Raw genomic sequence first — 57,671 nt, forward strand, 5'->3', positions numbered from 1 at the left:
GAAGCGAGCAGAGTTGCACCCATGCCTGATACAGCGAAAGATCAAGGATTTACGAAAAAGCGTCAAAAAAACGCAATTCAATTTGTGATAAAGTATCCAAATCCCGGAAGAACCAAAATTATACCGGTGAGGTGAATCAATGAAATCCATATCGCGTAGAACCGCTCTCAAGCAAATGGCCGCCGCAGCCTCAGTCGGCGCGTTGGGCGCAGCGGCGCCTTTGAACGCGCAGTGTAATGCCGAGCGTCCCAATGTGGTGTTCATCATGGGCGATGATATCGGTTTCTCAGACCTCGGCTGTTATGGGGCTGAAATTCAAACGCCCAACCTCGACCGGCTCGCCAATCGCGGCGTACGTTTCACTCAGTTTTATAACATGGCCAAATGCAACCCAACCCGCTCGTCATTATTCACCGGGTTATACCTGCCGCGCAAGAATGCAAACAATGCTCAACCATTTCCTCAGCAATTAAGAAATGCTGGCTATTACACTGCAATGTGCGGCAAAGAACATTTCGACGATTGGGTTCCTGAGCGCTGCTATGCCGATCAATGTTTTGACGATCGCTTTATTTATGCCGTTGGTAATGAATATTTTATTCCACCCAGTGGAAAATTAGCCAAGCCGTTTCGCTTGAATGGAAAAGAACTGGCGACGGGCGAGATTTCTGTAAACAAAAAACCCTTCTACAAAACCGATGTGGTGACTGATTATGCGCTGCGCTTTTTAGATCGTTCGAAAGAACAAGACAAGCCCTTCTTTTTGTATCTTCCCTATAATGCAGCCCACTACCCGCTTCAGGCGCGTGAGGAAGACATCGCAAAATATCGGGGCAAGTACAAAAAAGGCTGGGACGCCATCCGCCAACAGCGCTTTGAGAAGCAGAAACAGTTAGGCGTGATTCCAGCCAACGCAACCTTGAGTCCGCCTGAAGACAACATTAACAAATATCGGGGCCCGTTTCGGAGAGACATCTATAAATACCGTCCGTGGGATACGCTTCCACAGCGTGAACAAGATGAACTCGATTTAGAGATGGCCGTCTTCGCCGCAATGGTAGATTGTCTCGACCAGAACATTGGCCGGGTGGCGCAGAAATTAGATGAGATGGGCGCGCTGGAGAACACGCTCATTCTGTTTATGTCAGACAATGGTTCCTGCCCGTACGATAGCAACAAAAATTTCTCCATCCCGCCGGGTGGGGCTGATTCTTACCGCACGCTTAGCGCTGCGTGGGCGAATGTGGGCGACACGCCCTATCGCTTCTACAAACAGTACGGACACGAAGGCGGATCGCACACGCATTGCATCGCCCATTGGCCCGCGACCATACAACCGGGCTTTTGCCATGAACCCGCGCACCTCGTCGACATTTACCCGACGATGTTAGAACTCAGCGGCGCTGCGTATCCAACAGAAGCCGAAGGGAGCCCCACTCCAACCTTAGACGGCAGTTCGTTATTGCCTCTATTCAAACATCAAAGTCGCGAGACGCCTGAAATCATCATTTCGGGATTCACCGATAAATTCCGAATGGTGCGCGTTGGAGATTGGAAGATGGTCAAAGTTAACAAAGGCGACTGGGAACTCTATGACTTGAGCACTGATCCCACCGAGTTGAATGATTTGGCCAAGCAGCATCCAAAGCGTTTGCAGCGAATGGTGAAACAATATAACGATTGGCTGAAGAGTTAACGAGTAGAGGGAGAAATTGAATGCGTACGATGTTTGGATTGTTCTTCGGGATTTTTGTTGTCGTTTCTAGCGGGAGCGCTTCTGAATCAGCTGGCTTCAACAACCTGATTCTTACAACGCCTGGCTTGGTTGCCTTTTGGGATTTTGATGAAGCGCCCGGCGAGGCGCGCGTCTCAAAAGGCGGCGCAGAAACGCATGTGCTGCAAGAAGTGAATGGCCCCATTGAGCGCGTCGAGGCGGGCCCGTTTTCTCGATACGCCGCGCATCTGAAAGGCGGCGAATGGTTTTATATCCCGTATGAAGAACTCGGCGAACTCAACATCAATGGGCCTGAGGCTCAAGTCAGCATGATCGCTTTTGTTAAACTTCAGAAAGCCCTCAAAACCACCATCGCGGGAATCTGGTCAGAAGGGAAGGGCGCACATGACGATTCGGGTACGCGGCAGTACGCGCTCTTGCTGGATATGCCCGCCTACGGCGGAGCAGGCAATGTGACGCCTCATATCTCCTCAGAAGGCGGCGTTACGCAACGAGCAGACGGCTCGAAGTTTCCCTGGTGCGTGGATTATGCAGTCAATACATCTAAAGTCGAAACGGACAAATGGATATCTGTCGGATTTACTTATGATGGCGAGTTTATCAAAGCATACTATAACGGCGTCTTTGAACCGCGCAAATTAAACCCAAAGGCAGACCGCCGCTCCGATCCCTATTTCACCACCGAAGGCCTCAATGGCGCAGATCGCGGCATGAACCCCTACTATCATGGCCGGGGCATTTTTCAATATGATCCAGATAAAAAATACGATCCGCCCAAAATGGCCCCGTCAGATTTCACGGTCGGCGCGCGCTACGCAGTCGGCAGTTTTACCAAAGAAGCCATGCAAGGAACCATCGGCGGATTGGCTGTTTTTCATCGCGCACTAAGCGATGAGGAGATGCGGGCGATTCACGCGTCGGCAAATCTCGAGCGCTTGAATTAGTACCTCTGCTCGGACGTTCGGTTTTCCTATTGCTTCACTCGGCTTGGTGGTCGATAATTTTTTATCTATCGCCGGGGTGAGGCATAAATTCAATCGAAAAAATTCATAGACTTTTTGTTTAATCTTTAGTAGAATTCTCAACTACTGCAACTTGCGTTTCGTCACCATAGATACCGTGTTATTTTTAATTCGTGTTTTTTGCTTCTTTTAATCTATTTGGGAGGATGTACAGATGAGTTTGACAAAATATCTTGGTTATGTCGTTTTGGTCGTATCGGTGTTTTTAACGCCAGTTTCAGCGCAGTTTGGTGAATTTGACCAAGTGGCTGACTGGGGGCCGCTCGGTAGCGCAAAAGCAGAGGGTTCCGTTGAAGTGGATGGAACCGGCGCAAGCGCGACTTATTCACTCATTGGAAACGGCAACGACATTTGGAACACCGAAGACGAAGGCCTGTTCGTCTACAAGGAACTTGATGGCAGTTGGATGTTGCAAGCCAGCGTTGCCTGGAACGATCCCGGCCCGGACGCCAATTCTAAATTAGGCGTCATGATTCGCGAAAATCCCGAAAGTTCAACTTCACGCTACTATTGGATTGAAGTGCGCGGCAGCGGCTTTGGCGATGAGACGCATGCGCAGTTCCGTCCGATCGAAGGCAGCAACGCCCAAGACTCGACCGTTTTTGAAGACGTGAACACCTTTACGCAACTCGCAGCCAATGGCGACTTTTTGTGGCTTCGCGTCATCCGGTTTTCGTCAACGAATCGCTTTGTTGCGCAGTGGTCGCGCGATGGTGAAGAATGGACGAGCGGTCATAGTTTTCAGTTTAATGACTGGGGAGACAGTGCGGGCTTTGGTTTGGCGATTACCAGCCATACCGATGACGACTTTCTCGCTTGGGGCGAAGCAACGGATGTGAAACTCACTCAAATTCCATTCGAAGCCAATCGGACCATTGGCGCAGAAGATTTTCGTCCTGGAACTCCTCTAACAGGCGTCGAAGTGAAAGTGGATGTGGCGGCGGGCGTAACGCCGAACGTCTCCGTCACAGAAACCCCACCGCCTGGTTGGGAAGTGACGAACATCCAAGCCAGCGCGGGCAATGCGGATATCTCCGGCGGGAACATCGTATGGACGATTAGCGGCGCCAGCGGAAACCCCACATTGACCTATGACGTTACTCCTCCTGCTGATGCCTCCTCAGGCGAATGGGGCGGTTCATTTTCAGGCGGTGAGATCGAATTCTCAATCCCAACGAATATTCTAACTAGTTCCGATAAAATTTCGGTGTATTTCATTGGCGATTCAAACACGGATGCACAACGAAACACGATATACATGGATCTTTTAGGCGCCGGTCTTACGATGTTGGATTCAGGCGGCAACGAAATTGTTGTGCCGGGATTGAACTACCAGGCGGAATACATCAGCCATGATATTGATGACCCTGCGGTCGCCGCGAATTTCGATTTAATCATTGCCCATGAGTCGGTCAGTTCAAACGCAGTGGCGCGATACATTGACCTTCCCGTTCCATATCTCGCAATCGAACAAATATTCTATTCAGGACGCGCCGACCGCGAAGCCAGTTTGTGGTTTGGCCCTCAAAGCGCAGTCAGTATCTCTAATGATTTTGAGTTCGCAGTCGAAGACAATACCCATCCCATAACAGATATCTATGAAGCGGATGATTTGATCCCCGTCACAACCAACGCCGCAGGTCAAATTGGCGGAATTAACTTTGACGCGTTAGCGCCCGTCGCAACGCCTTTAATGTTGAGCGCCGATTTTGCCCGCGTTACTTTGGCTGTAGCAGAAGCGGGCGGAACGGGGCTGGTGGGTGACGCCGGATTGACGCCGCCGCCGGGGTCTGATCCATTACCCGCTCGCCGCGCTATGTTGGGAATGCACGAAGGCGTCCAGGCGTTTGATTTAGGTATCGCAGGCGGCCTCGATAATATTGCTTTGACGCAAGAGGGCGCTATTCTCTTCCAACGCGTTGTTCAATGGATGGTCGGTCTCGATCCGACCGCTGATGGAACCGAAGCAGGCGTCCCTGTCAAAGACTGGGCGCTGTATTAATTGAATAGAAACATGATTGAGAACGAGCGGGGCAATTTCGCCCCGCTCGTTTTTGATTACGGTCGGATGTGTTTTTTATAGTTTTCGTGGCTCGGCGGGAGCCTCGCCCTCCCCCAAAACACTAGCGAAATCAAAGAATCACTTAGTCGTCCGCCCCGGAGTCAAGCGGAATCTGATGTTCTTTCATCTTGCGGTAGAGGGTGCGCGTACTGTAACCCAGTATGACGGCGGCGGCTTCTTTGTCGCCCTTGGTCATCTCGATGGTTTTACGAATCACCACGCCTTCTGACTGCACCACCGAGTACCCCAGCGGAATGGTGATGCGTCCCGCAGAGGTTGTGGATTCTTCTTCGGGCGCACTGGCGTTGCGAATCAGTTCCGGCAGGTCGTCGATCAAAACGCGGTCGCCTTTGGCGAGAATCACGCCGTGTTCGATGACGTTTTCCAACTCGCGTACATTGCCCGGCCATGAATAGGCCCCCAACGCTTTGTGTGCATTGACGCCCAGGCCGATGACGTCCTTGCTGTTTTTCCGGGCGTATTTTTCGATGAAGTGTTGGGCCAGGCGGGGGATATCGCCTATGCGTTCGCGCAGCGGCGGCAGTTTCAAATTAAACACGTTGATGCGGTAATAGAGGTCTTCACGAAATTTGGTGTTTTTCACTTCATCCATAAGTTCGCGGTTGGTGGCGGCGATGACGCGCACATCAATCTGGATGGACTTGCCGCTGCCGACCCGTTCAAAGATGCTCTCTTGTAAAACGCGCAAGAGTTTGACTTGCGCCGATGGACTCATCTCGCCAATTTCATCAAGAAAGATGGTGCCGCCGTCCGCCATTTCAAAGCGCCCAACCTGGTCTTTATACGCCCCGGTGAATGAACCTTTGTTGTGTCCAAAGAGTTCCGATTCGAGTAGGGTCTCGGGCAGGGCGCCGCAATTGACTTTGACCATAGGTTTGTCAGCGCGGTTGCTTAACGCATGGATCGCATTCGCGATCATCTCTTTGCCGGTCCCGGTTTCGCCGGTGATTAACACGGTCGCGGTACTGGGGGCGATCTGTTCGATTTGGGTAATCACGTTTCGCATCGCCTGGCTTTTGCCGACGATGATATTTTGTGGTTCCAAGCCTTTGAGTTTGTCTTTCAGTTCTTGAACTTCCAATACCATTTCGTGTGAAGCCAGCGCCTTTTCGACGAAGATTTGTAACTCATGCAGGCGCACCGGCTTGGTGAGGTAATGAAACGCGCCTGCTTTCATGGCTTCGACGGCGTTGTCGACGGACGCAAACCCCGTCATCAAGATAATGGGAATATTAGGATCGTAGGATTTGATGCTGCGCACCAGGCTGATGCCGTCGATGCCCGGCATGACCAAGTCAGTCAACACCAGGTCGTAGCGGTTTTCATGCACCATGCTCAAGCCCTGCTCCGGGGTCAGGGCGGATTCACAGTCATGCCCCTGGCTTCGCAAGGCGCGAGTTAGTGTTTTCGCCATGGTTTCATCATCATCAACGACGAGTATGCGGGCTTTACGCTTTTGGGGGGCGTCCTGGATTGTTGCGTCTTGTTCTTCTGAATTATTCATGGGCGCTTTGGATGTTTTCGTGGTTTGGAATCGGTAACTGTATGATAATGGACGTGCCTCGTCCAAGTTCGCTTTTTACTTGAATCTCGCCGCCATGAGCGACAGCGATTTCGCGGGCCAGATATAGCCCCAGTCCGGTACCGCCGGGGCGGCCGGTTTCGAAGGCGTTAAAGACTTTATCAATCATCTCTTTGGAAATGCCTTTGCCCGTGTCTTGTACTTCAATGACCGCTTGGTTGTCAACTTGTTCGGCTTTTATCGTAATGGTTCCGCCGTCGCTTAATGCATAGGCGGAGTTCTCAAACAAATTTAATAGCAGACGGCGGAAATGGTCGGTGTCGATTTCAACGTCAATTGCGTTGACGGCTGGGACGAATTGATAATGGATGTTGTCCCGGCGGATTCGTGTTTGGATTTCTTCATAAATATCTTGTAAAAAACGGTTTAACGGGGTGAGGGCGCGCTTGGGTTTTTGGATGCGCGATAAAACCAGGTAGTGGTTGACGATCTCGTTCATGCGGTCGACTTCTTTTTGCAAGTCGCTCAGCATGTCGAACAGTTCGGCTTGAATCGGTTCGCGAGTGACGGTGTTTTCCGCGTCGAGACACTGCTGGACGCGGTCGCCGATCATGTCAGCGGTCAACGCCATCACGCCCAGCGGGGTGCGGATCTCATGCGCGACGCCCGCCGTGATTTTCGTCATGGCATGAATTTGTTCCATATTTTTGAGTTTGTTCGCGAGTTGGCGAATCTCGGTGGTGTCGCGCAAAATGAGCGTGGCGCCGATGACGTTGCCGCGTTCGTTTCTCAATTGCGTCAGGCTGGCGTCTGCGGTAATCGGTTTGCCGCTTTTTGTGTTCCACTCGGTGGCGTAAAGCGTGCAGGCCCCGTGAGCGGCTGCCTCTTTGCGAATCTGGTCAAATTGTTTGGGATCGCAAATCAGGTCCCGTAGCGACTTATCGACGATTTCTAACGTCCGAAACCCGAACATGCGTTGTGCGCCCTGGCTCCAAGTCGAGATGCGGCCATGTTCGTCGAGGCCGACAATTGCGTCTGATGCTTCTGACATGATGGACGTCAGCAGGCGGTCTTCCATCCACAGTTTTTGTTCGAGTTTGAGCCGGGCGTCTACCAACTCGCGCGAATAGCGTTCGATGTAGGTTTCCATCGCCAATTGCATATCGAGATGAAACACTTTCATCAGCGCCAGTTCAGCCGCTTCAATGCGCTTTGCGTCGTCTTTGAGTTCGGCGCGGAGGATGGGGAATATAATTTCGCAATATAGGCTATACGCGCCAATGTACCAGCGCGGCTGTAGGCCGATGCGTTCATGAGTTTGGCCAATGCTGCGGCGTTTGCTGATATAGACGTCGTCGAATTTCGCCTCAAGAATCTCACAAAAATAATGATACTGGGCCGTCTTTAAGCGATTGACGGTTTCAGCGTCGGGGAAAAACTGATGGGCCATGCCGGATGAGACAATGGCGTCGTAAAAGCGATCAATAATCTCGTTCAAATGGGGGCGTAATAGCGGAGCGATCTCGAGAATGACGTTAATCTCATTCTCTGTGAGGTTTAAATAATTCTGCATGTAGTCGAAGTGCGTCGACTTGCCGGAAAACTGAGTTTTCTCGGTTGCAGACTGTGGCTTCATCAGGTGCAATCCTAAAATAGGTGGAACGATTGATTTCGAAGATGCAACGCCGAGAGAGGTGATGGGCTGTATTATTGGTTAAAAACGGGGCGTTTCATAGGGCGGCGCTGAAAATGAATGCTTCGATTGACAAAAGTGACAATCTTGTAATTCATTAAATATCAATATATTAGGTTTGTTTCAATAAGATTGATATTAGGCGAAGCGAAGGCGGGGTTATCTGAAAAGGGCGCAAGAATCTCTGTGAATACCCTGAAATAGAAAATAATTTAATTTTACTAAATTTATATTTTTTGTCAGATTGGGGTTGCAAAAAATGGAATTCTGGTATAAAAATAAAGGCAAGACAGGGATCACTGTTGAAGAAGCGGTTTCATCCAACTCTCGTAAGGGCCTACCTTGCGGGAGTTTTTTAATGGACAAACCATTCAGATCCTGTCTTGCCTCACTTGAAAACGATTCCTGACTCCAAAACTTTCGTTCCGCCGAGCATTGGCTCTGTTGTCGTACTTAGGTGTCGTAACTGATGCCGTACAGATGCCGTGTCAAAGATGTCGTGCCCGTTGCGATTCTGTTGTTGTGTCCCGGTGCGTAGCCTTGATGTCGTGCTGCTGAGCGTTTTGTGTATGCTGATGCTGTTTCTTGATGCCGTACAAGTTGCCTTGTCTGTTGTGAATTCCGCTGTCGTACTGGTGTCGTATCTGTTGTGTTGTCAAAGATGCCGTACTGTTGAGAATTCTGATGTCGTACCTGATGCTGTTTCTTGATGCCGTACAAGTTGCCTTGTCTGTTGTGAATTCTGCTGTCGTACAAGTTGTAGTGTCTGTTGTGAATGCTGATGTCGTGTCTGATGAATTGCCTAAGATGCCGTACTGTTGCGAATTCTGTTGCCGTAACCGATGTTGTTCCAAGGTGTCGTGCTGTTGTCGTGACTGATGCTGATTCGTGGTGTCGTACTGATGTTTAGCCTGTTGTGTAAGTGCTCAGTCTGTTGTTGCCCTGGTTGTGTTGTCAAAGGTGTTGGCGAAACTAGGACGCTCGGGTCAGGACCGTAAAGTGCTTCTTTGTATCCTCCTGCAATTCCATTTCGCGATTTGTCAGTAGGTGAGTGAGTCGAAGAAGTGTCAATCGCAATCGGGTATATCTATTTGCAGGTTGTGTGCCAAAGTCTGGCATAGGTGATGTTTTTAATAAGTTTTTAAGTGGAGAAGCATCTATCATCAATTTCTATAGCATGTTACATGGTTATCTTTTTTGTGAATTCGATTATTTTCCTTCCGATTATTTAAAGTTTTTGATTGGTAATATCGTAATTTTTTGACAACTTTGACAATGGATTTAAGTGGGTCATGTCACCCAAGTCAGAAATAGCCAAATTTTGTTTGAACGGTTTACTCTTGTTGTAGTGATAATCGCCGCCAGGGGACGCGGTTTTTTGATTCTCGGGAGTAAACGGCCTGAAATCCATCGCCTTTTCTATTCATCTGACCGTTCTGCCACTCATAAAAGAACCCTGTGATGGAATACTGCTGGGGGGAACGCTCTAGGTAGGCTTCCTCAAAAAAGACTTCTCCTGCTGTGATCCATATTAAATTGCCGTCGATTGCAACCCCAACATGGGGGCGGTGTAAATAAACCTGGCTCGGCTTCTGGTCACGCACATGATAGACGCTTCCGAGTATAAACGTATTAGAATCAGGTGTTTCTGGGCTGATGACCAGGTTCCAGCCAAAGCCGTCGCCAATCCAGGCGTATTGCAGGGCATGTATATATAGTGTGATGTTCTCTTGTTGAATCTTGTACGGCGGCGAATATTGTTCAGTCTGTGACCATTCATGGTCGACGGGATTTTCTTCCCATAAGCCATACCAGGCGCCAGCGAAAGCCTGAAACGAATCCAGCCCGGATTGAAGAGATACACCGTCTTTCAGCGCTTGCGTTAGTGTTTTGTCAGAAATGTCAAAGCGGTCAAATCCATAGGGAGCCTCTAAAATGGGAGCGACGCTCTCTTTGAAGCCGATGATTTCTTTCACCAGATAAATCAGTTGGTTAGTATCATTATTGTATAGAGAACGGCGAAAGCGTTCGGCCTCAATGGCGCCGTCTTGCATACGGGCGAATCCATCAGATGGCATGGGCTTAGAGAAACCCGGGCCTTTATTTTCAGGGATGAGCCAATGGGTTTTCGCGAGCGCCTGTAATTGTGGAAATCGCCATTGCCCGGCGGCTTGAATGGCGTGGGCTGCGCCGTTCATACGAAAACTGCCCGGCGGACGCGAAATGGAGGCTTCGTAGGCGTAGTAACCCCAAAAAAGCGAACGGACGACAAACCAACCGATTGCGATATAGAAAAGCAGCAGCCCGTGTTGCTTGTTCAATTGAAGAAGGATTGGTGGGTTCACCTTGCGTAGAATGAAGATGAAGCCCGCCATAATCAGTAGCGTGATGACAAATGGGCCCGCACAGTCGCGAAGCAATGAAAGAACGATTTGTATTTGCATGATTGAATCATAGAGGATGCTCACAGGATTGCAAAATTTGAATTGAGATTTTTATAAGCCATTTCATAAATACTAGGTTTTGCGTTGCGTCCGGCATGGGTACATCTCTGCTCGCTTCGGTGCGGGCTTTCAGGCCCTTATGCACAGGCGAACCCAGAGTCGCACCCATGCCTGATCTTTTATCGGAAAGCACAAAAAAAGCCCCTCGATGCGAGGGGCTTTTTCGTAATTCGATCTAAGTCGAAATTAAAATAAAGACCATTCTGCAACATTGGTATTAGGCAGGTCTTCCACGCCAGTGGCGCGGGCAGTGCGTTTTGGTTCAGCCACGCTGCGGAACATGACCCACTCGCCGTTGCCCATGTAGGTGACGGTGGCGTGATAGTTGCGGTCAGCGTTATAGGACGCCGTGCCGAGTTCTCCAACGACGGCGACCGGGTTTTCATCCAATTGATAGGTCATGCCATCATCAGTGGAGATGTACGAATAAATGGGGCCGGACGAATTTTGGCTGGTCGCCCAGGCGTACCATACGCCTTCGAGGTCAGGATGTTTGACGGCGGAGGAAAACTCGATGCCTTCGAAGCCTTCTTCTTCATTGACGCCAGTGTATCCCGCCCACTGCCAGGTAATTCCATCTGCGGAGGTATAACGGAACAATTTTTTGCCTAGATCAAAATAATCAAATGCTTCATCGAGATAGGGCTCTTCACAACGGCAGTAAGCGACGAATGAGCCGTCTTCTAATGTTGTGACAGAAATGCGCTCAACAGGGCCAAAGCGGGAGGTGCCTTCTTCGTCTAAGGCGATGCCGCTGATTGGCTGGTCGTCGCTCCAGTTGACGCCGTCGCTGGAGACAGCAGTCCAGATTGCGTAGCCGCCGTCGCGTGTGTTGGCCATGTACCACATGCGAAACTGGCTGTCGCCGATTTGCGCAACCACGGCTTTGCTTTGGAGGTCACTATTGAAACCTGTGATTAATGCGTAGCCCGTCCAACTGGTTCCGTCCGCGTCAGTTGATTCGGCATAGCCCACGTCGAAGCCGCTGCTGGAATCATACCAACCGCGCCAGATATTGGCGTTGGCATCAAAAATCACATAACCGTAATAGGCGCGGTTATCGCCGAAGCCTGGAGGGCCAATGACCGGGTTGTTGGCGGTATCGTCCGTCCAGGTAATGTCGCTTGGGGCGGCGTTTGACAGCGGGGTGAACAATGATGCAACGATTAAAATAGTACACATACGGCGTAATACGTTCATGCAAACTTCCTCCAAAATATATTTGAGTATCGTGATGTCTATTCAAACGATGAATGATAAGAGTTTAATTATAAATGAGTTTTTGTTCAAAACAAAGATTGATTTGAATTTCCGGAATTAATGAGAAATGACTTTGATGTGTTTCCACACACCGCTTTTAAAACGGATGAAATAGATCACGCCTGTCAGCGTGATGAAGGCGGTTGCCCACCCCCAGGCGCCGTACACGCCCCAGTTCCACCAGACGACGGCGGCGTATGTGCCCGGAACAAAAAACAACCAGGCGCAAATCACTTGCACCCACATCGAAAACATGGTGTCGCCTGCGCCGCGCAACGCGCCGGAGAAGGTCAACAACATGGCGTCGGCAATTTGATAAAACGCGACGAAGTATAGAATTTTTGTTCCCATTTGAACGATGACGTCGTCAGGAAGCGGCGACCCGTTGACGTCCATTAAGAACCAGCTAATCAACGTGTGCGGGAAAATAATATAGATAAGCCCGCAGACGATCATATAGGCTTCGGCGGAGTACCACGCGGTGTATCCACTTTTCTCCGCGTGTTTGAGGTCATTCTTTCCAATGTAGCGACCGACGAGAGTGCCCGCCGCTACGCCGCAGCCGTGCATGGGGATGAATGCGACCATGTTTAATGCGAGGACAATGTTGCTCGCCGCGAGTTCTGTCTGCCCTAATTGGCCTAAGAGGAAAATAAATACCGTGAAGGCGCCGATCTCTAACAGGTAGTGCATTCCCGCTGGCGCGCCGAAGCGCAACATGCTTTTCAACATGGGGATGTGGAGACGAAACGTCGAGGCGCTGGCCCGCTCGCGGCGGTTTTTGGGCGATAGGATGAGGCTGAGAAATAAAATTGTAATGACAATATTCGCAATGACCGTTGCAATCGCTGCGCCTTTAATGCCCCATTGCGGGAACCCCCATACGCCGAAAATGAGCGCATAATCTAACACAATGTTGAGAAGGTTGCCAATGATGTTGACGTACATGACGACGCGGGTTTCGCCCCGGCCTGAATAAAAACTGCTCAAGGCGAAGTTGGTGATGATGAAAATCGCGCCGGTCCAAAAATAGATGAAGTAGGTTTTTTCTAACTCAATCAACACGGCGCCGTGGTTCGAGTGATCGAGCAGCCACAGTCCGACCGGCGTGATTGCGTAACAGACCAAGGACGCGGCAATGGCGAAAATGACGCCCTGCCACATCGCCTGAGTGGCTTCGCGTTCCCGGCCCGCGCCGTGGTTTTGGGCGACGAGCGTATTGCTGAATTCGCTTACGCCAATGAAGAATGACATCATCGTGAAGGTGAGGATGCCTGCTGGCAGCGCAGCGGCCAGTTCTTCTGAACTTGACCAGGACAAAAATAAACGGTCAGTGAAGTTCATCAACGTCAGCGATAATTTACTGATGACGAGCGGGTAAGCAATGGCAAAAAATTCCCGAAACCCACCGGGAGAACGGTCATGGAATGGATTCAACATCGTTGTAAAAAAAGATTCTTCCGTAAATTGGATACTTTTTTTTATCAATTGAATTGAGATTTCGCTGCATTCGGCATGGGCGCAACTCTGCTCGCTTCAGTGCGGGCTTTCAGGCCCTTATGCACAGGCGCTCCCCGAGTTGCGCCCATGCCTATATTTGGTTTTTCAATTTTTGATATGCCGGGATACGTTTTCGTAATCAAAATCATGGCCATCCATCAATGTAGGTACTCACTTGCCGGATGAACCTGAAAAAATGAAGGCGCACAGTCGCGCGCCGCTTCGTTGGATTGACTATCCGAAACAATTGGATACAGTAAATAAGTTTGAACAAAAGCTGCCGAAACACCACCCCTACGAATGACTTTTAGCGAAGATAGTTTTTGGCATAAACGGTTTCCTACTTATTTTTCCGCCTTTCGGGCGGGACAATCCATATTTCTAGGCGCTGCGGTTGGCGTGATTGCCGGGCTGGGCGCCATCCTGTTTAATTTTTTAGTCTTTGGCAGTCTGGATATTTTCTTCGTCAAGATTTTAGGTTGGGGCGTTGAAAAAGTTTCCGAAGACGCATCCGTTTTAATTCCCGCTGAAGGCCTGCGCTATTGGCTCATGCCTCTCATGGTCGCGTTTGGCGGGCTTATGAGCGGGTTACTGGTATTTACCTTCGCGCCGGAAGCCGAAGGGCACGGCACCGATGCGTTCATTCGCGCATTTCACCGTAAACGCGGCATTATTCGCGGTCGCGTTCCCATTATCAAAACCATTGCGTCCGCTATCACGATTGGCACTGGCGGGTCTGCCGGGCGTGAAGGCCCCATCGCGCAAATTGGCGCGGGCTTCGGCTCTTGGCTCGGGCAAATGATGGGGCTGGAACCCAAACAGTTGCGCTCGCTTATCATCGCTGGGACCGCAGGCGGTATCGGCGCGGTATTTTGCGCTCCACTCGGCGGCGCTATGTTTGCCATCGAAGTTTTGTACCGCAAACAAGATATGGAAACCGAAAGCCTGATTCCCGCCGTCGTTTCCTCTTTAGTCGCTTTTTCAATCTTCACCACGCTGACCGGACAAACGCAAGTCTTTCATACCATGGAGTTCACCTTCAAGGCCTGGGAACTGCTGCCGTATGCGATGTTGGGGCTGATTTGTTCGCTGATCGGAATTTTATACGTCAACGTGTTTTACGGAGCGCGTGATTATTTCTTCAAAAAAATTCCGCTGCCGCTTCATGTCTTGCCGATGATCGGCGGCTTGATGACTGGTGCGTTGGCCCTGTATGAACCAGCGATTTTATCGGGCGGCTATGGTTGGATCGAGCGCGCCATGTCAGGCGACCTCGCCATTCGATTTATGTTTAGCCTGGTGTTTCTCAAGATGATCGCCACCGCGTTTACGATATCGTCGGGCGGCAGCGGCGGCGTTTTTGGCCCGTCGTTGTTTATTGGCGCCATGTTGGGCGCATCGTTTGGTTTTTCATTTGACCAGGTGTTCCCCGGATGGATTTCAGACCCGCGTTCGTTTGCGCTGGTGGGGATGGTCGCCTTCTTCTCCGGCATCGCAAAAGTTCCGGTTGCGAGTTTGTTGATGGTCTCAGAGATGGCGCAGACGTATGAACTGCTGGTGCCGATGATGTTGGTATCGTCGTTGACGTATATTCTGACCGACAAATGGTCATTGTATGAAGAACAAGTGCCCGGTAAGGCGGAGTCGCCCGCGCACATCGGCGAGTATCGCACCGACGTGTTGGAAGGCTTACGCGTCCATGAAATTGATCTGCGCCAAAATTGGCTGCAGTTTCCTCATCACATGACCTTGCGTCAGATGCTGCCGCAAATTTTACAAACCAGTCAGAATTTGTTTCCCGTGACGTTTCGCGACGGTCAGATTAAAGCGGTGTTGTCGCTCGAAGACGTGCGCGCGGTAATGCTCGAAGAACAGATTTACGACCTGGTCGTCGCTGACGATATCGCGGAGTTTGAGTTTGCTTCCGTATCGCCGGACGATGATTTACATTTTGTGATGAGCCGCTTGACGGAACTCAACGAAGATGAAATTTCGGTGTATGACAAACAAAATGACCGATATGTTGGAATCATCAGCCGCCGCGATATCCTAAATTTATATAACCGTCGGTTGCATGATTTTCGTGAGGATGAATAAGCCGGTTTTGAATTTCCCGCCAAAAAATAATCATGTATGAGAAGATTTTTTCCGAGAATATGAGTATACTTACGCTGTTGTCTTGTATGTAAAAATTCTATTGAATTGAAGAGTTCTGTTAGAGGGCGATGTCCAGTAGACCCGCAACTCTTGTTCCTGAGGAAGCCATCCCGATCCTGGAAGAGAAGGCGATTATTCAAGCGACCTTCGAGCAACTGACTGGAACGGGAAAACCCTGGGAAATTAACCTCCGCAAGTTTAATGAACTACGCGATAAACTCCATCGGGTGGAAGCGGAGCTGCGCGCCGCCAACCCGGGCAAAGACATTACCTGCATTATTGGCGAACGCGGGATGTACTGGTTGTTTGAGGACGCCTTCAACGCCTATAAAGAGAAAATTGAAGCAGCGGTCAACGCGGTTAAGGCTGACGGGCCGATGCCGGTGTGGCGCTACACCACGGCGGAACTGCTCGAATCGCATGTCAATAATATGCGCCAGTTAATTATGGCGGTCGCGCACGATGAAGTGATGTTGACCATGCTGAAAGAATCGCTGGGCGACAACCACATCATGTTGAACCGCGAGTTTGGAAATTGCGAGCGCAACGTACGCGCTATGCTGGACGATATTCGCGACCAGGGCGAGTTTCTGCTCAGCACCATGTCGCATGACATCCTCATGGCGGAACGCTGCCGCATTACCCGCGAAATGATCGAACGGGGGACGATTGAGGAAGGCGAACTGGGCTACACCGCCGCTGACCTGCGCGAAGTCGAAAAAGTGATTGATAAGCGCTGCTCGAAAGCGCTGCCCGCCTACCAAAAGCGCATCGCGTCGATGTATTCGATCATGCAAGAGGAGATGCGCAAAAGCGAGAGCACCCAACTCTCTCGCGCCAGCCGCTGGGTGTTGGCCTATAGCCTGATGGAAGCGCCGGAAGGGTTTCGCGGCCAAGCGGAAATGGCCAGCAAAGAACACGAAAGCCTCGCCAGCGTTGTCGCCTCGCGTGAAGAAGAACTGGGCGAGAGCGAAGAAGGAAAGAAAGCGTTGAAGGTTTCCGAAGAAGCCGCGAAAACCAAAGAACCTGCGCCCGTACCGCCGCCTAAGGAAGAAAAACCCGAACCCGTCGAAGAAGAAGCGCCCGCCAAAAAGAAAAAAGTCGCCCGCATGGCCACCATCAGCCGCAGACGGTAGGCGAGGCGCATTACTTCTCGCTTCAGTGCGAATTTGCGCCCTTTTTGCATAGTTTTAGTTGGGTGGGATGAATGCAATGAATCCCACCGATTACTTTTAAATTTTTGAATTTGGAAAATTTTTATTGGTGGGTTTCGCTGCGCTCAACGCCACCCTACTTGAGACGCGTCATGCATCCGAGGTAGCGACTGCCTTAAAATCCACGGTCAGTGAGATTGCCGCGTCGGCTTTCAGCCTCCTCGCAGTGACACTGAATTTAGTTTTTCGTTTCGCATGGCGGGTTGTAAAGGCAAAAACGAGCAACGCGAGCCTGCCTGCGGTTAGGCGAGTTTGATTTGCTCTAAATAATATAATCCATCGCGGCGGCGGCGAAACTGAGCACAAAGAAAAAGCCGCACATGTCAGTCACCGTCGTTAACACCGGAGACGATACCAGCGCCGGGTCTAGTTTTAATGCGCGCAAAATCAATGGAATCGAACCTCCTAAACAAACTGATACCACCGTATTCGCCGCCAACGCCAACCCAACCACGGCGCCAAGAGCAAGGTTCCATTGCCAAAGCGCGGCAATGCAGCCGATGAGAATGCCTAAGACGGTTCCATTCATAATCCCGATAGGAAACTCTTTCATCAGCGTATAGAAAACTTCTTTGGGCTTCAAAATGCCTTTGTTGAGTTCGCGCATGCTGACCGCAACCGCCTGGTTGCCCGAACACCCGCTCATGTCAGATATGATGGGGAGAAAGAAAGCCAAAGCGATGACTTGCGTCAGTGTTTCTTCATACATCGCGATCACGCTCGCAGCGATTAAATTTAATACAATATTGATGCTCAGCCATGACAAGCGGCGTGATGAGCGCGTACGAACCGGCATAGAGCGCAGCTCTTCGCCGCCGACGATGCCCATGACGCGTAAAAACGATTGGCCTTCTTTTTGTTCTGAGGCTTTGTGGACGGAATTGCGGTGTAAGATGCCAACCAGCCGATTGCGATTGTCAGTGACCGGAACGCCCAGAAAATCATAATCGCTGAACAAGCCCGCCAGCGTTTTCAGGTTGTCATCAACTTGTACATGGATTGGATAGGGGATCATGGCGTCCACAATCATGGTGTCGCGCGGGCGAAACAACAAATCGCGCAAGCGCAAAACGCCCACTAACATTTCATACTTGGTGACGACATAAATATATTGAATATCGAAATCAGAAAACACTTCTCCCTTTTGAGAGATTTCATCGTATACGTTTCCAATGGTTTTATCGTCGGTGAACGAAAGCACTTCGGTATTCATCAAGCCGCCCGCTGAATCAGGAAGGTATTGCATCAAGGCGCGAATGTCCGTCGCATTTTGATTGGATAGTTTGTCTAAAATGGCGTTGGATTCTTCGCTGTCTATTGCGCACAAGATGTCCGCCTGGTCATCGCTCTTCATTTCTTCAACGATGGCGGCGGCTTGATCGGGGGCCATTTCTTCTAATAACTCAGCGGCTTGCTGGTTGTCCAACAATTCAATAATCCAGGCGGCGTAGTCTGGAGCCACAAGCGACAACAGTTCTTTCTGGTTGTCTTCGCTTAAATGTGAAATGGCCCAAGTCGATTCGGAGGCCTCAATTGAATCGAGAAACAGTTTCAGACCGTCTGGATTTTTGGTTTCAATCAATTGCAGCAATTTTTTCCATGATTCTGCGGCGGCTTCAGGCATACCCGGTCCTTTCGAACAGTGTGATTTGATAACAGTATAGCATACGGGACAGTAACGAATCCTGATGGATTTAGAACTTGATACAGCGATTTCTCAACGCGCCGATGAGGTAGAGCGAACCGGCGATGACGATGACGTCGCGGGGCCGGGCGAGTTCGACGGCGCGGCGTAAGGCGCTGCGCGGCGATGTGCGCCGCTCGATTTGCCGTGGAGGCTGTACGCCGTTTTGTTGCAGCAACGTTTCAATTTGCTCGATGCTCATGCCGCGCGGCGTGGGCGCCTGGGTGAGTACGAGGACATCGTCCGGCCTGCATAATTCTTTCACCATGCCCGCCGCGTTTTTATCTTGTAAGAACCCGCACACAAAGACGCGGCGCTGTTTCGGAAACGACTCGTCGAGCGACTCGCGTAAGGCGGCTGCGCCTTTGACGGTGTGGGCCACGTCTAACACAATCGGCGCCTGGCGCGCGCGGCGAATGACCTCGAAGCGCCCCGGCCACTGCACAGACGCAAAGCCGCGTCGCAGCTCGCGTTGCGTGAATGCGGGGACCGCGCCGGATTGTTCAAGCGCCTGCAGCGCCGCCAGCGCCGTTAGCGCGTTGCGTCCTTGATAGCGCCCCACCAGCGGGATGCGCAACGTCCACTGTTGGTGAGAGCGCGTGTTATTCACTACGACCTTGCGTCCACGCGGGCCGACTTGTTGCGGGCCGATTGCGTAATCCTGGTCGGTGAAAACCGTTTGCGCTTTGTGTTCGCGTAAGCGTTGTTTGAAATGCGGCAATAGCGCGGGGTCTTGCGAACCGACCACGACAGGCGCATTGGGGCGGATAATGCCCAATTTTTCATCGGCGATTTCTTCTAACGTATCGCCCAGCAGGTGCGCGTGTTCCATCGAGATATGGGTAATCACAGAAACCAGCGGGTCCGCGACGTTGGTCGCGTCGAGGCGCCCGCCGAGTCCGGTTTCGATGACGGCGTAATCAACCCCGCGCTCGCGAAAATACAAAAACGCCATCGCGGTGAGCAATTCAAAAAAGGTGGCGTATCCACGGCTGGGGTGACGGCGGCGCTCAACGGTTTCTTTGAGCGATTGCGTCCAGCGGACGAACGCAGGGGCGGAGATGCACTTGCCATTAATTTGGATGCGCTCGCGGATGTGGTGCAGATGCGGCGAGGTATACAAGCCGACTTGGCAGCCCTTCGCTTGCAGCAGCGCCGACAAAAATGCGCAGGTCGAGCCTTTGCCATCGCTGCCCGCCACGTGAATGATGCGCAGGCCGTCTTGCGGGTTGCCAATGTCTTTCAGCAGTTTTCGAAAGCGGTCCAGGTTGAGGGTTTTATCGGAGTAGTTCCAGTTCGCTTTGCGTTCGTACGAAACAAACGAATACAAATAATTGAGCGCGTCGTGCAGGTTCTTCACAGGCGCTAGATGATGCCTTCTTCTTTGAGATAGACGCGCAATTCGTCTTTGCTGAGGGTGTTGTCCGGGCGGGTGATAAAACCTTCCCGGCTGGTGAGTTTGGTGAGTTTGATTTCGTCTTTGCGATGTTCGGGCGCGATCAGGGCGAGTTCGTCGTCGACTTGATAGGTGCGGTCCCACTCGTTGGCGGCGATGAGGTCTTCGTCGAATTTTTCGCCGGGCGCGGGGCCGGTGACGTTGATCTGAATCTCTTTGGCGGAATGGCCTGCTTGCGGGGCGAATTCTTCCACCATGATTTCAGCCAGGTCATAAATGTTAACGCATTGCATTTTGAGGATGAACACTTCGCCGCCTTCCGCCATGACGGCGGCCTTTAAGACTAAACGCACCGCGCTGGGGATCGACATGAAAAAGCGCCGCATGTCTTTATGCGTTAGCGTCAACGGCCCGCCGTGGCGGATCTGTTCGCGCCAGATGGGGATCACCGAGCCGCGCGAGTCGAGCACGTTGCCGAAACGCACGGAGCACATGGTCTTGTGAGGTTCGCGGCGGTAAAACGACGCCCAGGTGACCAGGCGCTCGGCCAGCAGTTTGGTGGCGCCCATGGTGGTGGTGACGTTGACGGCTTTATCGGTGCTGATTGAAACCACCCGTTCGGTGGACGGGTTTTGCAAGGTCGCGCTGATGATGTTCTGCGTGCCCAGCACGTTGGTTTTCACCGCTTCGATCGGATCGTATTCGGTCGATTCGATGCGTTTGAGCGCGGCGGCGTGAAAGACGATGTGGACGCCTTCAAAGGCGCGTTCCAGACGGTCTAAATCGCGCACGTCGCCCAGTAAAAAGCGCAGGAATTTATGATCGCGCAATTGATAGCGCAAGACGGACTGCTTGTATTCATCGCGGCTGAGAATGCGCAATAAACGAGGGCGGCAGGGGATCAGCTGCCGGACGATTTCGCTGCCGATGGTGCCGGTGCCGCCTGTGACCAGCACGACCTTGTCTTCGACCAACTCGCGTAGTTTCTCGTGCAGCGTTGCGTCCACGGGCCTACGCCTCCTCTTCGAGCGCTTTCTTTTTCTTTTCGGTGATTCGGACCAGGATGATTGAGACCTCGTACAGGATAATCAATGGAATTCCGCACGACAATTGGCTGATCCAATCAGGCGGCGTAATTAACGCAGCCAGCACAAAGGCCAACACAAACGCATACGAGCGGAAACTCGCTAGCATCTTGCTGTTGACGATTCCCATTTTTGCCAATAACAAAATGATGACTGGTTCCTCAAAGACTAAACCAAACGCCAGCAAAAAGCGAATCATAAAATTGAGATAATCACCGACAATCCAGACTTGCGCGACCTCTTCCGTCCCAAATGTAGATAGAAACCCCAGGGCGAAGCGGAATACGACAAAGTAGGCAAACGACGCGCCTAACAGAAAGCAAGCCCACGTAGAGAGACATAACGGCAATAGGAATTTTTGTTCTTTTTTATATAGCCCTGGCGCCACAAACATCCAAACCTGCCAAAAAATAAAGGGAAAAGCAAAAAAGAACCCGGCCAGTATTGATACTTTTAATTGCGCCATCAGGCCCGCAACAGGCGTGGTAAACTGCTTGGAGACATTATCGGGGATCGCGTCAAGCATGATAGCGAGCAGCGGTTGTGAAAAGATGAAACTGACCACCACGCAGACGGCAAAAATGGCAGTCACCTTGATTAAGCGCTCGCGCAACTCGGTCAGGTGTTCGAGAAAGGTCATCGCGCCGCCGAGTTCAGCGTCTTCGGTGGTTTCTTCGTCGGGCGATTGATCTTCTGGTTCTTTTATATTGTCTTCGGTAGCCATGTTTGTTGGTTGGTCTCTTGGTTTCTGCGACTAGTCGCTCATCTCGCGCGACAGGCGGTTGGCGTCGTCGATTTTATCCGGGTCGTCCATTGGTTGGGCGGTTTTAGGCGCTTCATCGTTTCCATTGCCGCCGTCGATGTCATGCGTTTCGGGTTCGGAGATGGCTTCTGCATCGACCGCGTCACCGGCCGGAATGGTTTGTCCGCTCTCATAGCCGGAATCATATCCATATTGTTCTGTCCCCTCGCCGTAGGTTTCGGCATAGGGGTCGGAATCCATATCAATTTCGGACTTAGGTTTTTCGGTCAACGTGACTTTGCGTTCGGCCTCGCGAATCTCGCGCTCGCTCATTTCGAGCTGACGTTGGATCTCGCGGCTGGCGTCGTTAAACATCTTGGTCGCTTTGGCCAGCAGCCGGGCGAGTTCGGGGAGTTTCTGCGGCCCGAAGACCATTAATGCAACGCCCAATAGGACGACAAGTTCACTGGTGCCAATGCCTAACATAAGTTCGTCTCAGCCTTTGATCTAAACAAGGCGCCATCTTGGCGCATGAGTAGGTATCTTAGTTGCCGCCTACAGGAATGTCGAGTCAGGGAGAGAGGAAAGAGCACTGCTTACAGTTGGTTCATATCTCACTATCGCCGTGGACGCGGCGCCCGGAAACATAGGTCGCTTTGACGCGGCCTTTCAGTTTCCAACCGTTGAATGGGGTGTTGCGTGATTTCGAGTAGAAGGTTTCTGCGTCAATCACGTTTTCGGCGTCGGGGTTCCACAATACCAAGTCAGCGCGCCCGCCGATTTTGAGTTCGCCTGCATCCAGGTTGATGGCGCGGGCGGATTTGTAGGTGATCCAGCCCAGCGCTTCGATGGGGTCGAGCCCGCAACGCTGTTGGATGGGGCCAAGCATCAGCGGCAATAAGGTTTCAAAGCCGATGATGCCAAACGGCGCCGCCGACATCTGTTGGTCTTTTTCTGAGAAGGTATGGGGCGAGTGGTCGGTGGCGATGCAGTCAATGGAGCCGTCGCGCAGGCCTTCGTACAAGGCTTCTTGATCTTCCAGCGTCCTCAAAGGCGGATTGACCTTGGCGTTGGTGTTGAAATGGTCGGTCGCTTCGTCGGTGAGGGTCAGATAATGCGGCGCGGTGTCCGCTGTGACTTTTACGCCTTTTGCTTTATAAAAGCGGATGATATCAACTGTTTCCGCTGCGCTGACGTGTGAAATATGCAGTTGCGCTCCGGTTTTACGGGCGAGGATCAAGTCGCGCGAGGTCTGGATGGTTTCTGCTTCACGGGGCGACCCGGTGACGCCCAAGGTCGTAGACATTTTGCCGAGATTGACGGGAGCGTTCGCCGTGAGGTTGTGGTCTTCGCAATGGCTGATGATGGGCATGTCGAACACGGCGGCGTATTCCATGGCGCGCATCATGACGTACGAATCCATCACGCCGCATCCATCGTCGGAGATGGCGACCGCGCCTGCTTCTGCCATCGCGCCGATGGGCGCCATTTCTTTGCCTTGCATTCCCTTGGTTAATGCGCCGACGGGGTGGACATGTACACACGCCGTACGCTCGGCGCGTTCCAACACAAATTCAATCGCAGTCGGCGAGTCGACCGGAGGCGCGGTGTTCGCCATGCAAACCACGGTGGTGATGCCGCCCGCCGCCGCCGAGCGCGTACCCGTCGCGATGGTTTCTTTGGATTCCTGGCCGGGTTCGCGCAGGTGGGCGTGAATATCGACCACGCCGGGGAACGCCCACAAACCATTGGCGTCGATGAGGTCGGCGCCTTTTGTGTTCAGTGACGGGCCGATGTCGCGAATGGTTTCGCCGTCAATTAAAATATCAGTCACCCGGTCGTCCATGGACGCGGGTTCGAGCAGGCGGACGTTTTGAATCAGCAATTGGGTCATAGTCGTTCAGTCGATGTTTCGTTCGTTAAAACAACGAAGGCGTATCGCCTGCCTTTGTGGTTTCGGTCTTCTTTTCATTTGCGTCGCGCGCACCGATCAATAGATAGAGCAGCGCCATGCGCACGGCGATTCCATTGGTAACTTGTTCGAGAATGACCGCTTGGTCAGACTCCGCCACTTCGGTGGTGATTTCGACGCCCCGGTTCATCGGGCCGGGGTGCATAATAATCGAGCCGGGCTTGGTGCGCTTGAGCCGCTCGCCGTTCATGCCGTAGTAGCGGCTGTATTCTTTCAAGTCTGGAAAGAAATTCGCGCTCATGCGTTCTTTTTGGACGCGCAGCAAGTTGATGACGTCGGCGTCTTCAAAGGCGCCGTCGAGCTTATGACGTACTTCCACGCCCAGCGCTTCCACCCCTGGAGGAATCAGCGTCGGCGGCCCCACAAAGCGCAACTTAGCGCCCATGGTCAACAGGCCCCACATGTTGGAGCGAGCGACGCGGCTGTGGAGAATGTCGCCAACGATAACGATGGTCAGGCCTTCGAGCGGGCCTTTGTGTTCGCGAATGGTAAACATATCCAGCAGCGCTTGAGTGGGGTGTTCGTTGGTACCGTCGCCCGCGTTAATGACGGGGATGTCAATGTATTTCGCCAGAAAGTGGGGCGTACCTGAGACGCTATGGCGGATGACGCAGCCGTCAGCGCCCATCACGCGCAGGGTTTGCGCGGTATCGACCACGCTTTCGCCTTTAACGACGCTGCTGGCGCCGGTTTGGATGTCGATGACATCGGCGCTGAGGCGAGTGGCTGCGAGTTCGAATGAGGTCGAAGTTCGCGTACTCGGTTCATAAAATAAATTGATAACAATTTTTCCGCGCAAGGTAGGAACTTTTTTGACGGTGCGCGTCTGAATTTCTTTCATGCTGCGGGCGGTGTCCAGCACCAATTCGATTTCTTCGCGGGACACGCCGCGCAGACCCAAACAATCGCGGCTTTTCCAGGTACTCATCACTGCTGTCGTCTCCCCGGCTCCCTTATTTTGAGGCCGGCCGCCGTTTGCGGCGTTTCGCAAAGTCTAAGTGATTTTTTCTACGTTGGCTATGTTAACCAACCTCTTTTTCGATAAATACGCCGTCTTCGTCGTCTTCTTCGCGCAGGCGAACGACCACGATTTCGTTTTCGTACGTTTTGACGCTCTCTCCGGTGTAGTCGGCCTGGATGGGCAACTCGCGCCCGCCCCGGTCAACCAGCGCCAGCAGTTGGACGCGCGCGGGGCGGCCTAGATCCATCAGCGCATTGAGCGCCGCGCGAACGGTGCGCCCGGTATAAAGCACATCATCAATGAGGACGATGTCTTTTTGTTCGATGTCAAACGGGATGTCGGTGCTGCGTACCGGCGGCGCGGGCGAGGTGCGGCCTATGTCGTCGCGATACAGGCCAATATCCAACAGCCCCAGTGGGATATCTTCATGCGCCAGGCTCTCGACAAACGGGCGCAAGCGGGTCGCCAATGTCGCGCCCCGGCTGCGGATGCCGACCAGCGCGAGATGGCTGCGGGCGCTGCGCTCCCAAATTTGATACGCCATGCGGTGCAGGGTGCGGTCGATCTCGTCCGCGTTCATCACTTGCCGAAAGTGGTTGTCATTCATTTCATTCGTTCCAATATAGAATGCAAAGCATCCGGCGGCGGCGCTTTAAACTCAACCTCTTCGCCGGAGCCAGGGTGCGGAAACCGGATGGAGCGCGCGTGTAATGCAATCATGGTTTGATCGGCAAACGCGCGTTCCAACTCACCGCGTCCACTATACTTTTTCAGCGTATACACCAGGTCGCCCGCGATGGGATGACCGATGTGTTTGAGATGTACGCGAATCTGGTGCGTACGTCCTGTTACAGGATAAAGCTCCAGCCAACTCGCGCCTAGTCCTTCTCCACAAAAACGATACCGGGTGAGCGAGGGGCGACCATCCTGCCGGATGGTCATGCGCTTTCGGTCGGTCGGATGGCGGCCAATCGGCTGCTCGATTTCGCCTGCGTCTTTGCCGGGGCGTCCATGCACAATGGCCCAGTAGGCCTTTTTTGTTTCGCGGGCTTTAAAACTGGCGGAAAGCCGACGATGGGCTTCATCATGTTTCGCGACGATGATGACGCCGCTGGTGACGCGGTCGAGGCGATGCACTATGCCGGGGCGCAGCACCCCGCCAATGCCGGACAGATCGTTGAGATGGTGGAGCAGCGCATTCACTAGTGTGCCGGATTTGTTGTGATCGGTCGGGTGAACGCTCATGCCCCAGGCTTTATTGATGACGGCGATGTCTGAATCCTGGTATACAATATCCAGCGGCAACGGTTCTGGTTCTACAGTTGAAGGCGCGGGCGGCGGCGCTGAAAGCGTAATACAATCGCCGGGCGCAACTTCTTCGCGAGGCTTGGCGCAAAGTGCGCCGTTGCGCGTAACCGCGCTTTCTTGGATCAGCGCCTGGATGCGGCTGCGCGAAAATCCGTCTGCAACGCTGGTCAGATATTTATCAATCCGAACGCCGGCAAATGGCTCTGTGACAATAAATTCGATTGTTTGGCGCATATCCTAACCCAGGTGCGACCAATCGTATAAATTCAGCTCAATAACCCGTTTTATCTCTAGAAATTATACTCCACTCGCTACAATAGAAACAGGATCAGCCGAAATGCTGACTAAATTCATTTTTTTTCTGAATATTGAGAAACATCTACCTTTGATGTAGTATTTTGTAGGCTCAATGATATGCAGCCCGAACCTAAATTGATTCTGCTGTATACTTTTCTATGAAACTATCAATGGATTGGGTCTTGTTGTAACGCGGTTTGATTTTTTTACCAATTGTATGGAGGAAATAATGGCCAAACGCGCAATGGACATAACCGAACTGATTGGCGATACGCCGATTGTTCGTCTTAATAAACTCACTTCCTCCGGCTCGGCTACGGTCTGGGCCAAATTGGAAGCGCAGAACCCTGCTGGTTGTGTGAAAGAGCGCATTGGCCTTTCGATGATCGAAGCCGCTGAGCGGGATGGGAAACTCAAACCCGGCGGCGTCATCGTTGAACCCACCAGCGGAAACACCGGCATCGGGCTTGCGATGGTTGCGGCTGTACGCGGCTACAAATTGATCTTGGTCATGCCCGAATCCATGAGCCTGGAACGCCGTAAAATTTTACAAGCGTTTGGCGCTGAACTGGTATTGACTGAAGGCCCCAAAGGAATGAAGGGCGCTGTCGATAAAGCCGAAGAAATGGCGGCGGAAATAGGCGCGTTTGTTCCACAACAATTTAATAACCCCGCAAATACTGACGTGCATTACAAAACCACCGGGCCGGAAATTTGGAAGCAAACCGAAGGCAAGGTTGACGCGTTTGTTAGCGGCGTCGGGACGGGCGGCACCATCTCCGGCGTGGGCAAATTTTTAAAAGAGAAAAATTCAAGTATTCAAATTATTGCTATCGAACCGTCTCATTCTCCCGTTATGTCGGGCGGCGATCCCGCCCCGCACAAGATTCAGGGAATCGGCGCCGGATTTATCCCCGGCATTATGGATATGTCGATTGTTGACAAAGTTATGACCGTTAGCAACGATCAGGCGATGGAAACCGCGCGCCGTTTGTGCAACGAAGAAGGCATCTTCTGCGGCATCTCATGCGGCGCGGCGGCGTATTGCGCGATTGAATACGCCAAAGAACTTGGCGAGGGAAAAGACATCGTCGTCATTCTACCTGATACGGGCGAACGCTATCTAAGTACGGAACTCTACCCTTACTTAGACCCTCCCAGGCCGGGCGAGCCGACAGAATAACGATACGTAAGTGATATAAACCTCAATCAAACAGCCGGTCGAAATGATCGGCTGTTTTGTTTATGCCTAAAAAATATTTGAATCCTGATAATGATCTATTTGTATCTGAGCAAAACATGCGTAAAGTGATTGTATAGAATCATTCCAACCAGGAGCGAGCATTGATGAGCGATTGCCATGACGTTGATTTTACGATTTCGCGTTTAGGAAAAGCCCGGTTCCCGTCTCCATTAGAACTCTCTCATGTTGATGGCGATTTTATATCGAATTTTGTTGAAGACGACGAGCGGATTTTATTTGACAATACGCTCAATGCCCTAAAGCAATACAAGAGCGAAAAGTGTGAGCCGCCTTCGTTTGAAGCGGCGGGGCCGCGCGACAAAATCTTTTTTAATCCACCCAGCGTCAAAGCCGCCATCGTCACCTGCGGCGGATTATGCCCGGGATTGAATGACGTCATTCGCGGCATCGTCTTGTCGCTCAATTATCATTACGGCGTTCACGAGGTCTATGGAATTCAGTATGGATACAAGGGCTTAGTTGAGCGCTCCATGTTGCCGCCGATTCATTTGACGCCCAAAGTGGTTGAAGACATCCCCTCGCGCGGCGGTACATTTTTGGGGTCGTCGCGCGGGCCGCAAGATGCAGCGGAAATGGTTGACTTCATGGTGAAAAATGGATTCAACATGCTGTTTACGATCGGCGGCGACGGCACCCAACGCGGATCGCTTGCCGTTCGGGATGAAGTGAAAAAACGCGGGCTGGAAATCTCTGTCATTGGCATCCCCAAGACCATTGATAATGACGTTCGCTTTGTCGAAAAAAGTTTCGGTTTTGAGACCGCCTACTCGAAAGGCGCGGACGTTTTGGGCTGCGCCCATGTTGAAGCAACCGGCGCCGAGAACGGCATCGCGATTGTGAAACTCATGGGGCGGCAGTCTGGATTTTTGGCGGCGACCGCCGCGTTAGCAAGCGGAGAAGCAAACTTTGTCTTGATTCCTGAAGTGCCGTTTGACTTAGACCCGCCGGATGGTTTTTTGCCTGCCTTAGAAGAGCGCATCCTTCGCCGCAAACATGCGGTCGTCGTTGTGGCCGAAGGGGCCGGACAAAAATTGATGGACCAACAGGCGGAGAAAGAGAAGCAAGACGCCTCGGGAAATGTCAAATTGAAAGATATTGGCGTATTTTTGAAAGAAGAAGTGAAAAAATATTTTACAAAACGAGAAATTCCCGTTTCCATCAAATATATTGACCCCAGTTATATTGTGCGGTCATTGCCTGCAACGCCTTCGGATAGCATGTATTGCCTGCAACTTGCTCATAACGCAGTACATGCAGCAATGAGTGGGCGTACCGGAATGTTGGTGGGGCATTGGCATTCCGCGTTTACTCACGTTCCAATAGAGGCGGCGGTTTCAGAACGCAAAATGTTAGACACGGAGGGAGATTTGTGGCTTTCTGTGTTACAAACCTCCGACCAGCCTCGCCGTATGTTTAACATCGGTTAATAGTTATGGTGAAATTATCAGTTTGATTTGATTGACTTAACAGTGTGTCGAATGAATACTATATTCTGCAAATGGTTTTGCAGAATAAAACTTGTATGATTATTGCTAGTTGTATCAAGAAAAACGAGTAGTAATGGGGACGTATGAACGACAATATTGAAGACGATTCACTAGATTTTGATGTTGCGGCAGATCAAATCTCGACCTCTTTGATGGCGGCGCAGCTGCTCGAGAAGGCCCGAAGTGAGGGCATTCCAATGAAAGACCTGGCTCTGATGAGCCAGGGCGGACGCACCAGGGCGGTCACGGCAAAAGAAAAAGAACGCTCGTCGAATATTCGCCGTAAAGAACTGGTCGATTTGATGCGCAAGCGCACGATTCGCGGCGACCAGAGCCTCGTCAATGATATTATTGAACGCATTTCAAACTGCCAGTCGAAAATTGACATCATTGTGCAGCATACCGAAGTGTCTCCACAAGAGATGGTTGCCGTTCGGCGGGAGTTAGAAGGCTCGCAAAACCGCGCATCCAGTCTGGCGAAAGACGTTCAGGTTCTTGAACAGGCGATTGTTCGCAAGAAAAAAGAAGACCCGGTCATCCGTCAATTTGAAGAAGCCTCGGCGGCGTTATTGACTGCAATGCAGGAAAAAGATGTTGAACAGATCAAAAAATTGCGCATGTTCTGCGAAAAAACCATGAAGCAATACAACATCAACAAGCGGCGTCTCAAACCCTATATTGAAAAAGCGCGCGAAGCCCGCTTGAAGTTTATTGTAGATAAACGCCGCATCATGCGCATCCAGTTTCAAACCCTAATGAATATTATGGAAATATACGCTACAAGTTTGAACACAGGCGGATTTCAGCATTACACAGAAAGCGCCACCAAAGAAATCACCGACTCGATTCACACCTTGCGTCACATGCGCTCAGATGCGCAGGCGCGAATGGATAAATTGGGCGCCCATTTGGGCAACATTCCGCTTTCGTTTATCACGGATATCGAAAAAGACCTGGATGTTGTTGATGAAATTATCTTAAAACCGATCATAGGCGGCGTTGAAGCCTTGATTCTTGTTGTACAATCAGCCGATATTGAATCGCTTAAAACAAAAAAAGAAGACAAGGTCGTCTCAAAAGAATCAAAGCGCATGGCCTATCAGGAAAAAGAAGATAAAAAGAAGTAAGATTCCATTGAAGCATTTGATTGAATTGCGAAGGGGACGCACATTGTGACCGAAGTGGCTCCAGAACCGACAGTCGCTCCCGACGATGAAACTGTAGAAAAAGGGCCTCTTTTCGCCATGCGGCAATTGCAGGCGGAACTAGAGTCGCGTTGCGGCGATTTGGAGAATGAAGACGATCCGCCCAAAGAAGCGGAGCCATTGCTGGATAGTTTGCAATTGCTGCGTCAGATGAATGATTGGGTCGATAAGATGCCCGAGTCGCGCATTCGCGAGGCGTTGATTTCGATCATTAAACAATTGGAGCCTGTTTTGTGCGGGGAAGACGATTCTCCCGATGCGTCTATTTTAGAGGGCGCGGTTCGCGCATTGGGCGTTGATGTTGAGATCAGTTCGGACCGTATGACCGCCTTTCTGGTTCAACCCAAAGTGTTAGCAAGATATTGGTCGCCGGAGACAATCGCCGAAGCGATTGCTGAAAACGGCGTCGCGCATGGAATTGATGCTAAAGCTCTTGAGACGCTTTTTAACAAAAAATTATTCGACCGCCGCGTGAAAGTCGCGCGCGGCAAACCGCCGATTGCCGGGAAAAATGCAGTCATTGAAGACCCGCTGAAGTTGTTGGCGCGGGCTGACATCGTTGGTAAAGCCGTCGGCTCGAGGATTGACTACAAAGAACAGACCATGTTTCGCCCGGTACAGGAAGAAGACGTGTTGCTTCACAAAATACCGGCGGACCCTGGCGTAGCGGGTATGGATGTTACCGGAGAAGATATCCCCTCGACGCCGGGGTTGGACGCAGATTTTCCTCAGAACTCGAATTGCAAACTGTCGGAAGACGGTTTATTTCTTCACACGGCGATGTCGGGTTGCGCATACATGAAAGACGGCAAACTAAATGTTGTCCCTGCGTTGAATATTGATGGAAACGTTGATTTTTCTTCGGGCAATGTGAAGACGCCCGTCGCAGTCCAAATCAAAGGCGATGTATTAACGGACTTTCGCGTGGAGACAGACGGTGAAGTTGCCGTTTCCGGCGTTGTTGAAGGCGCCGTGATTCACGCGCAACAATCGATTTTATGCAACCAGGGCATCGAAGGAAAAGACAAAGCGCGCATCAATGCCGGCGCGGACCTGAAATGCAAATATATTAAGAACGCATATGTTAAAGCCGAGGGCTGCATTAATGTTGACGGTGAAATTATTCAATCGGAAGTCCGCGCCAAGCGCATCCATTGTGAAGGCAAAGACGGCTCTATTATTGGCGGAAAAATATTTGCCTGGGATGATGTCTGCGCCAAGGTGATTGGTTCTGATATGGGCGTACGGACGGAGATTACGCTTGGCTCGGAACTAACCGAACTGGAAGAGCGCCAACACCATTTGGCGGGCCAATTAAACCACAAGCAAGAACAAAGAGACAAACTCGTCGAGGCGAAATCAAAGTCTGGCGCGGGCGCGGCTTCACAGGTTGATGAAGAGTTGCAAGCGGAAATTGATAAAGTTGGACAAGAATTAGAAGCGCTTGCGGCGACTCTCGACGGATGCAAGCGGGATTTTGAAGCAAGCCAAACTTCCATGCGTACCGTACGGGCGGAAAAAGATATCCTGCCCGGCGTCATTGTTCGTATTTTAGGTAAGGGCATTGAAATCAAGTCGCCGACCGGGCCTGCGACGATTACCTACTCGGATGGAAAATTAACAACATCGCCCTATCAGGAACGTGAACTGGATAGTGATGCGGAGGAAGAAGTATGAGTCCGCAAAATGACAATCGCAACGCGGTCGGCCAGAAGGCGCAGCAGCTGCGCGCTCAAGTTAAATTACAATCAATCAATCGCGCCATGCGAGACATGCAAGAAGAACGGTCTGAGTCGGACGTTGCGCAAGAGGAGCAATTTCTGCGTTTATTGCGCGACGGCGTTGCCGATGAAATTCGCAGCGCCATCATCGAAGCCCGCCGTGAAATTGAACAGCACCGTAAATTGGGGCGGCTTTCAACTCAAAGTGATGAAACCGCAACCGCGTTTGAATCAAAGGCGGTCGTGTTCTTAAAACAAAAAGAACTACTTGAAAAGCTGGAAGAAAATCTTGACCTGTTAAAAGCGCAGCAAAAAACTGAAAATACGGATCAATGTAAGACGGACATTGAAGAGTTTACGCAGCGTGCAGTCGAACAACGGAAAACATGCGTGGCGTTGGCCGAAGAGGTATTAAAACTGCGGAGGCGGTTTGACAATCAGGTGCGGCAGGACCGCCGGGCGGTCAGCGGCTTGATGCAGACCTTTCATACGTGTCTCGAGCATTTGCCACCCGCAAACCGGGGCAAACTCGAAGTACAAATCCGCGAAAAAATTAAAAGCGTTGATGTCACCACACAAATCAAAATACTGAACGCCATTATCAACAAACTGGCGATGAGTATTCCCTCAATCGCAATAACCCAAGTCGATAATTTATATGACGCCGCGCGGTTATCGTTTCGCGAAAAGAAGTTTAAACAAGCGTTAACCGAACTCGACCAATTGTTTAAGTTTAACAAACTTCACATTGACGCCCACCGTTTGCGCGCACAAATTTTTCACCATGTTCACAATACAATCGCCTACAACATGGAACTACGGATGATCGCGAAAATCCCCGAAGCGGGTGCGCGTGATTTTTATGCCTTGGCCCAAGCGCTAGAATCGACCACGCTGGAAGAAGCGTACGAATTTTACTTGAAGACCGCTGAGTTGGATTCGCGGTTGAAATATGTTGAGAAGTTGGGTGAGGTTGCGTATCGGTTGCGTCGTTGGGCGCAAGCGCTCAATGCCTTTGATCGGATTGTTGCCAAAAAACCCAACCGCGCCAAGACATTGCATAAACTCGGGCATTGTTATTTTGAAACGCATGTTGATGAGAAAGCGCTCGATTCACTGCGGGCTGCGATTCACTTGAAAGATGATTGTTCGACCTCGCATGTGATCTTAGGGCGAATCTATCGCAACCGGCGAATGTTAGAGCAAGCCGAATCCTGCTTCCGTTGCGCGGTGGACTTAGATTCTCATGATCCTGAAAGCCGCTATTGGTTGGCTTTGTTATTGTATGACGCTGGAGAGACAAACGAAGCGTTGATTTTTGCGCAGCTGGCTTTTGATATGGAGCCGGTGCGAGTTCGAAACCGCATATTACTGGCGAAATGCATTGCCGATTCAGGCAACCACGAGAATGCGCTGGCGATGCTGGACGAGTCATTGGAAGCCGGGTCGCCGTCGCTTGATCTGCTTCTTGCTTATTCAGACATCTGTCGCCTCGCTGGTCAGGTGTCCAAAGCGGTGGACGTATTTGAGCCTGTGCTGAAGCGCTTTCCCCGGCATCCACAATTGCGCGCGGAATTTGGCTTATTACTGCTTGATTCAGGGCGTTTTAAAGAGGCTGCCCCATATTTAAACCCCACCGGGACAATAAAAGCGGCCTGACCGTATGAATTTTTTGGCTTCGCAACCAATGTCCGGCTATTCTTACGTAGCGGGTTTCGTGTTCTTGTCTCGAACCTCAATCCAATTCTTTCACCAACCAATTCTGGAGAATTTCATGTCATCTTTAATCCGTTGTTTATCTATTGCTGGATTTTTGATCGTCGGATATTGTTTTATCTTTTCAACTGACGCCATATCACAGACGGCTGAGAAGCCGTTGATTGACGAAGACGCGCAGTCGCTATTGAAATCCGTGGTCCGTTCTTTTGGCGCTGCAAACAACGGACGCATTCATGTTGATAGCGAAGTGACTTTTAGAATGCAGGGGATGGAAGATAATTATACAAAAGAATATGTCTTCGCCTGGGAACGGCCAAATAAATTTGCATGGCGCACTGGCGCGGAAACAACCGGGCCGAGCGTGATCTCAGACGGTTCTAAACTATTTCACTATATTGAATCTACCTCTGCGTATGTCGAAAGCGACGCGCCCGTTTCCTTGGCTGAACTCGATTTGTTCCCAAATGACGAAGACCATATTCAAGGCGTCCGTAACCCCGAAACTATCTATCATGATTTTTTGTTGGGCGCTGACCCGTGGAAAGAACTCACGCGCGGCATGAAGTCGATTACCTTTGAGCGCGACGATTCAAATGCGGAGGGCGTACATACCATTCGGCTCGAGCGAGAAGATTTCGCATACACGTTTTGGGTGAAAAAGGGCGATGCGCCTTCGCTGGTGAAAATCAAACCGGAATGGAATGATTTTATCGCACAAGGCGGAATTGCGGGTTCGGAAGGATTGTCGATTGAGAATGAAATTCAGCTGAGCGATTGGCAACTGGGTTCGCCCGTCGATCCGTCGGTGTTCCAGTTCACGCCCGGCGATGGAATTCGTAAAGCAGCGTCGTTAGACGATGCGCTGACGCCTCCACCGCCGCCTGCGCCTGATTTCTCGATTCAACTGATGGATGGCGGCGAATTCAAATTGTCTGAGTATAAAGGCAAGAAAGTTGTCGTGTTGGATTTTTGGGCGACATGGTGCCCGCCGTGCCGCGCTGCAATGCCTGTCATGGAAGAGATTGCGGAAACCTATAAGGATGACGTGGTCATTTTGGCGCTCAATCAACAAGAGCCGGCTGAGACGGTCAAGAGTTACCTGAGCAAGAACGGGTTTCACCCCATGGTTGCGTTAGACGGCGGCCGGGTGGCAGGGCTGTATGAAGTCTCTGTGATGCCGACGTTTGTGATTATTGATAAAGAAGGAATGATGCGCGATTACATTCCGGGCTTCGACCCGGACATTGAAAAGCGAATTCAAGCGCTAGTAGATTAATATACAGGTTGAGTCTGGCGCCTGTTTTCTATTGTGCTGTTTTGTATTGGCGTATTGTCGCGGGAGTACATAGGTTTAGCGCGGCAGGGGAGCGGAGGTGAGACTAGGGGTCTCATACTTCGGGTGTGGTTACGAGACCCCAAGAGTCTTCTTTGCGGCGTCGCGTGAAACTTCGACGCCTTCAAATTCGCCGTTTTCCATTTTTTCTTTTGCGCGCGCTACGGCATCTGCGCGAACATTTGGTTCCGCTTGCGCGGTTTTTACCAACCGACTGAGTACGCCGACCTGACGGGCGCCTGCAGAAATCTCGATGCGGTCGCTTGCGGTTGTCGTCGAAGTGGTTGCTTTCGCTTCTGACGAAGAACCTTTGGCGACATTGCCTCGATCGCCGACTCGATTAGGTTGGTTGGCCGTGGAATTAATCCCTACGATATCAACCATTTTATCCTCTCCTGTATCGACCCTCAAAATTCGTATAGATCAACAAAAATTACTCTTTAGGCCACCCATTCTAGCACCATTTTCAAGTGGGTCGATAGGATGATTGCTATAAGTATCGACGGTTCAAATACTAAACTTGAATTTTCTTTCAAAAAAATGCATAAAAAACGCATAAAAAGACAGATGTTTAGGTATGGCTTTATAAGTATAGAGTTTAGTGTGCATGTCTTGGGAGTTCATGTGACCTTGTTGTGCGTAAATCATTTATTATCAATTTGTTATTCTCTGTTTTCTTTTTGTGTCTGCACAATAGTAGGCAAGCGGAGATGTATAGGGATAAAAGGCCAAGCAACTCAGAATCCACAAGTAATTGCCCTAAACCGGGCTTAATTTGGGATGGAGGAAAATACCACTGTAATAAAAATATGCCGGAGATTGTTAATACTAAGGCGCTCCAGTGCTTTTGGTTCCAGGATTGAATCAATAAATGGGCGCAGGGGAACAGTGTCCAACAAAGCGTATACCCCGCAAGCCGGGGTGGGACGAGTAAGACCGCGAGCAGCAGCGCACAGAACAGCGTGGGGGAATTGTGAGAGCGATCTGCGTGTTCATGTTTTCGGACGGAGACGATCAAGGCCAAAAAAATAAGCACGGGCGCCAATGGCGTCAAAATTGGGACGAGCCACGCTGCGTCAATCAGTGGTTGATAGAAATAGGTGTGGGCGAAGGTGCGCAGAATGAACGAGGTCAGCGAAATGTTGTACACGCTTTGGACTTGCTCATCCCAGTGGTAGACCACGGCGTCGCTTTGAGTAAAAGCAAAATAGTGGGCCGTCATGCGCCAATCGAGCGCCGCAAGAATCGCGAGGCTCGCGATGCAAATCGCCAACGAAACAAGAAACCGTTTGTTACGACGATGGAGTGGATACAGCGCCAGCAGGAACGGCGATATCTTCATAAACGAACCGAGCGTGATGAGCGCAGCGGCAAGCCCTTTTCGGTTGGTCGACCATGCCCACAATCCAGAGAGAACCAGCGTTCCCTCAAAGACGGCGACGTTGCCTGCTGCAAAGTCCAGTCCGATTGGATGAAACGTCAGCGCCGCGAAGTTCATCAATCCCAGCGAGAGAATGGAGACCCGCGCCCGCATCAGTTTGAGTGACGCCAGCAACATGATTTGCACCGTCATGCATTTGAGGGTGAACCACACAAACGAGGCGGTGAATAAATCGAGATAAAAAAGCGGCGTTAAAATGCGCAGAAAAAGCGGAGGGTAGAGAAATAAGAGGCCATGATAATCGGCGTCGGTAATCAATTGTCCCGCTTGTTTTAGGGAGTCGGGATCGTAAGGGTTGCCGCCAGCGAGTAGGGCTTTGCCTGCCACGTAGTATGCGCCGAAATCCCACTGAAGATTGACTAACTCCTGATAGCGCCAAAAGATGGCGGCAAAGCCTAACAGCCCAGCCAGGGGGAGCCAGGCTGAGGAGATCGGGGCGCAGAGATACACCGCCGCTGATTGAACGATATGAGGAACCGGCTTGCGCGTCATAGACATAGGCTGCGTAGATCCAATCGGAATTCAGCGGCGATGCGATTGCGCAGCGACCAGAGTTGTTTGTCCAGTTGGTCGAGCACCGCACACCCTTGCGCGGCTTCTTCTTCGGAGGGAGGGAGTTCGCGCGCCAGCTGGTTGATATGCAGCAAGAGAGTTTCATAGTGTTGATACCCATGCAACAGGGCGCCGCGGACGTCTTTTAAATGGCGGCGCTTTCGTTCAAGCCAGCGATGAAACACCAAGTCGCCCCGCAATAAATCCAGAATGAACTCTTGAACGTTATCGGTTTCGGCCACCGGGTTTGGCGGCCCGTCCCCGGAGGGCGCTGGTTTAAGCGCAATCACATTTTTTCGAGGTTCGATCGAGGGCAAGTCGTGTTGGATGGAATCGACCATCTCGTGAAAGGATGCGCAACTCTGGAACGACAAGGTGATGGGCGGCGTCAGGGCCAGGTCATCGTCAATTGGCGCCTCATCGACGAAAAAATCTTCCAACGGGACATCGTCTTGGCGTTTTACTGATAGCGGCTGTTGGTTGTACTCGTTCTCGAGCGTTTCATATTCACCGGGAAATTCAACGGCGTCGAACAGCGCTTGGGCGCCGATGCTTTGAATGGTTTTTGAATCGAGCAGATAACGGAGAAACAGGTCTAAAGTTTGAAGCGTTTCTTTCCAGTCTGATTCACTGCGCGATTCAATCCGTTCAAAGTACCACACGCACAAAAAGTCAGAGATCCGTTGCGGCGTAAGTGAAGATACGTCGTTCAAATAGTGATAGGCGTGATATTGAATGAGAAACAGTTCCGCGTTGGCGAGGCGCTGTTCGGCCTGACGGGCGGAGACGCCGCCGTCTAAAAGATGAAAATGAAACGCATGGAGAATCTCTTCCATCCGTTCAATTAACTCATATTCATACGCCCGTAAGGGGTCGTTGCTCATGGCGTCAGCTTTCGCGCGTCTCTGGTTCCAGACATTGTTACAAATCTGGCGATAAAAATCCATTTCAACAGGGCAGAATACTCGTCGAAACCAGCGAATGCATGATATTGTATATGTTGTTGTGGAATTAGGAGATTTTTTTGATATGGTTCGATTTTTGTTGTTCGTTGCATGTCTCGTCTCAGGGCTGCCGTGTCTCGCAGCTGAACGAAGCGGGAGTCTCTCTCAAAACGAAACCTGGTCGCTTGCGGAATCTCCGTGGATGATTACCGACGATCTCACCATTGAAGAAGGCGCCACGGTGACCATTGAGCCGGGCGTCGAGGTCAAACTGGGCGCAGGCGTTTCGATTGAAGTCTTGGGCGTATTGAACGCTGTCGGCGAGAAAGACGCGGCGATCTCTTTTGACCGGGCCGGCGCCCGGCGCTGGGGCGGCGTCTCATGCGAAGAGCCGAACGGCGGCGGCCGCTTTGTTTATTGCGATATTCGTGACGGCGACAATGTGGGCAGCGGGCGCATCGGCATGTTCAACGTGATGGGTAGCGCTTATCCGGTCGAAATCATGAATTGCACATTTGAAAACTGGCCGGATGACTTCAACCGCAAAGCCATCCACATGGAAGACATCATCGACGTTCATATCAGCGGTTGCTATTTCGGCGAGGGCGCCAACGAAGCGGTACATGGCTCGAACGCGGCGGCGCTGGTTGAGTATTGCACCTTCGCGCGGCGCTATGACTATAGCGATGCGTTAGACATCGGCGACACCAAACGCCCGGGGCCAGTTCCTATCGTTCGCAAGAACGTGTTTCTTGGCAGCGACGACGACGCTATCGACCTCGACAATTGCGACGCCATCGTTGACGGCAATCTGGTGATGAATTGTCGCGGCGGCGGCAATGACCCTATCGGCATTTCGGGTGACGCAGGGGCGGAGTCGATCATCACTAATAATATTATTATCAATTGTGAGAACGGCATCGGGTTTAAGAACGGCGCCAATATTACCGTCATGAATAACACCATCATCGACTGCGACCGGGGAATCTGGCTGCATCAATCAGCGGCATTCGCCCAGGTGATTAACACGATTATCTGGGGGCGCGACGACCAACAAGCAGTGCGCTTGGAACGGGGATCGGGGATATCGGTCATTCATTCTATCCTGCATGGTTCCAGCGTGTATCCCGGCAGTGGAAATTCAAACCAATGGCCTGCGTTTGTTGATTATGAAGGCGGCGATTATCACCTCTTCCCCGGGTCTCCTGCGATTGCAGGCGGAGCGTCGGTAGACGATCTTCCTGATACTGATTTCGACGGGCGTCTGCGGCGTAATCCCATCGACATTGGCGCCTATGTCTTTGATGAATTTTCCGCCTGCTGTAACTGGCTGCTGCATTAAGCCATTCGTTACAACGGGCGCCGATCATCGTTAACAGATTATACGATCCCACCGGATGAGGTCTGCTGACATGCGCTGCCTTTTTACACTTTCTGTTTTCGTTGCGCTGATGGCAAGTTGCGCAACCAATCCGCCTGTCATAATCAATGGCCCGCAGTTGTTGCCAGTTGATGAATCAAATAATCCCCTAGTTTCAGCATTCATGGATGAGTTTCGTCAGGCAATTCAAACCAAGGACGCCGATTGGGTGATTGCCCATTTGGATGAAAACGTTTGGTCGTCGTTCGGCGGCGACGGCGGCATTGATGAATTTATTGAACACTACAAACTGCGCGAGCCGGATTCGTTTCTCTGGGATGTTATAGAAACAGTATTCGACCTGGGCGCCACATTGGGGCGTATCAGAGACGAACTTCATTTTACGGCGCCCTATGTTTTTTCGCGCTTTCCCAAAGATTATGACGCATTTTTTTATTCTGCGGTGATCGTTCCTGATGCACTGATGTATTCTTTGCCGAACGATGCTTCTGATGTGATTGGAGCGTTAAATTATTCAGTTGTTAAAACCGCATTCAAAGAAGATCGGGGCGAAAAGCATGAGAACGGTTTTCAAAAAGTGGAAACCATTGATGGGCAACTCGGGTGGGTTCGAGATGAATACATCCGCAGCCCGTTGGAACATCGGATCGTGATAAAGGAAACGCCCGGCGGTTGGAAGATCACCGCTTTGGTCGAGGGAGACTAAAAATTATACGCAAGTAGTTCTTTGCGCGTGGGCAGCGATGGTTGTGCGCCCATGCGGGTGACCGATACCGCTGCGGCCTGTTGCGCCCAACTGATGGCGTTCTCGAGGTTGTACCCTTCCGAGAGTCCGACTGCCAGCGCGCCCGCGAAGGCGTCGCCCGCTGCGGTGGAATCAACCGCTTTGACCGGGTAGGCGGGGAATGAGCGCGAGCCGTCATTTGAAAGCAACACGCAACCTTCTTTATCTTTGGTGATGACCACGTTCTTCACGCCTCGTTGCAGCATGGCGTCCGCGCCGCAACCGCCGCAGGCGGAGGCCAGCGCATCGGCCTCGTGCTGGTTGGGCGTGATGTAATCAAGCGAACGCAGCAATTCATCCGGCAGACCGCCGCCGGGCGCCGGGGCGGGATCGAGAATCACTACTGCGCCGCGTTCGCGCCCGATCCGGGCGGCGTGAATCACGGTGTTTAATGGGATTTCGAGTTGCAGCAACATGACGTCGCCGTCATGGATCACGTCCCGCAGCGTATCAACATCTGCCAACGACAAGCGGCTGTTCGCTCCAGGCGCGACGGCGATGGAATTTTCGCCTGCGTTGTCGACCAGAATGAGTGCGGCCCCAGACGCCGCGTCTTTATCGGTAATGATATATTGAGTTTCGATGCCTTCGCGGACGTATGCGTTGATGTTGTCCTGACCGAATGCGTCGCCGCCGACTTTACAGAGAAACACGACATTGCCGCCTAATCGCGCCGCCGCGACCGCCTGGTTGGCGCCTTTGCCGCCGTTGGCTTGAATCAGGTCGCCGCCCAGCACGGTCTCGCCGGGCTTTGGCAATTTCGGGCATTTAACGACTAAATCCGTATTGGAACTGCCGATCACAAAAATTCGTTTCATATTCGTCCCCAAAATGATGCATAATCAATTGTAAACTGAATCGGCAATGAAAATCGAGCCGCGTGCGCCCCTTCAAGAAATACGCGGTTTTACCGATGATTAAACACAATCATACAATATAGGATGTGATATGGATTTTCTCGCGCTGCAAGACGGTTACCCGACGATTCAAGAATTTGAAACGCTGCAAAACGACGCGCTGTATCAGGAACTTTGCCAGTACAGCGATACGTTCGTTGAAAAAAATCCTCAGGCGTTTGGGTATTACAAAACCAAGTGGGGCGACAACCCGGTGCGCCATTGGTCGCGCCAGTGGGAATATCCATTTATTTATCAGCGGGTGAATGCGTTTTTGAAACCCAAAAGCGGGGAACCGCTATCGGTGTTTGACGCAGGGTCGGGGCTGACGTTCATGCCGCATTATTTTTGCCATTTGTATGAGAACCTTAACGTCGAATGCGGCGACAGCGACCAGCAGACTTGCGCCGACGCCCAGGGGCTGAATCCGCCGGGAAGCGAGCGCGCGCGTTACAGCGTTCAGGACATCAAGAAGACGACGTTCGCTGACGCACAGTTTGATTTGGTCTACTGCATTTCGGTCTTGGAGCATTGCGGCAACCCGACCGAGATCATTCACGAATTCGCCCGCGTACTGAAGCCGGGTGGGCGGCTGGTGTTGACGATTGATATCTCGTTCGACGGCAACAAAGACATCGCCCCGCACTTGGCGGCGAAGATGATTCAGTTACTCGAGACCCAGTTCACGCCGGACGCCGATTACATTTCGATGCTGAAAAAATTCCACCCGCAGCAACACCTGACGACAAACTATATCAAAGAGAAATACCCCGAACGTACGCCCTGGCAGCCGCCCTACTTCTTTTCGCTGTCCGTCTTCGGCATGTGCTTTGTGAAGAAGTGAGGTTGTTTGAGATAACTCAGTGATATAATAAGTATGATAAAAACCCAAGGAGTTTATTATGTCTGAACGCTTCACGGTGATTGTTGAAGAAGGCCAAGACGGCTATTTGATTAGCGAGGTTGTCGGTTTGCCCGGCTGCCATTCTCAGGCGCGAACACATGATGAATTAATCGAGAGAACGAAAGAAGCAATAGAACTCTATATTGAATGCAAGGAGCCTTTGGAGCGTTCGCGTTTTGTTGGCTTACAAGAAGTCGAGGTTTAGGATGCCGAAGTTTCCGGTACTCACTGCAAAAGAACTAATTCCTATTCTGGATAAACTTGGATTTGAGTGTAAACGTCAAAAAGGCAGCCATATGTTTTTTGAACATCCTGATGGTAGGACTACAGTGATTCCTAATCATCCTAGTGAAAAACTTGATAGAGGCCTATTGGTAAAGATCGTGAAAAAAGATTTGGAATTGGACCGGGACGAGTTTTTGAAGTTGGTTTGAATTTAATTATAGGTAAATATGGATAAAAAAATATGATAAATGAACTGGATTCTATCATTCAGCTTTCATTAACAGAAATGTGTGAATTTATAAAAGGCAATAAATGGATTGGAAGAGAAGGAGAAGTTATATCTTTATATGTGTTGGGATTATTGCAGCATAAGTTTAAAACAGGTACTTGTTTCAATGATCCAACTCAAATAGGGATAGAAGTTGCGGTGAAGCAAATTGATAAAGATGGTAAAAAGAAGGTCAATAAAGATAAGGTCAATAAAGATTTAGTTATTTGGAAAAAACCGCGTGAAACTTGCTTTGATAATGATATGAAGCCCGTTAAAAGTCCGATATCAATCATGGAATGGAAAGTTCGTCATCATGACGAAAAATACATAAGAAAAAAAATAAAAGACCACCAAAAGGATATAGATTGGTTGATACGTTTTTCAAAAGGAAAACAAGATTTTGTAGGTTATGCTGCATATTTCGATTTATATAATTCAAATGTTAGTTTGAAGGTATGTAAAATAGAAAATAATTCAAAAAAAGAAGATTGGTTTGTTTACCCAGACGCATTGTAGGGTGGAGTAAATGAAATGAATTCCACCATCGGATATAGATAAGTTTTCATTGGTGGGTTTCACTTCGATCAACGCCACCCTACTTGATACGCATTCGCTTGCCTTAGGTCTCGAATCGCAATGAGAGACCGCGTCGAATTGCTTACAACAAACATTGAAATAATTGTGTATTTCATTCCCCCTCAAGAACCAACACCCAGTCATTGCCGCGGCCTGAAGCGGAACAGGGCGGCGTGTAGGTCTGGAAACCCAGGTTTTCGGATGTGTGGATGTGGTATGACACGCCATAGCGCGGGTCGAACCAGGTTTCTTTCACGCGCGGTTTTTTGATGACACTGCTATTGACCGTAAACGGTTCGCCATAAGGCGTGTAAACAAACGCAAACGAACCGTCGCTGGCGTGAATGCCGCGCACTTTGGCGCCGCCTGAACGGGGCGCGTCAACGATAAAAGAATTATCAGAAACCAGTTTGCGAAAATCATAGGACTCGAACAGTTTTCTCAAGTGTTTCATTTGAAACGCGCCGGGATGGTCGAGCGCATCGCGCCAATGAATGTTGGCGTCAATGACGGCGCCGCGTCCGGGCGCCCACATTTGCCAGATATTGTTGTTGCCGTAGGTGTGTCCGCAGGCGCCCGCCATCATCGCCCAGTAGGCCGCCTGGCGCGAGTCGAAATCGTCAAAGCGGTCGTAACGGTTCCAATCTTTGAAATAGAAGCCCGCGTTGATGCACTCATAGCGCGGCTCGCCGTCGAGGGTCGGCTTCAGCGGCGTTTGCGCGAGGTCATGTTCAACGAATAATCCGGTGTCGTGATTATGAGCGGCGTGAGACGACTGAATCATGTTGAAATCCAGCCAATCTTGATTGTGTACTTTTAATGATGATTGTCCCGGCCCACGGGGGTGGAACGTAATCAAGTGTGCGCCGCCGTCGCCTTCGCGCAATCCATTCGCCATTGCTGAAATGATGTCGAGTTCTAAATCATTTTTGATTGTAGAGTCGCCGCCGAGAATCCAGATGATGGGTTTGTTTTTGTAGCGCTTGCCGAGATAGTTTGCATAAGCACGGGCGTTTTTTACCGTGAAAATTCGATTGTTGTTGTCCCAATAACTGCCCCAGGTTGGCAAGAATCCTACGACCAGTCCGAGTTCTTCCGCCTTATTCACAATGAAGTCGACGTGTTTAAAATAGTCTTCATTGGGTTGTGCGGGGTCGCGGTTGATGAGGGGCAGATGTCCATAGGCGTTTGCTTCTTTGAGATTGCCCAATTGCGGATACGCAACCGCCTGGATGACGGTGAAGCCTTTTTCCGCGCGGTTGTTTAGATAGAGTTCCGCCTCTTCGCGGTTGAGACGATGAAAGAGTTCCCAGGCGGTGTCGCCGATGTAGAGAAACGGATCGCCGTTTTCGTATTCGAGGTAACGATTGTTATCTGCAACGCGCAGGCGGTTCAGTTCTTGGGCATATCCCGTTGATGAAATAAAGCCAAATGCGAGTACAAATAATATAGATGCAATAAATCCAAGACGACTTTGAGCAAGCATGGATCCGTCCCCATTCTAAAAATCTGCGAGTCAATAATGATATCATTTTTTAGGATTGTCTTAAAGAGGCAGGCGGTCGACGCGTGAAATCAATCAGGCATCTCAAAAAATATGTAATGTCATTGCACACGGCGCGGGCGCATCTCTCTTCGCTTCGGCGCGGTCTTTCAGGCCCTTTTGCACAGGCGCTCCCAGAGATATAGCTGCGCCCGCAAAGGGCTGTCATTTTTTGATATGCCATAATACGTTTTCGCAATCAAAATAATGACCATCCATCAATGTAAGTCCTCACTTACATGATGAGCCATAAAAATATGGTGAATGGTGAAAAAAAACGGGTGGAAGTAACCACCCGTTTTTGCGTTTCGGTAATGCAATTGTCTACGCCGCTTCGCGGCTGACTTCGCGGGCGATCTGCTGAATGGGGATGTTCGGCTGATCGTTATGAATCGCCTCAACGATAAACTGGGGCGGATGCCAAATTGAAGGCAAACCGATGTTGCCCTTCTTCACCAGTTCACGTTTTACCCACCACAACCAATCCATGTATTTAATTTTCATGTTATAGGTCGGCAAAACCTTCAACATCATTTGGGTGAATTTAAATATGTACGGATAACTGGCGAACAAGTGCGCGCATTGGCCGATGCGTTCGATCAATTCGCGGTTCTCCAGTTTGATGCTGGGCGCGAGGCTCTCGTAATATTCGCGGGGGATCTCTTTCAAATCGCCAGAGAAGCCGTAATCCTGCTCGCACATCTCGCCGAGTTTTGTGCCGGGATAGGGCGCAAAGAACGAGAACAAGTTGATGCGCGTACGGCAGCGGATATTCAACTCAACTGTTGAAAGCGCGGTCTCAACCGTTTCGCCGGGAACGCCGAACATATTTTGCCCGATGACGTGGATGCCGTGTTGATAGTATAAGTCGCAGGCTTTGATGACCTGCTCGGTTGACATGTTTTTCGCGAGGATTTTGCGGCGCAGTTCATCGTCGCCGCTTTCGATTCCCATCGCGACGCGGATGCAGCCCGCATCGGCGAGCAGCCGTGCTTCTTCCTCATCGGTGAGGTCGGCGCGAATGTTACAGATGAAGGGCAGGCCGATTTCTTTGCCGTAGCGCGGCAGAAATTCGCGCAGCCAGCGGCGGTTTAAAATAAAGGTGTCATCCTGAAACGCGATGTACACCACTTTGTACGTTTCTTTGAGCCAGCGCAGTTCCGCGAGTACGTTTTCGGCGCTGCGTTGGCGGGTCCAACGACCTTCCTGAATGTCTCGTGAGACGTGGTTGAAACAAAACGTGCAGTCATAAGGACAGCCGCGTCCCGCCATGATGTAGCCGGAGCGTTGCTTCCAAACGGAAAAATCACGAATCAGTTCCCGATCCGGGAAGGGCAGCGCGTCGAGTTCTTTTTTATTGAGAAACGGGCGCGCACTGTTTTTAATGATCTTGCCATTCACATTGAAGTGCATGGTGTCGATGTGGGTATAATCGCGGTCTTCTTGCAGCGCGGTGCAGAGTTCCAACGTGGGGAACTCGCCTTCGCCAATGCAAATGGCGTCGACGCCTTCTTCTTCAACCATCTTGGGGAAGAACTGCGGGTGCGGGCCGCCGACCAAGGTGAAGCAGGGGTGGGCGGCTTTGATCTCCCGATTGACGTCCGCATAGCGCGGCCACGTACTGGTTGTGACCGAATAAGCGAGCATGTCAGGTTGAAGTCGCTGGATTTTTTCTACATAATCAGGGCCGTCATCAATGTTGATCGACGAAACGGTATGTCCATGTTCTTTCAACACCGCAGAAATGTACGATGCGCCTAAAGGCTGGTGGCTTAATATGATATCGTCGAAAACAAATGTGACGTGCATAAAACGCTCCTGTGTTGGGTGTATCATATACCCCGCTACGTCTTGATTGTAGAGTAATTTAAGCGGTTGGATCAAGAGGAAACTTGACTGAATTTATAATCTTTATATTGACAGCAATCGCTTTCACGCTTGGGCTGATGCCAATCGGGGACGCGATTCTGAAAAAAATCGGCCTGGGCGAGGCAACGGACAACCGCGCGTTCGCCTGGGGAATCGGCGCTTTTGTCTTGACGTATGTTTTGTCAATATTGGGGTTGATTGGGTTCTACACGCCGACTGTTTTATGGGGATTCTGGGGCGCTTGTCTTCTGATGGGCTTGCTGCAATTGCCCCGTTGGCTTTCATCCATCTTTCGCGCTAAAGAATTACGCCCGTCTGAATCGGGCTGGACCTCGGTTGCGTTGCGCATCGGGACCGGCGTCATGCTGCTGGTGATATTGAGCACCGTTATGACGCCGGAGACGCGCCATGACCCCTACGACTATCATCTCAGCGGGCCGAACCAATACATCCTCGCCGGGCAAGTGGTCGAGCTGCCGTGGCATGTATTCACCTATATGCCCAAGAATGGCGAAATTTTATATGGATTGGCGCTAACGGTCGGCAATGACAGTTTGGCGAAATTAATTCACTTCATCTTCGGATGCTTTATTCTGCGCTTGCTCTACGACTGGCTCAAACGGGAACACGGGTATGAAGCGGGACTGATGGCGGCGTTTTTGGCGGCGAGCCTGCCCTTGCTGGGGTTTGTCGCCGTTAGTGCATACATCGACCTGATTCGCGCTTTCTGGGAACTGCTCGCGCTCTATTGCCTCTATCAACTTTGGGTCGAGCCTGCACCCAATAAGCGCTCGATTTGGATGGTGATTGCAGCGCTGTTCGCAGGGATGGCGGTTGCGACCAAGTATGTGTCCGGCGCAGTATTTTTCCCGCCGTTTGTTTTGCTCTACTTAATCACGTGGTTCAAATTTCGAAACGATTTGCGATGGCTGCCGCTTCTTGGCGGCGTTGTTTATGCGCTTCCGCTCGCGCCCTGGATGTGCTTAAACGGGTCATGGACGGGCAACCCGCTCTATCCATTTTTGCCATCACTGTTTGGGATGAACACCCCTAGCGCACAGGAGGCGTATGTCTTCTTCAAAAATCACGCGCCGCCAGTGGGTGTGTATCAAAACGCCGGGACATTGTTGCAGTATTTCGCTCACCGTGTTTGGATGTTGATGCTGGAAGGCAACGCGCTCTTTCTGATTGGGATCGCTGGATTGCTCGCAGCGCCCTTGCGCTTGAAACAACAAGGCGAGGTTCGCGAACTGCCCCGCTTTGTCTATTGGGGACTTGCGATCTATGTCAGTGTTGCAACATTTTTGTTCTTGGCGTTATGCAACAATGACGACGGGCGCTTTTTTCTATCGGTGTTACTGATCTTATCCATTCCCGCGACGTTTTTCTTTTTTGATTTACGACGACGTTTGGATGTCGTCTCCAACTGGGCGCCCTACTTGTTGCCAGTGATTGTATTTCTGATTTTGATGAATGGATTGGGCTATCGCAATGCGCAAATCTCGGCGCAACGCGAATCCATGTTGCCAATTCTGACCGACGCGCAACGTCATGTTTGGCTTACGAACCGCTTTCAGCATTACCCCGTCATTCGTTGGGCGAACGACAATCTGGCGCCGGACGCTTTTGTGATAGGGTTGGGGTATCCCTTACGGCGAAAATGCGCCGCCCGTTTGAAGTATGGTTATTTTCCTTTTGCGCAATCGCTTGATGCGCCGTCAGCGGACGAATTGGCGCAAGCGCTGACCGAGGCGGGCGTAACACATATTTATGAACCGTTCATTGAAGTGAAAGACGGCGTTGAGTTGTCCATCCTAAAAGAACGCCATCTCGAACCGGTGTTTACGCATCGAGGTTCGACGTTGCATCTGCTGAAGCCATGAGCGAACGCTGGTTAATCATACGCAACGGCGCCGTTGGAGATACGGTGTTGTTATCAAGCGTTATTTGTGCAATCAAAAAACAGCACCCGGACGCCTGGATCGAAGTGATGGGAGTCTTAGAACGCGTCGCGCTGCTGGTCGGCGACGGGCTGGCGGATTGCGCCGTTTCCGCTGAGCGTCCCGGCGTGGAGTCGCTCTACGGCGAGGGCGCATTGCACTCTGACTTGTTTGATTATTTCGCCGAGTTTTCGCATATCCTGATTTATAGCGCCGCCGCGTCACAGCAATTCGTCAATCGCTTAAAGGTGCGTAACGGGCAGTGGGTGTGCGCCTATCCAGCGCTGCCGCAAGACAACGAGCAGCATATTACTGACTTTTATCTAAATCCGCTGCGCAAAATGCTCGGTGATGAAACCCCGCAGCCCGTGATTCATTTATATGAAGAAGAAAAAGCCAACGCACGCGAAGAACTCTCCAAATTAAGCGTACAAAAAGGGCGCCGTTTGATCGGCGTTCATCCTGGAGCGGGCGGTCCCGCCAAACAGGCGTTGCCAGAGAAATTTTTGCAAGAGGTTGATACCATCCAAGGAGATAAATGCTTGCTGATCGTAAAAGGCCCGGCGGATGAGGACGCTGTCGCAGCGCTTGTAGAGCGATTGCCGAATGGGATGGAGCATCATCTTCTCGATCAACGCCCGTTGCGCGAGTTGGCGGCGTTGTTGTCACAATGCGACCAATTTATTGGCAACGACAGCGGGGTGACGCATATCGCCGCTGCGCTGGGCGTACCGACAAGTGTATTCTTTCTCGCCAGCGACCCCGCCGTCTGGGCGCCGCCGGGGGAGCATGTTCAGGTGATGAAAATTTCAGACTAAAAAGCAGCGAATGCAATCAGCGCAACAAAAGCGCCGATAGATGCGCTTAAAATCATGATGCGGATAAAGATCAATTCGCGCAAAATGCCTTTCATCAAAATCGTGTTTTGTTCAGTTTGCGGTTCGGCTGTCATTTTGTATCCCCTCAAATTGGTGTACATAGACCTGAATTGCTCAATTCGACCATAATAATAAAGCAGAATAAAGCAGAATATTGAACTAACGGTTTTAAGCCTTTATTGGCAGGCGGGTTGTGCTATGATTTTCGTCTGTTCGGCGACCAGCTGCCGGACGCTTCATTCACCAACTTTTCGGGGCGCTAGCTCAGCTGGGAGAGCACTACCTTCGCAAGGTAGGGGTCGAGGGTTCGAGTCCCTTGCGCTCCAATTCTCTCCACCCGATTCAATAAAATCAACCACTTACGTAACATGCCCCCCGCAATAACTACTTAAAACTACCCAGTTCTCGGGCACTTTTGGCGCGCGCGCCCGACTTTTCCGAGATATAATCTCGGGCGCCTAGTTGGCATTCGTTTTAAGGTGGGTTATCGTTGCCCCATAAATAGAACGGCCCGACGAAGCGTATAAGCGCATCAACGGGCCTAAACACAATACGAATGAAAGGTTCGTACCATGTCATAGCCTCATTCTACCCGTCTGTCCGATTCAAACAAGAAGCAGCGCCGCACAAACCGCATCATCGACACAATCTGAACCGCCCGTCTTAATTGCTCCTCCGTAACTAACTATTTATATATAGACCATTCGATCACGCCGGACGCAGGGGCGTTCATTCGCGCCATGCGAACCAGGCCCGCCGAATCTTGGGCGGGTTCCCAAAAGACAATCGCCGGCGCTTGGTCGGCGTCGAGCCGCATGACCACCAAACTTTGATAACGGTCTTCAGGGCTTTCCAAAACCGTTGTGCGCTGCCATTCCGAAAACGGCTTGGTTGCATAACGCACGGCTTGCTTGTCAGAATAAGCGATATGCGGGCGGGAGTCTTTATCGAGCGCTAGCGAAGTCGATTTGCGCGCATCGCCGAAGCCGAGCATGACGTATTCGAGGCGATCAACGTCTTCGATTTCCCACTGGTCGCTATTCAACACGCCATAGCGCACGGTGGCTTTGGTCTTGTCGGCGTCGTCGAGGTCGAGCCAAGCAATATGGGGGCGGTCCCAATGGTCGAGCGCCAGAGTGGGAAAGCGCCCTCTTGCTCCGCCAGTGACGACAGTGGAAATTTGCCAGCCCTCATCAATTTTGACGGCGTACTTCAAGTCGCCGTCGGTGGTCCATCCGGTCGATTCGCAATAGGCGATGTGGGGACGCCCCATGCTATCAACGGCAATGGAAGTATTGAGTCCATACATGAAGCGTCCGCTGTTGGGGATATTGCGTTCGTAAGTCCAGTTGTCGCCGTCGAAGAATCCGTATTGCAGACACTCGACCGCGCCGAATTGCGAGGGGAACACCGACGCCTGATGGACGCCGCCTTCGGCGTCGATGGCGAGCGAATTGTCCCAGCCGTCATGGCTGCTGGGCGTATCAATCGGCGGCGTCTGCAGTCCACCGTCGGGAGCGACGATGACGTGCGAAGGGTTTTGCAGGTCATGGTCGTGCCAGGCGATGTGAGCGTCGCCGTTGGGCGCAACGCGGATATCACCCGGGCCGTAGAAGTAACCCTCTGCGACGGTGACCGGGTTCCAAGGGCCGTTAATCGAATCGGCGTGGGCGTGCCAGACGACGCCGTTGGTTTCTTCGGTCATGCCCATGATGTGGATGGCGCCGTCGGGGCCAAAATCGAACGACGGTTTGACGCCGTTTGCGATGTCGGACATCGACCAATCGTCAGCCAGCATTTCTTCATCGCCTGCGTCCGGCGCCAGCGTAACGACAAGGCGCGGCGTTTGATCTTGGTTGCTCGCGCCTTCTTTGCTAAAGAAGTGGCGCACGTCCAACGTGTTGCCGGGGTCTTCGCGCAGCATCAGCGTGATGACGCCGTCGCCGTTGGCTTCGGTCTGCACTGCTGCCGCTAAGTTAGGCGAGTGCCAAGTGTCGTAGGCGGGTTTTTCGATGCCGATGGTGATGGCGTCTGATGAATTCACCGTCTGCGGCGCAGGGCGGTTTGGTCCGTTTATTGTTGCTTCGCTCCAATTATCATCTGGGATGAAGTAGAGCGAAATCTCTTCGGGACGCGAACCGTCGATACGGGTAAGGCGTAGTTCCGCGTCTGCGATGACGCCGGAAATTTCTGACAGGTCAAATTTAAGGTAGATCCAATACTGCGCCACCGGGCAGATTCCCAGCCGGGCGTTGTTGCCTTTTAACTCGGTGCTGCCGAGTCCAGCGATCCATGAGTCATCGCTGGGGGTGATGACCATTTGTTGCGACTGTGCGGTGAAATTTGCGTAAGTAACGAATAATGAAATAATTGCTGCTATCAGTACGAGTCTCATTGCTTCTCCTCATTTGCAAGCGGTTTGCTATATGAGTCGAAGAAGTAACAGGATTATTACAAGTTAATTCGATAAAAGATTAGTTTCACTTTTCCTTTAAATTGATTGCGTGCGCTGATTTTCATGAGTTATACCCCTTGTATATAGTGTATTAACAGATGCATTCGGCATGGGTGCAACTCTGCTCGCTTCAGTGCGGGCTTTCAGGCCCTTTTGCACAGGCGCTTCCAGAGTTGCATCCATGCCTTATTTGGTTTGTCAATTTTTGATAGGCCGGAATACGTTTTCCTAAACAAAGTTATGGCTATCCATCAATATAAGTACTCAATTACCGGAAAACCGAATTTTACTTAAATGCCAATGGCGCATCATTGTGTTCGTACAGTTAATATGAGTGAGATTCAGGTTGACGCGGTTCTCTTTCTTGCAATATGAATTGGTTTGTGAAATCATCATTGCTATCCAGTATGGAGGAGTCAACATGAATCGTAACGGGTTTTATAAAACATACAGTTTTGCCTTTTGTGTTCTATTTTTTATTTCGTTTGCTTGCGTCCCATTGGTGGTTGGCGGCGAACTTGACGCAACCTACCCGCCTTCGGCGACGCTTGATCAAATTAAAGAAGTTATCAAACAAGCGCCAAAAGGCCATCCGCGATTGATGATGAACCCAAGCCGTCTTGATGAATTGATCAGACAAAACAAAGACGACCCTCGTTTTCAATCACTGAAATCTCTCGTGATTCAACACGCCGATCATTGTATCGGCCTACCGCCGGTTGAGCGTGTGCTGCAGGGCCGACGCCTGTTGGGGCAATCGCGCGAATGTTTAAGACGAACTGTTTTGCTCTCGATGGCGTATCATCTCAGCGGCGATATGAAATATGTCCAGCGATGCGAAAAAGAAATGCTGCAAGCATCGAGTTTTCAAGACTGGAACCCAAGCCATTTTCTGGACGTTGCGGAAATGACGCTGGCAATGGCGATTGGATACGACTGGTTATACAACCAACTCGAAGACGATACGCGCCAGACGGTTCGTGAGGCCATCATACAAAAAGGCGCGTCGCTGCCATTTACGACTAAACACAAAGGGTGGGTGAAGTCGACCAATAATTGGGGGCAGGTTTGCCACGGCGGCTTAACGGCGGGCGCACTCGCTATTTTAGAAGATGAGCCGGAGTTGGCTGCGAAAACAGTGCACAACGCTTTGCAAAACGTGACGAGGTCGGTCGAGGTTTATGACCCGAAAGGCAGTTATCCCGAAGGCCCGTCGTATTGGTCTTATGGAACCAGTTACAACGTCGTATTGATTGAAGCGTTAGAGAGCGTGTTGGGTTCAGATTTTGGGCTCAGCAAAGCGCCGGGGTTCATTGAGACGGGACAATATTTAAGCATCGTGACCGGCCCGTCGGGACAAACATTTAACTATTCAGACGGGGGATCAAGACGAGGCGCTGAAGCGGCGGTCTTCTGGTTTGCGTCCAAATTTAATCGTCCTGATTGGGCGGTAGGCGAATCTAAACTTTTAGACGAATTGATCACTCAATCAAAAAACACCAGCCGGGGAGACCGCTTCTTGCCTTTCACGTTGCTCTGGATGCAAAAGCAACCAAACAACACGTCAATGCAGGCGCCCTTACACTGGGAAGGCGGCGGGCATGTTCCGGTTACCGTCCATCGTAGTTCCTGGACTGACCCCAACGCCGTGTTTGTCGGAATGAAGGGGGGAGCGCCAAGCGCGAACCACGGCCAAATGGATATCGGCTCATTCGTGTTAGACGCAGACGGCGTCCGTTGGGCGGTTGATCTTGGCGCCGAGTCTTATCACGGCATTGAGGCGCGTGGAATGAATTTGTGGGACCGCTCGCAAAATTCTGACCGATGGACAATTTTTCGGCAGCAAAACAAAGGGCACAACACGCTTGTGATTAACGATCAATTGCAAGTCGCTAAAAATAGCGGTGACTTCATGCGCTTTTCTGATGCTGCTCAAGCCCCGTTTAGCATTGTTGATCTGAGCAAGGTGTATGAAGCCCAAGCCCAATCCGTCAAACGCGGCATCGCGATGACTTCATCAAATGAAGTTCTGGTCCAAGATGAACTGACGGGTTTGAAGCCCGGCGCAAGCGTTCGCTGGGCCATGATTACTCCAGCCAATGTGGTCAAGAAAACAGATGCGGCGCTGGAACTACGGCAAGCGGGCAAATCTTTGACATTGACGAACATGACTTCTGGAGAACCTGTAGAGTGGCAAATCGTCGATATTTCAAAACCGCCGAATGAATGGGATTCAGCGAATCGCGGCATGACGATGATCGTACTCAATGCACAAGCGCCTCAAAATGGTAAAGTCAATTTTGCTGTGTTGGCGACGCCAGGTTCTTGTTCTCAATCGGTGAAAGGCTCATTAAAACTGAGTGAATTGAGCGAGTGGGGAAAGTAACGGATTCGTAATAAAGTAATATTTAAGATTGCCGTTTATTTTAGAGGCGGTAGAATGGAGGTAGATTGTTTTTTTTGATGCTTTGATTGATTTGGAAATGTGGGATGAAACAACGGCGATTTGATAACTATACATTTATTGTATGCGCCGCCCTTTTTGCGTTTTTTTGTATTGCGCAATTGGATGCGGCGGCGCAAATACCGTTGCCTACATTTTCGCCGACGAAATTGCCTGGAATCTTTCCGTCCTCTACGCCGACGCCGGTTGTGATTATTACTTATGATTATTCGGCGCCGGTGTTACAACTCGGCGCTTCGGTCATCAGCGCTTCTCCCGCAACAGACGCCGTGCTTCCTGTAACAATGATTATTGAGCGCACCAGCACTACGACTCCAACGGATGTGAACGTTCAGTTTAATTTACATGGCAGCGATGGCGCCATAGACGCCAGTTGGACCGAGACCATTACTGCTGCGCAACTGGCAGATATAAGTAACGTAATTTCGCTTCAATTATCGCTATCTTCTTTTACGCCGCTGGATGTTGATACCTACACTCTGGTCGCCCAAATTGACCCGATGGGGATTTTGCCGGAGATAAACCGCAGCAATAACATGATCGGGTCTGCGGCCCAGGGTTTGCTGCAAACGACCGGCGTATTGTGGTTTGATGGAATCGAGACAACTCTACTGCGTTCGGCGATCTCAAGCGTATCGCCATTGCGCATCATTGGGCGGACTTCGTATTTCGGCGTTCCGGCGGTTTTCACAAATCTAGAGGTTCACCGTGATCCTGGCACGTTAGATTTAACCGTTATAAGCGGAACCGCAACCTTCTCCAACAGGTCGAACCATCAACGCGACGGCTGGACGTATGACCTCAAAAGCGGAATATTGAATTCCAGCGGCGCGTCTGCCGACGCCTATGTCTATCTACCGCAAACCATCAGCCATCGGCTGGGGTCTTCTAGCGGGACAACCTATCGCACTGTCCCAATATCTCTGGGGCGCCAGTCGCTCGACTCAGTCATCAAACTCGCCAGTTCATCTATCGCGATGACCGATTCGATCTCGCTTTATATTGAAGGGCTGCCGTTTTATGTCGCGGATAGTACGTTTGCGTTTGAACCAGCCAATGGATTGGTGCTATCCGCCGCAAAATCAGAATACATTCACGCAGCGCGTTTTCGCGTCGCGCCCGGCGAACGCGCAAGCAACGATGGATTGTTTAATAATAATTTAAAATCGCTGGGAACCGCGACCGTCACGCCCGAGGGTTTGCAGGGAGGGTTTGGCGGTTCTGCGCGGAGTTACATGCCCGCATTCCCGCTTGCATCAACCGTTGCACATGGAAGCACTCATGTGGAAATTTCCAATTCTGTGATCAATGGCGCAAGCAGCTATGTTGATACTCTCGAAGTTGAAATAACCGTTGAGACGCAAGGATGCGACCCGGCGGCTGACAGTACGCTCACGTTTGCGATTAATGGTTCGCCAGCGATTTCGGGCGACGGGTCAGTTGCTCACTATGGGGCGTTATCGAGCGCGTATCCACTGGCGTTTAATACTTATACAGGCGACGCGGTCAGCAATGCGGCCTGGTATCAACCTGGCTTTCAACTGCGGGCTGATGCGCCGCCGGCGTCGTTGCATAAGGTTGGCCAATATTTATTGGCTGGGCGGTCGGCTTCGTCAGAGCGGTTGTATTACAAAGATTCAAGCGAGTTCAACGCGGGCGACGGATATTATGCGGGCGTGAATCTGATGCCGGGCGATTTGAATACGCTCAACGCGACCGCGCAAATCGCCAGCGATTCGCTTGACCTGATTTTGAACGAAGGCAGCAAACTCTATATTCGACGCGGCGGCTTCAGCGGGACATTCGACGCAGACCTGAGTGGCGATGGCAGCCTGGAAATCTATCCTGACGCGGCCTGCCCCGGCGACGGCGGTTATGACATTACGCTGACTTCATTTGGGCAGGCGTACATCGACAATGACTCTGAAGGGTACGATACGAAAATCGCCGGGCAAGTCGATTTGCCTTATCCGTCGTTGATTGATATTCCCTTTGAAGACATGACCATCAATTCGTGCGGCAACTTCACCGAAGGCAAGATTCCCGAAGACGAACAGAACCAAGTGAGAACGCTGGCGTATTGGCTGGCTGACCTGACTCTCTCAACGCTTTCGTTTGAACTCAAAGACGGCGCCGCCAGTGACGACGAACGCACGTTGTGGACTTCGAGCGTCAATGACGTTGACGGGCTGGATGTCGAGCCGCTGATGCAGATCAACTTCCTGCCCTGCGGCACGATTGGCGATTCAAACGTCGCCGAGCCTGTACAGACGGCGTTGGATGGATACGAAACCACCGTCGAGACGCTTTATCTCACGGCATGGGACGGCGGCGCTTCCGCCAATGGTTTCTATTCGCTGGTTACGTCGTTGGACGTTCCGTTCTTTGATCCACCGCGCGTTCATAGTCAGATTCGCCCGTCATCACATCGGCTTGCAACCGGCTCGCCCTGGGATGATGACGATTCGGCTGACGCTGACGCCGACGGTTGGCCCGACGGCTATTCGCCCAGCGGAAGCAGCCTCAGCGAGCAGTTCGTCAATTACGCCAACGAGCGACTGATTACAATGGAGACGCAACTGGGCGGCGTGATTAACCTTGGCTACGAAGTGAAATACGACCCCGGCGCGACCACGTTTGAATCGAGCGAGCCGCTTGAGCAAGACCTGATTATTCTTGATATGAATTCGCACGTCGATTACATCAATCAGGAGCGCGCCAAATTATTGTTCGGGCTTAGCATCGACGGCTTTGACGGACTCAATTTCTCCAGCGCGACGGACTCGTTCGGCGATGCGGTTCAAGAAAAATTCTTCGACGCCGTCCGCGACAAACTGGACGAACTGGATGATGAATTAACGGGCGACTTGTCGAACGTCTTGCGTCCATTGCTATATGATTTGATTCAGCCGCATGTCGATACTGCGGTCGGTTCCATTCAAGATTTAATCGAAGACTTGCCCGTCGATGAAGCCGAAGCGCTGCTTGACGCCGACGTTCCATCTGAACTGACTGTCATGTTGAGCGACATTGACTTGGTTTCGCAATTCGCGACGGCGGGAGACATTCGCGACGAGATTGTCGCCAAGATCGACGTTGTGATTGAAACATTAGAAACCGTCAGCGATAACATGAACCTCAGCGTTGACGACATTGAAGGCATGGCGGGCGATCTGGTAGACGTAGCGTTGATCGCGCTTTCGCTCACCAGCGATATCGACGTTGATCAGGTGTTGGGCGACGTAGAAGCCTTACAGCAAGAACTGACCGCGCCGCTGGATGAAGTCATCGACGCGCTCAATCAAGCGAAGTCGGTGTTGCAAGACCCGCTGACCTTTGATTTGATTTTCACAACCCCGCGCATCAGCGGCGTGATCGCTGATATTCAATCGGAACTGGAAACCTATTTTGACGCGCTCTCGATAGAGCAAGTACAAACGCTCGATTCCGGCGACCTGACCAACATGATCCTGGACGCGATCTTTAATAGCCAGATGTTCCAGGAAGCCAATCAGGAAGTCGCGAACTGGCTGATGCCGATTAAAGAAATGTTGTACGAACAGGCGATTGCTCTGTTGGATGAATTGAACCGCGTGGTGACCGACTTCATCGAAGAAAGCGCAGGTTCGCTGCTGGAAGGCGTCGATGGCGCATTCAAGGATGTGAGTGGATTCAAAGGCGCGG

The 57,671-nt window shown here is 51.2% G+C and carries 43 protein-coding genes and 1 tRNA gene (1 of these 44 running past the window's edge); 22 read left to right on the forward strand and 22 right to left on the reverse strand.

What is annotated here, in order from left to right:
- Positions 1 to 139: 139 nt before the first annotated feature.
- From P9L94_15160 to P9L94_15170, 3 genes are all read left to right on the forward strand, one after another.
- Complete coding sequence (locus P9L94_15160; protein ID MDP8245422.1) at positions 140 to 1,696, forward strand: arylsulfatase; 1,557 nt, start codon at positions 140 to 142, stop codon at positions 1,694 to 1,696.
- A gap of 20 nt (positions 1,697 to 1,716) precedes the next feature.
- Positions 1,717 to 2,679, forward strand: a complete 963-nt coding sequence (locus P9L94_15165) for a hypothetical protein (protein MDP8245423.1) — start codon at positions 1,717 to 1,719, stop codon at positions 2,677 to 2,679.
- A 232-nt stretch (positions 2,680 to 2,911) separates the two neighbouring features.
- A complete protein-coding gene (locus tag P9L94_15170; GenBank protein ID MDP8245424.1) occupies positions 2,912 to 4,759 on the forward strand; it encodes a hypothetical protein in 1,848 nt (615 codons plus the stop codon).
- Positions 4,760 to 4,901: 142 nt separating this feature from the next.
- Here the strand turns inward: P9L94_15170 and P9L94_15175 are convergent, their stop codons facing one another.
- The 5 genes from P9L94_15175 to P9L94_15195 form a co-directional block, all read right to left on the reverse strand.
- Entirely contained in the window at positions 4,902 to 6,344 is a 1,443-nt protein-coding gene (locus P9L94_15175; protein ID MDP8245425.1) for a sigma-54 dependent transcriptional regulator, read from the reverse strand.
- Positions 6,337 to 7,998: a protoglobin domain-containing protein gene (locus tag P9L94_15180; GenBank protein MDP8245426.1), complete on the reverse strand. Its 1,662-nt coding sequence runs from the start codon at positions 7,996 to 7,998 to the stop codon at positions 6,337 to 6,339. The genes P9L94_15175 and P9L94_15180 overlap by 8 nt, the downstream gene beginning before the upstream one ends.
- Positions 7,999 to 9,389: 1,391 nt before the next feature.
- On the reverse strand, positions 9,390 to 10,499 hold the full coding sequence (locus P9L94_15185; protein MDP8245427.1) for a hypothetical protein: 1,110 nt from the start codon (positions 10,497 to 10,499) through the stop codon (positions 9,390 to 9,392).
- Between the two features lie 246 nt (positions 10,500 to 10,745).
- Positions 10,746 to 11,759, reverse strand: coding sequence for a hypothetical protein (locus tag P9L94_15190; GenBank protein ID MDP8245428.1), 1,014 nt, complete (start codon positions 11,757 to 11,759; stop codon positions 10,746 to 10,748).
- A 117-nt stretch (positions 11,760 to 11,876) separates the two neighbouring features.
- Positions 11,877 to 13,259: an MATE family efflux transporter gene (locus P9L94_15195; protein ID MDP8245429.1), complete on the reverse strand. Its 1,383-nt coding sequence runs from the start codon at positions 13,257 to 13,259 to the stop codon at positions 11,877 to 11,879.
- A gap of 360 nt (positions 13,260 to 13,619) precedes the next feature.
- Between P9L94_15195 and P9L94_15200 the strand changes: the two genes are divergently transcribed.
- Both P9L94_15200 and P9L94_15205 read left to right on the forward strand, forming a co-directional pair.
- Positions 13,620 to 15,416 carry a chloride channel protein gene (locus P9L94_15200; protein ID MDP8245430.1) on the forward strand — a complete coding sequence of 599 codons (1,797 nt, stop codon included), beginning with the start codon at positions 13,620 to 13,622 and terminating at the stop codon, positions 15,414 to 15,416.
- 128 nt (positions 15,417 to 15,544) lie between these two features.
- Positions 15,545 to 16,612: a hypothetical protein gene (locus P9L94_15205; GenBank protein MDP8245431.1), complete on the forward strand. Its 1,068-nt coding sequence runs from the start codon at positions 15,545 to 15,547 to the stop codon at positions 16,610 to 16,612.
- 340 nt (positions 16,613 to 16,952) lie between these two features.
- Here P9L94_15205 and mgtE read toward each other — a convergent pair whose 3' ends face one another.
- The 9 genes from mgtE to P9L94_15250 form a co-directional block, all read right to left on the reverse strand.
- Positions 16,953 to 18,314, reverse strand: coding sequence for a magnesium transporter (mgtE, locus tag P9L94_15210; protein MDP8245432.1), 1,362 nt, complete (start codon positions 18,312 to 18,314; stop codon positions 16,953 to 16,955).
- 70 nt (positions 18,315 to 18,384) lie between these two features.
- Complete coding sequence (locus P9L94_15215) at positions 18,385 to 19,734, reverse strand: folylpolyglutamate synthase/dihydrofolate synthase family protein (GenBank protein ID MDP8245433.1); 1,350 nt, start codon at positions 19,732 to 19,734, stop codon at positions 18,385 to 18,387.
- Between the two features lie 5 nt (positions 19,735 to 19,739).
- On the reverse strand, positions 19,740 to 20,777 hold the full coding sequence (locus tag P9L94_15220; GenBank protein MDP8245434.1) for a polysaccharide biosynthesis protein: 1,038 nt from the start codon (positions 20,775 to 20,777) through the stop codon (positions 19,740 to 19,742).
- Positions 20,778 to 20,781: 4 nt separating this feature from the next.
- A complete protein-coding gene (tatC, locus tag P9L94_15225; protein MDP8245435.1) occupies positions 20,782 to 21,579 on the reverse strand; it encodes a twin-arginine translocase subunit TatC in 798 nt (265 codons plus the stop codon).
- A 30-nt stretch (positions 21,580 to 21,609) separates the two neighbouring features.
- Positions 21,610 to 22,083, reverse strand: coding sequence for a twin-arginine translocase TatA/TatE family subunit (locus P9L94_15230; GenBank protein MDP8245436.1), 474 nt, complete (start codon positions 22,081 to 22,083; stop codon positions 21,610 to 21,612).
- Positions 22,084 to 22,204: 121 nt separating this feature from the next.
- Positions 22,205 to 23,491 (reverse strand): dihydroorotase, encoded by a 1,287-nt coding sequence (locus P9L94_15235; protein MDP8245437.1) that lies wholly within the window; start codon positions 23,489 to 23,491, stop codon positions 22,205 to 22,207.
- Positions 23,492 to 23,516: 25 nt separating this feature from the next.
- Positions 23,517 to 24,497: an aspartate carbamoyltransferase catalytic subunit gene (locus tag P9L94_15240; GenBank protein ID MDP8245438.1), complete on the reverse strand. Its 981-nt coding sequence runs from the start codon at positions 24,495 to 24,497 to the stop codon at positions 23,517 to 23,519.
- Positions 24,498 to 24,591: 94 nt separating this feature from the next.
- Entirely contained in the window at positions 24,592 to 25,137 is a 546-nt protein-coding gene (pyrR, locus tag P9L94_15245; protein MDP8245439.1) for a bifunctional pyr operon transcriptional regulator/uracil phosphoribosyltransferase PyrR, read from the reverse strand.
- Positions 25,134 to 26,072, reverse strand: a complete 939-nt coding sequence (locus P9L94_15250; GenBank protein MDP8245440.1) for an RluA family pseudouridine synthase — start codon at positions 26,070 to 26,072, stop codon at positions 25,134 to 25,136. Before P9L94_15250 ends, pyrR begins: the two co-directional genes overlap by 4 nt.
- 292 nt (positions 26,073 to 26,364) lie before the next feature.
- Between P9L94_15250 and cysK the strand changes: the two genes are divergently transcribed.
- The 6 genes from cysK (at position 26,365) to P9L94_15280 (ending at position 34,807) form a co-directional block, all read left to right on the forward strand.
- On the forward strand, positions 26,365 to 27,318 hold the full coding sequence (cysK, locus tag P9L94_15255; GenBank protein MDP8245441.1) for a cysteine synthase A: 954 nt from the start codon (positions 26,365 to 26,367) through the stop codon (positions 27,316 to 27,318).
- Positions 27,319 to 27,482: 164 nt separating this feature from the next.
- Positions 27,483 to 28,826, forward strand: a complete 1,344-nt coding sequence (locus tag P9L94_15260; protein MDP8245442.1) for an ATP-dependent 6-phosphofructokinase — start codon at positions 27,483 to 27,485, stop codon at positions 28,824 to 28,826.
- A gap of 143 nt (positions 28,827 to 28,969) precedes the next feature.
- The gene (locus P9L94_15265; protein ID MDP8245443.1) at positions 28,970 to 30,013 is read left to right on the forward strand and encodes a hypothetical protein; all 1,044 of its coding nucleotides are present in this window, start codon (positions 28,970 to 28,972) and stop codon (positions 30,011 to 30,013) included.
- Positions 30,014 to 30,058: 45 nt separating this feature from the next.
- A complete protein-coding gene (locus P9L94_15270) occupies positions 30,059 to 31,768 on the forward strand; it encodes a FapA family protein (protein MDP8245444.1) in 1,710 nt (569 codons plus the stop codon).
- Entirely contained in the window at positions 31,765 to 33,471 is a 1,707-nt protein-coding gene (locus P9L94_15275; protein MDP8245445.1) for a CDC27 family protein, read from the forward strand. The genes P9L94_15270 and P9L94_15275 overlap by 4 nt, the downstream gene beginning before the upstream one ends.
- Before the next feature lie 115 nt (positions 33,472 to 33,586).
- On the forward strand, positions 33,587 to 34,807 hold the full coding sequence (locus P9L94_15280) for a redoxin domain-containing protein (GenBank protein MDP8245446.1): 1,221 nt from the start codon (positions 33,587 to 33,589) through the stop codon (positions 34,805 to 34,807).
- Positions 34,808 to 34,936: 129 nt separating this feature from the next.
- On the opposite strand, the gene P9L94_15285 is transcribed toward P9L94_15280, so the two are convergent.
- From P9L94_15285 to P9L94_15295, 3 genes are all read right to left on the reverse strand, one after another.
- Positions 34,937 to 35,248, reverse strand: coding sequence for a flagellar biosynthesis anti-sigma factor FlgM (locus P9L94_15285; protein MDP8245447.1), 312 nt, complete (start codon positions 35,246 to 35,248; stop codon positions 34,937 to 34,939).
- A gap of 214 nt (positions 35,249 to 35,462) precedes the next feature.
- Positions 35,463 to 36,803 (reverse strand): glycosyltransferase family 87 protein, encoded by a 1,341-nt coding sequence (locus tag P9L94_15290; GenBank protein MDP8245448.1) that lies wholly within the window; start codon positions 36,801 to 36,803, stop codon positions 35,463 to 35,465.
- Positions 36,794 to 37,741: a hypothetical protein gene (locus P9L94_15295; protein ID MDP8245449.1), complete on the reverse strand. Its 948-nt coding sequence runs from the start codon at positions 37,739 to 37,741 to the stop codon at positions 36,794 to 36,796. The genes P9L94_15290 and P9L94_15295 overlap by 10 nt, the downstream gene beginning before the upstream one ends.
- Before the next feature lie 145 nt (positions 37,742 to 37,886).
- Between P9L94_15295 and P9L94_15300 the strand changes: the two genes are divergently transcribed.
- Both P9L94_15300 and P9L94_15305 read left to right on the forward strand, forming a co-directional pair.
- Positions 37,887 to 39,143, forward strand: a complete 1,257-nt coding sequence (locus P9L94_15300; protein MDP8245450.1) for a right-handed parallel beta-helix repeat-containing protein — start codon at positions 37,887 to 37,889, stop codon at positions 39,141 to 39,143.
- A 70-nt stretch (positions 39,144 to 39,213) separates the two neighbouring features.
- On the forward strand, positions 39,214 to 39,888 hold the full coding sequence (locus tag P9L94_15305) for an SH3 domain-containing protein (protein MDP8245451.1): 675 nt from the start codon (positions 39,214 to 39,216) through the stop codon (positions 39,886 to 39,888).
- On the opposite strand, the gene rbsK is transcribed toward P9L94_15305, so the two are convergent.
- On the reverse strand, positions 39,885 to 40,784 hold the full coding sequence (gene rbsK / locus P9L94_15310) for a ribokinase (GenBank protein MDP8245452.1): 900 nt from the start codon (positions 40,782 to 40,784) through the stop codon (positions 39,885 to 39,887). The genes P9L94_15305 and rbsK overlap by 4 nt on opposite strands.
- A 130-nt stretch (positions 40,785 to 40,914) precedes the next feature.
- On the opposite strand from rbsK, the gene P9L94_15315 reads away from it, so the two are divergent.
- From P9L94_15315 to P9L94_15330, 4 genes are read left to right on the forward strand one after another with little or no spacing between them, the layout of a single operon-like run.
- Positions 40,915 to 41,706: a methyltransferase domain-containing protein gene (locus P9L94_15315; GenBank protein MDP8245453.1), complete on the forward strand. Its 792-nt coding sequence runs from the start codon at positions 40,915 to 40,917 to the stop codon at positions 41,704 to 41,706.
- A gap of 58 nt (positions 41,707 to 41,764) precedes the next feature.
- Positions 41,765 to 41,971 (forward strand): type II toxin-antitoxin system HicB family antitoxin, encoded by a 207-nt coding sequence (locus P9L94_15320; GenBank protein ID MDP8245454.1) that lies wholly within the window; start codon positions 41,765 to 41,767, stop codon positions 41,969 to 41,971.
- A 1-nt stretch (position 41,972) separates the two neighbouring features.
- Complete coding sequence (locus P9L94_15325) at positions 41,973 to 42,200, forward strand: type II toxin-antitoxin system HicA family toxin (GenBank protein ID MDP8245455.1); 228 nt, start codon at positions 41,973 to 41,975, stop codon at positions 42,198 to 42,200.
- 32 nt (positions 42,201 to 42,232) lie between these two features.
- The gene (locus P9L94_15330; protein MDP8245456.1) at positions 42,233 to 42,778 is read left to right on the forward strand and encodes a hypothetical protein; all 546 of its coding nucleotides are present in this window, start codon (positions 42,233 to 42,235) and stop codon (positions 42,776 to 42,778) included.
- Between the two features lie 172 nt (positions 42,779 to 42,950).
- On the opposite strand, the gene P9L94_15335 is transcribed toward P9L94_15330, so the two are convergent.
- Both P9L94_15335 and P9L94_15340 read right to left on the reverse strand, forming a co-directional pair.
- Entirely contained in the window at positions 42,951 to 44,324 is a 1,374-nt protein-coding gene (locus P9L94_15335; GenBank protein ID MDP8245457.1) for a glycoside hydrolase family 140 protein, read from the reverse strand.
- Between the two features lie 381 nt (positions 44,325 to 44,705).
- Positions 44,706 to 46,190 carry a radical SAM protein gene (locus P9L94_15340; protein ID MDP8245458.1) on the reverse strand — a complete coding sequence of 495 codons (1,485 nt, stop codon included), beginning with the start codon at positions 46,188 to 46,190 and terminating at the stop codon, positions 44,706 to 44,708.
- 83 nt (positions 46,191 to 46,273) lie between these two features.
- Between P9L94_15340 and P9L94_15345 the strand changes: the two genes are divergently transcribed.
- Together P9L94_15345 and P9L94_15350 are read left to right on the forward strand one after the other, a co-directional pair.
- Positions 46,274 to 48,133 (forward strand): glycosyltransferase family 39 protein, encoded by a 1,860-nt coding sequence (locus P9L94_15345; GenBank protein ID MDP8245459.1) that lies wholly within the window; start codon positions 46,274 to 46,276, stop codon positions 48,131 to 48,133.
- A complete protein-coding gene (locus P9L94_15350) occupies positions 48,130 to 49,008 on the forward strand; it encodes a glycosyltransferase family 9 protein (GenBank protein MDP8245460.1) in 879 nt (292 codons plus the stop codon). The genes P9L94_15345 and P9L94_15350 overlap by 4 nt, the downstream gene beginning before the upstream one ends.
- Here the strand turns inward: P9L94_15350 and P9L94_15355 are convergent.
- Positions 49,005 to 49,142 (reverse strand): hypothetical protein, encoded by a 138-nt coding sequence (locus P9L94_15355; protein MDP8245461.1) that lies wholly within the window; start codon positions 49,140 to 49,142, stop codon positions 49,005 to 49,007. The genes P9L94_15350 and P9L94_15355 overlap by 4 nt on opposite strands.
- A 179-nt stretch (positions 49,143 to 49,321) precedes the next feature.
- On the opposite strand from P9L94_15355, the gene P9L94_15360 reads away from it, so the two are divergent.
- A tRNA-Ala gene (locus P9L94_15360) sits at positions 49,322 to 49,394 on the forward strand.
- A 359-nt stretch (positions 49,395 to 49,753) separates the two neighbouring features.
- Here the strand turns inward: P9L94_15360 and P9L94_15365 are convergent.
- The gene (locus tag P9L94_15365; GenBank protein ID MDP8245462.1) at positions 49,754 to 51,463 is read right to left on the reverse strand and encodes a DNRLRE domain-containing protein; all 1,710 of its coding nucleotides are present in this window, start codon (positions 51,461 to 51,463) and stop codon (positions 49,754 to 49,756) included.
- Between the two features lie 481 nt (positions 51,464 to 51,944).
- Between P9L94_15365 and P9L94_15370 the strand changes: the two genes are divergently transcribed.
- On the forward strand, positions 51,945 to 53,909 hold the full coding sequence (locus P9L94_15370; protein MDP8245463.1) for a heparinase II/III family protein: 1,965 nt from the start codon (positions 51,945 to 51,947) through the stop codon (positions 53,907 to 53,909).
- Positions 53,910 to 54,013: 104 nt separating this feature from the next.
- Positions 54,014 to 57,671, forward strand: partial view of a hypothetical protein gene (locus P9L94_15375; GenBank protein MDP8245464.1) — the 5' portion only. The gene runs 908 nt beyond the window's last position; the window shows 3,658 of its 4,566 coding nt (coding positions 1-3,658); it begins with the start codon at positions 54,014 to 54,016; the stop codon falls past the right edge of the window.

This window comes from Candidatus Hinthialibacter antarcticus, assembly GCA_030765645.1.
Classification (GTDB): Bacteria; Hinthialibacterota; Hinthialibacteria; order Hinthialibacterales; family Hinthialibacteraceae; genus Hinthialibacter; species Hinthialibacter antarcticus.

Bases quoted from the DNA above. Each gene is read 5' to 3' on its own strand.
- P9L94_15160 (MDP8245422.1), top strand. From the start codon at position 140: ATGAAATCCATATCGCGTAGAACCGCTCTCAAGCAAATGGCCGCCGCA.
- P9L94_15165 (MDP8245423.1), top strand. From the start codon at position 1,717: ATGCGTACGATGTTTGGATTGTTCTTCGGGATTTTTGTTGTCGTTTCT.
- P9L94_15170 (MDP8245424.1), top strand. From the start codon at position 2,912: ATGAGTTTGACAAAATATCTTGGTTATGTCGTTTTGGTCGTATCGGTG.
- P9L94_15175 (MDP8245425.1), bottom strand. From the start codon at position 6,344: ATGAATAATTCAGAAGAACAAGACGCAACAATCCAGGACGCCCCCCAA.
- P9L94_15180 (MDP8245426.1), bottom strand. From the start codon at position 7,998: ATGAAGCCACAGTCTGCAACCGAGAAAACTCAGTTTTCCGGCAAGTCG.
- P9L94_15185 (MDP8245427.1), bottom strand. From the start codon at position 10,499: ATGCAAATACAAATCGTTCTTTCATTGCTTCGCGACTGTGCGGGCCCA.
- P9L94_15190 (MDP8245428.1), bottom strand. From the start codon at position 11,759: ATGAACGTATTACGCCGTATGTGTACTATTTTAATCGTTGCATCATTG.
- P9L94_15195 (MDP8245429.1), bottom strand. From the start codon at position 13,259: ATGTTGAATCCATTCCATGACCGTTCTCCCGGTGGGTTTCGGGAATTT.
- P9L94_15200 (MDP8245430.1), top strand. From the start codon at position 13,620: ATGACTTTTAGCGAAGATAGTTTTTGGCATAAACGGTTTCCTACTTAT.
- P9L94_15205 (MDP8245431.1), top strand. From the start codon at position 15,545: ATGTCCAGTAGACCCGCAACTCTTGTTCCTGAGGAAGCCATCCCGATC.
- mgtE (MDP8245432.1), bottom strand. From the start codon at position 18,314: ATGCCTGAAGCCGCCGCAGAATCATGGAAAAAATTGCTGCAATTGATT.
- tatC (MDP8245435.1), bottom strand. From the start codon at position 21,579: ATGGCTACCGAAGACAATATAAAAGAACCAGAAGATCAATCGCCCGAC.
- P9L94_15230 (MDP8245436.1), bottom strand. From the start codon at position 22,083: ATGTTAGGCATTGGCACCAGTGAACTTGTCGTCCTATTGGGCGTTGCA.
- P9L94_15235 (MDP8245437.1), bottom strand. From the start codon at position 23,491: ATGACCCAATTGCTGATTCAAAACGTCCGCCTGCTCGAACCCGCGTCC.
- P9L94_15240 (MDP8245438.1), bottom strand. From the start codon at position 24,497: ATGAGTACCTGGAAAAGCCGCGATTGTTTGGGTCTGCGCGGCGTGTCC.
- pyrR (MDP8245439.1), bottom strand. From the start codon at position 25,137: ATGAATGACAACCACTTTCGGCAAGTGATGAACGCGGACGAGATCGAC.
- P9L94_15250 (MDP8245440.1), bottom strand. From the start codon at position 26,072: ATGCGCCAAACAATCGAATTTATTGTCACAGAGCCATTTGCCGGCGTT.
- cysK (MDP8245441.1), top strand. From the start codon at position 26,365: ATGGCCAAACGCGCAATGGACATAACCGAACTGATTGGCGATACGCCG.
- P9L94_15260 (MDP8245442.1), top strand. From the start codon at position 27,483: ATGAGCGATTGCCATGACGTTGATTTTACGATTTCGCGTTTAGGAAAA.
- P9L94_15265 (MDP8245443.1), top strand. From the start codon at position 28,970: ATGAACGACAATATTGAAGACGATTCACTAGATTTTGATGTTGCGGCA.
- P9L94_15275 (MDP8245445.1), top strand. From the start codon at position 31,765: ATGAGTCCGCAAAATGACAATCGCAACGCGGTCGGCCAGAAGGCGCAG.
- P9L94_15280 (MDP8245446.1), top strand. From the start codon at position 33,587: ATGTCATCTTTAATCCGTTGTTTATCTATTGCTGGATTTTTGATCGTC.
- P9L94_15285 (MDP8245447.1), bottom strand. From the start codon at position 35,248: ATGGTTGATATCGTAGGGATTAATTCCACGGCCAACCAACCTAATCGA.
- P9L94_15290 (MDP8245448.1), bottom strand. From the start codon at position 36,803: ATGTCTATGACGCGCAAGCCGGTTCCTCATATCGTTCAATCAGCGGCG.
- P9L94_15295 (MDP8245449.1), bottom strand. From the start codon at position 37,741: ATGAGCAACGACCCCTTACGGGCGTATGAATATGAGTTAATTGAACGG.
- P9L94_15300 (MDP8245450.1), top strand. From the start codon at position 37,887: ATGGTTCGATTTTTGTTGTTCGTTGCATGTCTCGTCTCAGGGCTGCCG.
- P9L94_15305 (MDP8245451.1), top strand. From the start codon at position 39,214: ATGCGCTGCCTTTTTACACTTTCTGTTTTCGTTGCGCTGATGGCAAGT.
- rbsK (MDP8245452.1), bottom strand. From the start codon at position 40,784: ATGAAACGAATTTTTGTGATCGGCAGTTCCAATACGGATTTAGTCGTT.
- P9L94_15315 (MDP8245453.1), top strand. From the start codon at position 40,915: ATGGATTTTCTCGCGCTGCAAGACGGTTACCCGACGATTCAAGAATTT.
- P9L94_15320 (MDP8245454.1), top strand. From the start codon at position 41,765: ATGTCTGAACGCTTCACGGTGATTGTTGAAGAAGGCCAAGACGGCTAT.
- P9L94_15325 (MDP8245455.1), top strand. From the start codon at position 41,973: ATGCCGAAGTTTCCGGTACTCACTGCAAAAGAACTAATTCCTATTCTG.
- P9L94_15330 (MDP8245456.1), top strand. From the start codon at position 42,233: ATGATAAATGAACTGGATTCTATCATTCAGCTTTCATTAACAGAAATG.
- P9L94_15335 (MDP8245457.1), bottom strand. From the start codon at position 44,324: ATGCTTGCTCAAAGTCGTCTTGGATTTATTGCATCTATATTATTTGTA.
- P9L94_15340 (MDP8245458.1), bottom strand. From the start codon at position 46,190: ATGCACGTCACATTTGTTTTCGACGATATCATATTAAGCCACCAGCCT.
- P9L94_15350 (MDP8245460.1), top strand. From the start codon at position 48,130: ATGAGCGAACGCTGGTTAATCATACGCAACGGCGCCGTTGGAGATACG.
- P9L94_15355 (MDP8245461.1), bottom strand. From the start codon at position 49,142: ATGACAGCCGAACCGCAAACTGAACAAAACACGATTTTGATGAAAGGC.
- P9L94_15365 (MDP8245462.1), bottom strand. From the start codon at position 51,463: ATGAGACTCGTACTGATAGCAGCAATTATTTCATTATTCGTTACTTAC.
- P9L94_15370 (MDP8245463.1), top strand. From the start codon at position 51,945: ATGAATCGTAACGGGTTTTATAAAACATACAGTTTTGCCTTTTGTGTT.